Origin of the sequence: Maribacter sp. 6B07, assembly GCF_002700155.1 — a bacterium.
Classification (GTDB): domain Bacteria; phylum Bacteroidota; class Bacteroidia; order Flavobacteriales; family Flavobacteriaceae; genus Maribacter; species Maribacter dokdonensis.
Window position 1 is genome coordinate 346,028 of sequence record NZ_PDUT01000002.1, and the last position, 57,671, is coordinate 403,698.

The window sequence follows — 57,671 nt, forward strand, 5'->3', positions numbered from 1 at the left end:
AAATTCTCCGCCACCTTGTTGCCAACGGTCTCGGCTTAGCGTAGTGCGGAGGTAAGGAAACTTTTTGTTTCCGTCTTCGTTCGAAGCTAAAGCTTATTGTTTTGTTTTTTCTTTTTTCGTCTAAAGCAAAATCCAAAGGATTTTTCGGTCATTATAAAAATACAAAAACCTATAAACAATACGCCCGAAGCTCGTAATGTTTATAGGTTTTATTGGTAATAGTATTTTTGCGTGCAGTTTAGAGTATATTTTTCAAATCCTGTTTTCCGACAATTGCCATTATATCCACCGTATCATTATTGATTTTGAAGTAAATACTATCCGAACCGCAAACACATCCCCGATACCCTTTTTTTATGTATTCCACAGATTCAAATGAATAAGGTCTTTTTACTATAATGTCAAAATATTCGAAAAACGTTTCGAAATATATGTCCGCTTGTTGCTCCCCAAATTTTTTGATTCCGTAGCGACGAATGCGTATCAGGTCATCTTTTGCGTCATTACTTAATCTATACTTATTCATTAAGTTTAGACTTGGATTGTGCTAAGATTTGTTCTTTGCTATCATTGGTAAATCCACTTTTTTCAGACTTTTCCAATTTAACTCTAATCCAGTCAATTTCAATTTGTTGGTTTCTAGCCTGACGAATTAGGTCATTAACAAGTTCGCTTTTACTTGAGTATTCTTGATTATCAACTTGTGTCTTTAACCATTCATCATTTGGTTGCGTGAACGATATGCTCTGTCTTGCCATAAAAATAATATTTCGATGCTAAATTACACCAAAATTGAACCAATTCAAAACTTTTGTAATATTGTTGCCAACGGTTTTGTATATGTTAAGTTGCGTGTTTGCGCGCGAGGAATTTCCGAAGGAAATTCAGACGTAGTAAACTTGCAACGACCTTTGGCTAGGCCAAAATTGAGCAATTATTTTTATACATTGTTGGCATTTCGTTTTTGTAATCCATAATCAAAGTTAATTGTATTTTATTCTTGCCAATAAAACTACATTCCATCATACTTTTTATTTGCTTGAAAAGCTTCTATTTCCAGAGGTGATTTAGAATATCCATATTTTGCTAAATCATTTAGATATTGAATGACATATGTAAAAAATGAGTCAGACCTTTCGATTTGCATTACATGAACCAACTCGTGAGCTAATTTACTAATAGTAAAATTTAAGTCTTTCCTGACATAAATTGAATAGCCAAAAGCCTGAGCTTCATTCTTTATATCTTTTCCAATAAAGCCTAATGATAGCCCCATTTGTTTTAAGTGTTCATTTTCATATGGAAAGGGTACTTCATCTACATATACAATCCTTACTTTTTCAGGAAATTTAACTCCAACTTCTTTTGCCAATAGCAATTCTTTCTCATTTAAATACTCACCTATTTTAATACCGGCTTGATCCACGGAAACTGCCCAGGAAACATATTGAGGTATTAGTTTTTCATACAATAAGCTATTTTCTTCCTTGGTTTGTCCCTGTAAAGACATTATATTTCCTAGTACCAAAGCCTTAATTATTAAAATTTGAGTTATTTTATTCATAGATTATTTATCTTGTAGAGATTTTAAATACTCAATATGAGAATGTTGTTGTTTAATTTTATTCAAATGAATGCTAACGGTCTCGGCTATGAGTAGTTGCGTGGAGTAGCACGTAAATGTGCAAGTACACACCAAACTTAAAATCCGATAGGATTTTCAGAAGTAGACGAGAACGAGCAATTACTTATAGTCATTGTTTTAGCCAGTTTTTAATTCCATATTCCATTTGATTCAGTCAGAATCATTGGGTCTTTATCTGTAATTAATATTGTTTGTTCGTGTTGTGTCACAAATCCACCTTTGTTGCCAACTAAAGTCCAACCATCATTTAATTCTACTGCAACAGTCGATTTAGTCGAAATGAAAGTTTCTATTGCAACTGTAGTGTTCTTTCTAAATCTTTCACGATTTGTTTTAACTCTGTAATTTAAAATATTTTCAGGTTCTTCGTGTAAACTTCTCCCAACTCCGTGTCCTGCTAAATTCTTAATTACTTTAAATCCAGACTTTTTTGCTTCTGTCTCAATTATTTGTCCAATATCAGCTATTTTCACACCACCTTTTATGTTCGTAACAGCTTTTTTTAATATATTTTTGGAAGCATCTACAAGAGGTTGATGATTGTGAATATCTTTTCCAAGAACAAAAGAACCTCCATTATCAGACCAAAATCCATTTAATTCAGCCGAAACATCAATATTTATTAGGTCACCTTCTTTAAGTATTTTATTTTCAGATGGAATCCCGTGAGCAACTTCTTCATTCACGCTTATACAAGTATAACCTGGGAAATCATAAGTTTCATAAGGTGCTGATTTTGCTCCATAACTTCTTAAAATTTCACTGCCATATTCGTCCAACTCTTTTGTTGACATTCCAACTTTAGCATATTCTCTCATCAATTTTAGTGTAGTTCCAACAACTTCACTAACTCTTTTCATTCCTATTAATTCAGATTCTTTTGTTATCGACATTTCGTTTTGTTTTAATTGGCTACAACGCTTGAGCTAAGCGTAGTGCGGAGGCAAGGAAACTTTTCGTTTCCGTCTGCGCACGAAGCTAAAGCTTATTGTTTAGTTTATTTTTCTTGTCCAAAGCTAAATCCATAAGATTTAGCGACTTCATAAACATACACGGACCTTTCGGTTTTAGCCTAAACTCCGCATTACGTTTAGGTTTTGTTACCCAACGTTTTTTAAGATAGTTTCAATTCTCTTAATATCCTCTATATTTACTAATCTCATTGTTTTAACAAAAAAATCATTATCATTAATTTCAATTTCTAATCCTTTTTCATTTTTGAAATTTTCAAGAATTTTATTGATTTTTATTACATTATAACTTCTTTTAAATGTAAATGACTCATAATCCTTAAGTTTTAAATCATCATCATTCCTGAATTTATCAAAGATTTTTTCAATCGAGGATTTTTCTCTTAAAAAATAGTGACCATTTATATTGTCAATTTTTTTCCAAAACATTAAATGAGACTCCTTATAATCTTCTTCATAATATGTCATTCCATTTAATTCAGGAGCAGGTAAAATTAGAATTCCATTTTCGAATGAAAAAGGGTTAGAATATGTCCATGCATCATATTTACCCAAGATTTTTGTGCTATTTAGAATTTGAAGGTGATTGTCAGACAGTTCCGTTCTTATGTATTTTTTGCTTTCTCTTAAATAATTGAGTGCACTTTCAGCTTGTTGCTCTCCTTCGGTTGATAATTTGTTTATTTCAGATTCAGGTACAGTAATGTATTCATTGTTGTCCCCAATCCAATTTCCACTTTCTGCTTCTTCTAGTGTTAGTCTAATTCCAGTTTCTGGGTCTATTATGTATTCATCCTCTAAACTTTCTTTTAACTTTCTTTCGTATTCTTTTTGTTCATCCGTTTTGGTAAACATTATTGAAAAGAAATAAACCAAAAAAGCTAAACCTCCAAGAATAAGTAATTCCATTTTTTTTTAATGTTGGGTAACAGTTTAGCTAAGCGTAGTGCGGAAGTAAGACAACTTTTCGTTTCCGTCTGCGCACGAAGCTAAAGCTTATTGTTTAGTTTTTTCTTTTTTTGTCCAAAGCTAAATCCATAAGATTTAGCGACATCATAAATATACACAGACCTTTTTATTTTGCCCTAAAGTCCTCATTACGTTTAGATTTTGTTAGCATTTGTTTTTTTACGTAATGCTTGTTTTAGAAGTTGAATACTCGTAATTCCTGCAAATATGCCAATAAGCATCCGACCGTTGAATAACAATGCAGCCGTAATTAATAAACTTATAACTCCTAATATAAATGTGGTTATAGAACTTACTTTTTTGCTCATTGCTTATTTTTTTATTGAAGGGTTGCCCAATTTACTTTTCCCAACGTTATTATTATTCCTTTTTTTTAGTATTTCGTTTATCGCGAATCCAATTACCCAAAATATAAATCCAATGAATTTTAGAAATTGATAATCCGACAGAACTTCAGATATTTCTCCATCAGTAAGTCGGGAGCCTATTCTTGCTAGCACTCCAATTCCTAAAAATACATATCCAATATTTTTAAAGATTTTTCCAATTTTCATAGAAGATTATAATTTTACTTCTTATGGGTATACAAAAGAATCTATTCGTTACAGTTTTCGAGATAAAATATGGTGCTTAAATAAATGCTAACGTTTTAGCTATGAATAGTACGGGAGCAAACTAGCGTTTGCTTTCCGCCACGCACATAGCGAAATTTTTTTGTTTTGTTTTTTCTTTTCCTTGTTTAAAGCAAAATCCCAAAGATTTTGCGGACTTCATAAAAATACACAAACCATTCGATTAAGCCCGAAGCCCGTATTGTTTATAGGTTTTGTTATCTGCTGGCTTTTCAACTCAGTTTATTCGGTAAATCATCTCGTAATCGTGGGCTGACACAAACATTGGATAATTACTCCATTTAAGTCCATTAGCCTGGGCGTTTTTGTATGTTTCTCTAAATAACTCCTGTAAACGCAAAATGACCAATAATTCGGCAACCTCGTAAGATTGCTCAATTTCTGGTATTTCTAACTTTTTATTTTTATAAACGTCCTCATATACCTTTTGTAAGTTTTCAAATCCCTTTAGAGTCAAGTCTTGTCCCGTGTGATATTCGAAATCCGCTAACCATTCATAATCTTCTTGTCCAATTTCACTAAATGAAAATAGGTCAATAAACCAACGGTCGTAGTTTATTGTAAATCCATTCATCTCGCAATAAAACGCATTTAGTTTTTTTGTAAAATTCAACGCATACTTAAGTTTTACGGTTGAGTAAAATTTCGAAATAAATCGACTCAATTCCGATTCCATATTCAGAAGATTTACTCCAATAAGCTGATGAAAGTCTGTTTGAGGAATCTTGCTCAATTCCAATTCCGCAATTTTTATAGCTGAATCTAAATCGTTCTGCTTTACATATTCATTTAACTTATTTTCTAAATCGAAATTCATAGGTTTTTTTAGCTTGCAGATAACGGTTCGGCTATGGCAAGTAGGGCAGGCAAGGAAACTTTTCGTTTCCGTCTGGTCTGCTAGCCAGAGCTTTTTGTTTTGTAATTATTTTTCTTTTTTAATTGCCAAATTTGAATATTTCGCTGGCACGTAATTTTCAATTTGGCGGACTCGGCAAATACGCCCAAGCATTTAAATATAGCACTTTATGCCCTATTTGCTATAGGCATTGTTAGCCACAGGCTTTCCCCCGTAGTATATAATTACAAACCCCAAAAGAATTAGCGGAATACTCAATATTTGCCCCATGTTTATTGTCATCGAATCTTCAAATCCAACTTGATTTTCTTTGACAAATTCAATCATAAATCTTGCTGCAAACATTAAAATCATGAAAATTCCAACCATAAGTCCATTTTGCCTTTTTATTTTTTTTGATTTATAAACAAGCAAAAGAACAACGAAAATCAACAAATATGCCGCAGCTTCGTAAAGTTGCGTTGGATGTCTAGGTATTAGGTCGTCCCTTTCAAAGACCACACCCCAGTTTCCATTTGTCGGTTTACCGTATACCTCAGAGTTCATAAAATTTCCAATTCTAATGCTCGCAGCCATTAATCCAGAGCCAAGAGCAACTCTGTCCATTATCCACAAAATATTTGTTTTGGTCTTTCTAACATAAAGGATGATTGCGATTACTATTCCAGTTAATCCGCCATGGCTTGCAAGTCCTTGAAAGCCGGTAAACTTGAACGTTTCGCCTACTTTTCGAATAGGTAAGAGTATTTCAAGTGGATTTTGTAGGTAATATTGTGGTTCATAAAAAAAGCAATGCCCTAGGCGTGCACCCAGAAGCCCTCCTATTAAAATGTACATAGTTAGCTGTTCCAAGTTTTCGAGAGGGATTTTCTCTTTTTGATAAACTCTCTTAACTACTAAGTATAAAAGACCGCAACCAATTGCCCACGAAAGACTGTAATATCTAATTGGAAAAGTGTCGAATAAAGTGAAAATTTCGGGGTCAACATTCCAATTTATTATTCCGTCTTTCATTTCGGTTGATTACAGTTACTATATTTTTTTCAGCTTGTGGCTAACGGTCTTGTGTATGAAACGTAGCGTGTAAAAAGACGCTAACTTTTCGGATTAACACAGAGCCGAATTTTTATATTTTGTTTTTAACTTATCAATCTTAAAAGCCAAATTTAAAAATTTGGCGGTCTTTGCAAATAAGCACATACCTTTCGGTTGAGCACTTATTAGCTATGTTTTATACATGTTGTTGCCATTAGTTATTTTATCCAAGTGCTTTCCATTCATCGTTTATGGAATAGCTCTCATCTCTTGCAAAAACGTTTTGCCTATCAATTACAATTTGCTCTATTTTTTCTAATTGTTCAAAGGTGTTTTTCACATTTGGAAATAATTTTATGTAGTCAAATAGGAAAATGCTTAATAGGAAAAAGAAGTTGTTCAGATTAAAAGTAGTGAGATATATAAATGGGTTCTCTTCTTTTTTGAACATATCTGCAAATTGAAAAACGGAAACATTCGATGGATGTGCATACAATGAGAAGTATGTGTAAATTGTGTCCATTACTCCATCTCTAATTCCCATTACAGGAACAGTTTCTTGCCAGCTTAAAAATTCTACTTTTCCATCTTTAAATTGAATTTTATAATCTTTTTCCTTGAGTTTAGATTGTATTTTATTTCTGTCTTTTTCGTCAAGAGCTTTATACAAGTCCGTGTTTTCTATTTCAGCCTTTAAATCATCTATTTGTTGCTTTTCTTTATCTAATTTCTCTTGACTTTCTGCTTTTTTGACAACAACATCAAACCTTTGCCTATATTTCAATCCAGCAGATACCCACAAATTATACAAAATCGTTTTTTCGTCATCAGTAGAAGGTTGTGTATATACCAAACTAAACATTGAAACAGTTTCAAATAGATTTCTAATATGTGAGGCTATTACAGTTGGGTCAACTATTCTGTTCAGTTTTGTTCCGTCTGCGGATTCATATTCAAATCCGTTTAATAGTTCTTTCATATGTCCGATTTTAGTAAATATCATTTGATTTACTAATTCGGCTTCTGATTCAGCGTGAGTTTTAGCTTCGTTTGAGTTTTGCTTAATAACCTCAAAGAAATATTTTAAGTAAATATCTAATAAGTCAGAACAATCTTTTATCGTTTCAAGTCTTGTTAGACGTAAATATTCCTTTCTTAATTGTTCTTGGTTCATTGGTTGGTCATAATTAATGGCAACGGTTGAGCTATGAACAGTACGGGAGCAAACTAGCGTTTGCTTTCCGCCACGCACATAGCGAAATCTTTTGGTTTTGTTTTTTCTTTTTTCTGTCAAAGCGAAATCCCAAAGATTTCGCGACATTATAAATATACACAGACCCTGCGATTAAGCCCGAAGCCCGTATTGTTTATAGGTTGTGTTGCCATTAGTTTTTTATATTTCGTAATAATCTCCGTCTTCCCACGGTTTAGTTCCAAGAAAATTTCCGCAAAAATCATAACGTTTTATTGGTTTAACTTTTTCTACATTTTTTCCGTGTCTAAATATCCAAATTTCCTTTCCGACAATTTTTATTCTATTGAATTTTCGGTCATCACATGCGTCCATTGAACAGATAAAAACTGATTTTTTCTCAAAAATTACATTTCCATTTGAGTCAACAATTCGGTCAGTAACTTTTACTTTTTTTCGATACAATGACCAAAACAGAAATTTATGTTCCTTTTCAGTCCGTTCCGTTTTTAAAGTCACATTTTCAAATCCGCAATCATTTTTTTCAGTCAGATTTACGTTTTGTATTTCAGTCGTTTTTATTCCGCCATTCAGATTAATGATTAGGAAAATCAAGCTTATTGAAATCGAAAATATTGAATTTATGACGATCATTTTAAATTAATTGCAACGGTTGAGCTATGAACAGTACGGGAGCAAACTAGCGTTTGCTTTCCGCCATGCACATAGCGAAATCTTTTTGCCCGCCCGAACGTACCTTTTCGGTACGGGCGGGTTTTGTTTTTTCTTTTTCTGTTCAAAGCAAAATCCCAAAGATTTTGCGGACTTCATAAAAATACGCAAACCATTGGATTAAGCCCGAAGCCCGTATTGTTTATAGGTTGTGTTGTGGTGTCGTACTTTTTGCGCAATCTAATATTACTGTCCCAAAATCAGTCCCTAAATTGTCCAAAAGTCCCGAATAGTGGCAGTAAAAAATAGTTCCGCTTTTATCTTCTTCTTTTACAGCAATAACTCCATCATCGAATTCCGCTAAATGATAATAATTCCCATCATCAAGTCCAGTAGTATATATTTCGGAAATACCAAGTATTTTAAAGTACCCAAAATCAACACCTTCTGATTCTTCTATAATTTGGAGATATTCATCGGGTAATTTGGAGTCTATTCTTTTTATGTAATTTTTCAAGAATTTCTTTCCAATCGGATGATAAATTTGATTTATAGAATTAATAGCATTTAGTTCTCCGAGTAACCCTTCGAATTTTGGAATAGATTTAATTTTCTTTTTCTTGAATGTAGTTTGAGCAAAGCTATTGGGGTCATTATTTATTTTTTTACTTGTAACTTCAATGGAAGTTGTTTTCATAATCTTTTTTGGATTCGGTCTAATTTTCCAACCCCAAATACGTCCATCATAGTTGTCGAATTCTATATAGAATTTCTCTTCGTTTGCCTTAAACCTAATTGTCGCTAACTTACTTTCATCTTTTCTTTTATATTTTAAACTATCAGAAAGCGGATTTTCGTTATCTCCGTAAAGTTCAATAGACATGCTTTTTTCCCAATACTGTCTCCACTTTCTATTTGGTCGAAAATATTCGATTTGAGCTTTTAATTTAGTTTGGGTTTCTGTATCAAACAATCCATAAAGTTCAATTAGTAGTCTCTTTTCTAATTCGGTAAACCCTTTATTATTGAATTTTGGACGTCTTCTATAGGCAGCAATATAAAGAGCAAGGAAAATCAGTCCGATTAGTCCAATTAAAACTCCTAAGATTATTAATATACTATTCATTTTAGGTATGCACCACAACGGTTCGGCTAAGCGTAGTGCGGTAGTAAGGAAACTTTTCGTTTCCGTCTGCGCACGAAGCTAAAGCTTTTGGTTTAGTTTTTATTTTTCTTGTCCAAAGCTAAATCCCAAAGATTTAGCGATATCATAAATATACGCAGACCATTCTATTTAGCCCAAAACCCCGCATTACGTTTAGCCATTGTTGTGCGTTCGTTTTTATTTTAATTCGTTCAATGGAATTTTTATTCGGTTATGCCCAAACCATTCTCCTTCGCCACCAACATAAAGTATAAAATCCTTGTCAGAAATAGCCCAAGTAATCACATAATCACTTCCTGTTTCGTAGGCTAATAGATTTATGTAATTATCGTTTTTCGTACTATATTTTTTGACATACGGATAAATTTTTCCGCGTTCAAAGTTTGGGATTATTTCATTTGGCTCAATTCCAATAATCCCAAATTCAGTCGTATCTTTTGCTTTTGGATTTAGAACAACTGAATGATAAATTGTATCAATTTTTTTATTTCGTCGTTCTATTAGAGTGCGAAATTCAATGCTTAAAATACTGTCCGTTTGTAATAATATTTGATAGTCGCCTTTTACCTTACTTTCTCCATCATTTTCGCAGTTTTTAGCATAATATTCGTGTTCAGGAAATTCTTTTAAAATTTTATTCAGTTTGTTGGTTTTTTCTTCATCCGATAAACCACTTATTTTAGGATAGGAAATTGGAATTTTACACTTGTCTTTTGCAATTATTTCAGTCCGTTCGGTTATCTCATATCTATCTCGGTTTGATTGACAACTGTAAATCAAAATTCCAAAAATTAATATGTATTTCAAGGTTTTCATTAAATGACGCACAACGGTTGAGCTATGAACAGTACGGGAGCAAACTAGCGTTTGCTTTCCGCCACGCACATAGCGAAATCTTTTGGTTTTCTTTTTTTCTTTGTCCCGTTAAAAAGCAAAATCCCAAAGATTTTGCGGACTTCATAAAAATACACAAACCCAGCGATTAAGCCCGAAGCCCGTATTGTTTATAGGTTTTGTTGCCACACGTTTTTTACCCTTCCCAACCATTTTCAATTACTCCCTCAATGTATTTTCGGAATTCTGTTTCGTTCATTTTATTATGTCTAGCGTCATAAGTGCTACTTTGTTTATTGTACCAAGACTGCTTGCTGAAAATCACGAAAGAACCGCCTTTAAGTTTTCTTATGACTAAACGTGCTGTAGAAGGTAATGGTTCGTCGTTATATCTCTGTTCATCCCAATATTCTCTGCTTACGTAGTTCAAGGGCGTTAACTCCGCAAGTTCTTCTGAGTGTCCTGGGTCATCAAATACTCCAGACTTTTCAATGTCAGCCGTTTCGAGCCTGAAATAATTCCAAATTGGGTCTTGAAAAGACTCAAATGTCAATTTTTTAGGTTTGATTATATACGTTAAAGAACAGATAAATTCAATACAGTCTTCTTCTAAAGACTCTTTTGCGTCTTGTAAATCCAGTCCTCCCATTGTTGGAAAAAATGTATGATTGCTGTTTTTCTGCCAACCTACCTTTCTTAAAACTTTAATAATCTCGTCCATATTTCTCCATTCGCAATGATTAGGGATTCCAAAAGGAAATATTTCATCGCATAATTTTGTCCAATTCATAGGGTAATGTTATTTGTATTTTTAAATGTGTGGCAACGTTCAGTGTATGATTTGTGCCGCGTAGAAATTCGTAGAATTTCGAGCCTGGCACAAGCGCTTAGTTTTTGTTTGTTGCTAAAATAGTTAAAAGCAACAAATTAAAAACTAAGTGCGACATGCAAATACGCCCAAACTTTGGAAACTTCACCGAATTTTGTCGGCATGAATTATACATTTTGTTAGCTACAGTGTATTTTTGCAACAAACCAATTATTGGCGGATAATTACTGGATGGACTCTGAGAAATTACTGGCAAAAATAAGCGGTAGGTTCCTGTCTTTCGTCAGCCCACACAATCCGAAATAGGGCAGAGTTGCACTAGACTGTTTAGCAGCGAAAATTTAAAAAAAGTAAAAGTGTTTGCGTGAGTTTTGTCAGCCAATTTTAAAAAGCACACTGCAAAAAGCGCTACCGCCACAAAAACAAAGTTGATTTATTTTTAGCTTTTTGCCTTTGGAAAACACAGAATTTAGCGGGAGAGAAAATCCCCAAAATTTTTATTGTAGCTAACGGTTGAGCTATGAACAGTACGGGAGCAAACTAGCGTTTGCTTTCCGCCACGTACATAGCGAAATCTTTTTGTTTTGATTTATTTTTTCCTATCCAGAGCAAAATCCAAAAGATTTTGCGGACATCATAAAAATACACAAACCCTGCGATTAAGCCCGAAGCCCGTATTGTTTATAGGTTTTGTTAGCAAATGTTATTTTTCAACATATTTATTGAAGGTTTTTAGGAGGAGAAGGTGGGGGTGGAGGAGTGAAATCGTACAATTTGTAGACTTTTCTAACTTCGTCCATATAGCCTTCCCATTGACCAAGCCACCAATTATGTATCTCTATTTCGTCAGTCAGTATATCAGCATTTTTAAAGTAAACTTCCTTTTTTATCCTGTCATAAATAACGTTTGTTTTAAGAACAAAATAATATTGAGACCTCTCGTAATCCTCGCCATCTCTTTTTTCTAAAACTTTAACTCCTGGGATAATTAATTCAAATTCATTTTCTAAAGATGTCAGATAAAAGTGAGGATGTGCATAGACATTTTCCGATGTGCTATTAAACGGAACTTTTTTCTCGGTAAATACTTTTTTAAATTCTTCGAAGTTGTCTTGATCTTTCAAGTCAAGTCTTTCGCCTATTTTGTCAACCTCAGCATTAGTAATGAATTGCAAGATTTTTCCAGACTGAATATAGACGTCGTACCACTCTTCTTTGCTTAAATTTTGACAATTAGCTTGAAACCCTAGTAAAACTATAAGTAATAAAGAAAGGTATCTCATAATATTTGCTAACGCTTGAGCTAAGCGTAGTGCAGAGGCAAGGAAACTTTTCGTTTCCGTCTGCGCACGAAGCTAAAGCTTATTGTTTAGATTTATTTTTTCTTTTCAAAAGCTAAATCCATAAGATTTAGCTACTTCATAAATATACACAGACCTTTCGATTTAGCCCGAAAGTCCGCATTACGTTTAGGTTTTGTTGGCATTAGTTATTCTTTCCGTTCAGCTATTAAATCTCTTAACTCAATTAAATCTTTTCTTACCTCTGGTTCCATCACTATATTCAGAGCTTTGGTGTTATATAAATATGCCTTTTCATAATTTTTTATATCATAATATGCATCGGCAATTGTGTAATAAAAATACCCTTTTCGGGTTTCATTTTTTTCGATTTCGACTCCCTTTGTTAGAATATCAATAGCTTTGTGTTCCTCCGAGTTTTTATTAAACGCAGTTCCATAATTTAGATATGTTATTCCAAAATTATTATCGACTTCAAGAGCTTGCTCGAAGTATTCGTATGCCTTATCAAAATTTTTCAAATCGGATTCTACATTACCAAGTCCATTTAATATAATTTTATTATCGGGCTCAATTTCATTTGCTTTTGATAGCAATTTTTTTGCCTTTTTAAATTCCTTATTCCGAATTTGGTCAAGAGCTTTATCAAATGTGATTGACGCAATTGAATCCGTGAAGCCTTTATTTTTGTAAAAAAGTATTTCCGCATCTCCAGAGTTTCGAATCACAACTCTGTCCGATTTATCTTTGCAAGAAATAAATGCTACGATTATTAAAATTAATATTAGGTTTTTCATAATTAATGCCAACGTGTTTGTATATGGTTTGTTGCGTGGTTTAGCGCGTAATTTAGCAAATAAAAACCGAATAGAAAATCCGCGAGGATTTTCGTAAGTAGGCTAGAACTAGCAATAAATTATATACGGTGTTGTGCATAGTTATTTTTTCCAAACCCCAAATTCATTTCGAATCGTATTTAATATCTCGCAAACAAAAATTAGTTCATCAACCTCTGGGTAATATTCTAAGTATCTGTCAGGATTTGAAAACTCAAATTCGTTAAATTTCCAGCCTTTGGCTTGAACTATATAACCTTCTCCGTCTACAATAGTTTTTCTTTTACTTAGTATTTCGTACTCTTCTTTTATTTTTCCTTTATGCATTATTTCCACTTTTTCTACTTCACCTCTGGTTTCCAATTTCCAATAAATTTCTTTTAGATTCGGTAAATCTAAAATATGACTCCTCAGCAAGTTTAAGTAGACGAATTCCATATCATTGTCCGATTTTAGAGTCCGCTTTTTAGTCCTCAATTTTGTTTGTCCGATAACTTTTGAGTAATGCTCGTAAAATTCTGCTGTCCATTTTTCTGACTTACCCTTAAACATTCTAAAAAGGGACGAATAATTTGTTATTCCTCCACCTTGATAAATTCGGATTTCTGTGTCGTAAGTCAGCGAATCAGATAGTTTTAAATCCGCATTTATTTTGCTTATGTTTTGCGCATAAACACCAAATGAAAATAGGAATAATATTAAAATCTGGATGTTTTTCATAATTATGCACAACGTCTCGGCTATGGTTAGTGCGGGAATTAAAAAGCAATTAATTTCCGATTAAGAACTTAGCCAAAACTTTTTATTTTGTTTTATCTTTTTTGTTCTAAAGCCAAATCAAAAGATTTGGCGGACTCTATAAAAATACACTTAACTTTGGATTAAACACCAAACCCCGTATTAACTATAGCCATTGTTAGCTACTGGCGCTTTCTAATATGGGTAATAGACATTCTTTCAGTCTCCAAACTATTCCTAGTTCGGCTTCATATTCGTCTTTTTCTTGTCGGTCTCTACCAGAATATACTCCAGCTAATCCTATTCTACCTTGATTAAGAGTTATTCCAGTAGGCGTTGCAATTGTTTTTATAGTATTATCTTTTTTTATAACTGGTGAACCTGACATCCCTGATTTGGTTTTACCATCAATGTAAAACATCGGTAGTGAATTGAATATATCTGGCTCAGAGGCGATAGTTGCTCCTTTATATATTGGAAATTTATTCGGTGTAGTATTTGTTTTCAAAGGAAAGCCGGTAACAAAAATATCATCCATTATTCCAATTTTTAAGTCTTTTGATATTTCTTCATCTATATCAAGCAAACTAAGTTAAAATCAGGATGAGTTATTTCTGAAGTCACATCTAGAACAACAACATCCACTTGACTACCCAATACTGGATGTTCATACCATTTGGGATTATCATTATATATTTTTTCGTCACCGACATTTTCAGAGTGATAAAGTTCTAATGTTGTTCTCACAGTTTCGTTCCACGAGGTCGTAGTTTCTGTTTTATTAGTCACACTATGAAAGTGTAAATTAAAAAAACCAGGGATTGCACCAGATGGATGTAAATTCTGTTTTGTTTGGAAGTTTTTAAGAGTTACCATATGCCAGTTAGTAACTAAAAATATTTTCGTTCCTTTTTTACATAAAAAACCAGAGCCCTAAGTCAAGTGAGCTTGAGTATTTTCAGCTAGAACTTCAATTCTAACACATTTCAGAGAGTTTTCATGTATAGTCATTTTTTCAGCTTGTAGCTAACAATTGTATATGTGCACAATTGCACATATATCTACTTTGTGCATACTAATCTAATGGATTTTTTATTGTCTTAAAAGTATTAGTGGCTACATGGGTGTATATTTCTGTTGTCTTGCTAGAACCATGACCTAATAATACCTGTATTTGTCTCAAGTCAACGTTAGATTCTAACAAATGTGTTGCAAAACTATGCCTAAGGGTATGTGGAGTAACATTTTGTAAAATTCCAGCTTTATGGGCAGCTTGTTTTACAATTTGTATTACACTTGCTGCACTGTACTTACCGCCTTTACGGCCTTCAAACAAATAATCTTTAGGATGCCATTCTTTAAAATAGAGCCGTAAATCTTGTAGAACTGTTTCGGATAATAGACTTACTCGGTCTTTATTGCCTTTGGCGCCTTTTATAGAAACCAACATTCGTTTACTATCTATATCCTTGACCCTAAGGTTTAAAAGTTCACTTCTACGTAAACCGGCACTATAGAGCAAGGCTAAAATGCATTTATGCTTTAGGTTTGTTGTACAATTCAGCATGGCAATGACCTCCTCTTTTGATATTACGGTAGGTAGCTTATGTTCCTTCCTTGGTCTTTCAATGTCGTAAAAACGGTTGGGCATGCCAAGAACGGTCTCATAATAGAATTTAATGGCATTTATGGTCTGATTTAAATAGGAGTTAGATACGTTTCTATGTATTAACCTTTGTAGATATGACCTTACATCACTTTCGTTCAAGGTTGTAATATCTCTATCTTTAAAATGATTAATGAACATTTCAAAAAAGTTGACATACGTTTTTACGGTGCTGTTGGCATATCTTTTAAGCTCTAGTTTTAACAGGTATTCCTCTGGACAAACCCTATAGCCTTCAGGTAGTTTCCTTTCCCTGAACCATTGTACATCTACTACTTCATTATGGGTGTTGACAGGTCTGTTGCTTAAAAATTTGTTATAGTTGATCCATACAACCCCTTTAAAAGTATTGAAAATAATACCAAGGTTTTTCTTTGTATTTAGAATATAGACCATGTGGTACTTAGTGCTCCACCTAGATTCGGGAAGCCCCTTGATCAGATTCTGTATAAGTTTGTCTTGAGTAAATTGTATGCCGATCATCTTTTGATTTTTGATCATTAGATGATGTAACGTAATGGATTTTGGTGTGTTCATCATGTCAAGTGTAATACTAAATAAATCAATTAATCAACTATTATGCGTATATTATTCGTATAATATTCGATTAAGTTATAAGCATGAAAAGAGTTTGTCCAGAATGTAATAATGAAGTGATAGGTAGAACGGATAAAATTTTCTGCTCAGTAAAATGTAAGTCCATACATCAATATGAAAAAAGTCAGAAAGAAAACACCTTCTATTTTTCGGTGGATAAACAACTGAAGAGAAACAGAAAAATACTAAAACGCTATAATAAGTCTGGATTTACAACTATTAGAAAGAGTGTTCTTTTAGAGGAAGGTTTTAATCCCAAATTTTTTACCCACTACTGGAAGAATCAAAAAAATGATGTTTACCTTTTTTGTTATGATTTTGGGTTTTTAAAAGCGACTAAAAATGGTGTAACAAAGTATGTTATTGTACAATGGCAAGATTATATGAACCAGTAATTATTGGTTTAATGAAAATAAGGGCAACCCCAAAGTTGCCCATATGTAACTGACTATTATGCTCTAAAAATAAGACTATTCTAAAGAAGTATCGCCTTCGTTAGGGTTGTAAACATAATTAAAGGTATAGTACGGTGTAGCATCTTCAAAAGCATTTGGTTCAGATGGCGCATCTTCATAATAGCTTATAAACTCTACTTTGGCAAAATTACCTTCGGTAGTTCTAAATACAAATACTTTACCTGGTATAGGTGTAATTAAATGTGTTGGGTCTCCTGCGTAGTTGTACCAACCATTATCACTACCTGTTGCTATGGCAAAAGAAGCATCTGCATCTTGCTCAAAAGTAAGTCCTTCTGCTGTGGTTACACTTGCCAAGGTGCCGGTTACTTCGGCTACGCCAACATTACCATTTCTTTCCGGTTCATCTTCAGTGCCGGTCAAGGTACCGCCATTAACGGCGATCGTGGTGCCCCTAAAGGCAATGTCCCATGCGGTATCACTGGTAGTAATGGCTCCGGTCTCAAAATCAAATTTGATGAACTCACCACCAACAGGTTCTCCTTGACCTCCGGTTTGTGGTGCATATAAATTGATAACGGTTTCCGCCTGTACCGGATCCGTTGGTGTGCTGTCATCATCGCTGCTACAAGAGGTGAATGCCATTGCTAAAAATGCTACTGCTAAAATGTTCTTTGTCATGGTAATTGTAATTAAAACCTGTTGCCAGGTGGGTTAGAATTGATAATTTAATTTAATGAATGCTTGTATGCCCGGCATTGTCGGGATATTGTTATCCGTATAATCCAATAGGTTGTTTGCGCCAACCTGAAGTGTAAAATCTGTATAGAATATTTTGCTTACCGCGGCATTTAGGGTAACAAAACCATCTATAAAACTGGTATCGAAATTATCTATGAGTCCGTTGCCATTGGTGTCATATTGTGCATACTTACTACGGTAGAGTACACGCAAGTTTACATGGGTATTGGCAGAGGGTATATCATAGTAGAATTTAAAATTGGCATTGTGCCTAGAACGGTTGACCAAGCCAAAATAGTCAGAAGTGGCCAGGGCAACAGATTGTCCGGTATTGGCATCGCGTACAAACACTTGATCGTTTTTTACGTCTTCTCTTCTTTGTTTATCAAAGGCATAAAGTAATTGGTATCCGGCACTTATATTTAAATTATCCGTGAGTTTGTAGGCGGAGTTGATTTCAAAGCCCGTAGTGTATATTTCATCAAAATTCATATAACTGAACACGTTTTGTCCATTGGTCTTGCGGGCAATGATTCTGGTATCTATTAGGTTTTTAAAATCGTTTCTAAAGAAATTGATTTCTGTATTGCCAATACCATGTTTTAGAGTTAGGCCTAGGTTATAGCCAATAGAACTTTCTGCTTCCAACGGTTGGCTCAATTCGTCCTCAGTGACCACCACATCTAAGATTTGGTCTTGTTCTTCTAATTCTTGTAATTTATCCAAGGCTACATTATAACCTAGTACGGTATAGCCCACCGCGGAATTGGTGAAGTCAAAATATAACTGTCTAAAATCGGGCGCTTTAAAACCATAACCTACAGATCCCTTAATAGCCAGATTTGGATTTAATTGGTAGCGTAATGCCAACTTGGGACTAAATTGGTTGTTGTATTCAGAGTGATTGTCAAAGCGCGCTCCGGCAATAACATTCAGTTTTTCCAAAGGGTCAAAATCATACTGGGCATAAAGGTATTGAGAAGTGAAATTCACTTTTTCTTCAAAATAAGTCCTGTCCAGCTCATCTAACTGTAATCCCGCTCCTGCGGTTAAAGTCCCGTTTTGGAACCCGGTTCTGTTTTCGTTTTCAATATTAAAGGTATAGCTACCACGTACCTCTGGCCTCAGTAATTTTTGATCAAAATCACTATCGCTCAAAACATCGGTAGAAATAGGGTCTGCCAATAATTCGGTAGCAACGTAATTGGTATAGTACAGTTCATAAGCCATGTTGAGCGCCGGGGTCAATTTGTGGTCCAGTCTGGCATGTGCGTTCCATTCACGTTCTTTGGTATCACCTTCGTATTGAATGCTATCCACGGTAAATCCGGCATCTTGTACCTGATCGTAGAATCGCCCAGAGGTAAAGAGAGAAAGTTGATCGTTGATATCATAATACAACCTACCGTTTAGGGTGTAGTTGGTATACGGGTTAACGGTTTGGCCCTCCGCATCTTCATTTAGGTCATATCCGTTGGATGAGAAACGATTGGCGAAAAATCCATACCGAAATTTTTTAAAACCCTGCTTAAGGTCTAGATTCATATCTTGTTGAGAAAAGCTACCGATACGGTATGATGCATTTCCGCTAAAATCTTGCTTTTCCGGTTTTTCGGTGATGATATTGATTACTCCGCCCAATGCCTCAGATCCATATAAACTGCTTGACGGACCTTTAACTACTTCAATCTGTTTAATATTACCTACGGTAAGTCGGCTTAAATCGAAATTTCCGGCACTGCGCCCCACCAATGGAACTCCATCTATAAGAATCAGAATATAGTCCGATGCAATACCTTGTATTTGTACCCCTTGAAATCCACTTTCATCGGTAACCGTTATAATACCTGTTTGCTCGTTCAGTATTTCATTAAGGCGTACGGTACCGGATTTTATAATCTGTTTTTTGCCTACCAAGGTAACGGGTAGGGGAAGCGATGATAATTGACGGGCAGTTCTTGTGGCGGTCACTATGACTTCTTCTAATTCTTGTGATAAAATAGAATCTGTAACGCTGGGCACTTGGCTTTGCGCTACTATAATATGTGTACCTATAAGTAGTAGAAAGGTCGCTAGTCGAAATCGCATTATATTTATTTAGACTTATTCTTGATAAGGATGCAAATATATAAACAATTCTTATTTAGAATAAATTAAAATAGTTATTTTTGTCAACGAACATCAAAAAATAATACACCTGTAAAATGAAAACAGTATTACCTACCATAATGGCATTAGTAGTATCTGCTAGTACAATTGCCCAAAAGGCGAAAAAGAACGATGACCGTGAAGCTATAAAAAGTATGTGCGGTTGTTTTGAAGTAACCTTCAACTTTGCCGAAACATTCCACCATAGTACGGATTCTTTGTATAAGCCTTCTAAAACAAAAGTGGATAAGGGCTTAGAGTGGGCAGAACTGGTGACGGATGAAGATGATAAAATATCCATTCAGCACCTGTTGCAGGTAGGTAACCCTGCAGACCCGCATATTGTAAAGCATTGGAGGCAAGATTGGCTGTATCAAAATACAGACCTATATTCTTATAATGCCGATAATACATGGACATTCAAAAAATTGCCATCAGATAAGGTAAAAGGGCAATGGACCCAAAAAGTATATCAAGTAGATGATAGCCCTAGGTATGAAGGCTCATCTACATGGGTACATGTAGATGGTAAAAGCTTTTGGGAAAATACTTCAGATGCCCCGTTACCAAGACGTGAATACACTACAAGAAGCGACTATAATTTAACCGTTCGTGGAAATCGCCATGAGGTTACGGATTACGGTTGGTTGCACGATCAAGATAATACAAAGGTTATTCGTGAGGCAGGCAAAGAAGATGTCATATTAGCTCAGGAAAAAGGGTATAACACTTATGTAAAGGTTGATGATAGTAGATGTGCCGCTGCCGCATCATGGTGGAAATCCAATGCGGATAAATGGGCTTTGGTACGTACAAAATGGGATGATGTTTATGGCAGAAATAAGGACCTTTCTTTAGAGGAAAAAGTAGATAATAAAGTTTTGTACAAATACCTTTTTGATGATGAATATGATCAAAAAGATGAAATAGAAGAAGTAATAGAATCATTCGTTAAACAATAAGGACATGAAAACCATAAAACAATTAGCACTGACCGCATTTTTGTTCATAAGCTTTACGGGTATTGCCCAGCAAAAGAATGAACTTTTAGATCGTACATTTTGGAAGAGTAGCCCAAGTGTTGCCACTGTAAAGCAAAAAATAGCAGAGGGTAACGATCCAATTGCAAAAGACAGCAATTCTTTTGATGCTACTACACTGGCCATAACCAGCAAGGCAGATACTGAGGTTGTTAAATATTTATTGTCCTTAGAGGGTAATGAAGTGGATAAGAAAACCCATGATAGCCGTATTTATTTACACTGGGCAACGTATGCCGGTGATGCCGAATTGGTTCAATATCTATTGGATAACGGTGCTTCTGTAACAGCATTGGATAGTCACAGGTATACACCTCTTGCCTTTGGAGCCAATGCGGGACTAACAAATCCTAAAATATATGAGGCTTTTGAGGCAAAAGGGGTGAACCTTAAAGAGGAGAAAAATGAGCATGGTACCAATGTGCTATTATTGGCGGCACCATCATTGAAATCTGAAGAGGAGTTGAATTTCTTTTTAAACAAGGGTTTGGCTCTTGATAGTAAGGATGATGACGGCAACGGCATTTTTAACTACGCTACCAAAAAGGGGAATATAGATTTCTTGAAATTATTGATAAGCAAAGGGGTAGATTACAAAACATTGAACAATAATGGTGGTAATGCCTTTATGTTCGCATCTCAAGGTGGTCGCGGATTCAGTAATGGTCTACCGGTCTATACGTATTTAAAAGGTCTAGGATTGGAACCTAATATTGTTGAAAAGAATGGTAGTACCCCATTGCACCGTTTAGCTTTTGGTAATAAAGATGCTGCTATTTTTGATCTGTTCTTAAAAGCTGGTGCAGATGTAAATCAAGCAGATGAAGAAGGAAACACTCCTTTCTTGAATGCTGCCGCTAGAAATGATTTGACCGTTGTTCAATTATTGGCCAAGGGTGTTAAGGATATCAATACGGCCAATAACGATGGTGAAACAGCTTTAATGCTAGCCGCTCATGATAACAAAGCTGATGTAGTTGCATTTTTAATTGAAAAAGGTGCGGATATCAATGCTAAAGATGCTACCGGTAATACTGCGGCTTATTTTCTTACGGATTCTTACAGTAAAAGAAATGCGAAGGCTTTTGATGCTAAACTGGCTTTGTTGAAAGCAAAAGGTTTAAAATTCAATACCGTACAAGGTGAGGGTAATACCTTATACCACGTTGCAGCCAAAAAGAACGATTTGCAGCTCATGAAAAAGATAGCAGATTTCAATATCGATGTAAATGCCAAAAACGATGAGGGTATGACTGCTTTGCACGTTGCGGCCATGAAAGCGGAAAACGATAAATTGTTAAAGTTTTTGATCGCCAAAGGTGCGGATGCCAATAGCAAAACAGATTTTGAAGAAACGGTTTATGACCTGGCTAGTGAAAATGAAATGTTGCAAAAGGGAAATACATCGTTAAACTTTTTAAAGCAATAAGTTAGGTGTCGCTTAGCTTATCAATGAAATAAAGAACCAATAGTATTAAAATGAAAAGATTTTTAAAATTTATACCGGCCGTAGTTTTGGTAGGATCATTATTATCCGCTTTTACCGTAGTTGACAAAACTGCCGTAAAGTGCCTTATTCAATTGACCAATTATACAGGTGAGGGTGCGTACTTAATAGTGTCTATCGTGGATGCCGATAATGAGTATGTAGAAACATTATATGTGCAGGGCAAAGATAGTGAGTGGTATAGTGAAATAACCGAATGGTGGAAATTTTACGGAAAACACCGTCCAAACATAGATGCCATATCTGGAGAAACTATTAGTGGTGGAGAGCGTGCATTGAACGTGCTGCAAATACCTAATGATAAAATTGACCAGGGTTACAACCTTCGTTTTGAAACTTCTGTAGAAGACCAAGGGTATTACGCAGATGATATTCAATTTCCTTTAACGACCGAAAATTTAAAGACAAAAGTTGAAGGCAAAGGTTTTATTAGGTATGTACGTATGATGCCGCAATAAATGACCTTATAAAAGATGAATCATATTTTGGGCGCAGTCAAGTACAATAATGTTATTTGCTCATAAAAACATGTTGACTGCGTTCATTTATTTTTTACTTGTTTGCTTTTTTTACAATCACATTTCCAGATTGGCGTTAAACCGCCATTCTGGAATTTTTTAAATTATATACTGTTATAAAACTAGATTCCTACTTATGACCATTTCTATTTGGCGTTATAGTCATCTTACACTTGCCTTAATTTCATCTCTATTTTTGGTGGTAGCTTCTATAACCGGTATTATACTTGCCGTAGAGCCTATTTCGCACCAAACCAAAGGTTATGTCGTGGCAGATTTAGATCAAGTTCCGCTGGCAACGACCATTACTGCTCTTAAAGATTCATATGATGAGGTGTTGGGTTTAGAAGTAGAATCATCTGGCTTTGTAAAAGCTTCCGTATTGACCATGGAGATGGAAACTTTGGATGTGTATATAGATCCATTTACTGGAGAACAGCTTGGTGAAGTAGAGGAGCGGCCTTATGTATATACATTTGCAACCAATGTACACCGTTCCCTTTTTTTAAAGAGTATAGGTAGGTTCTTTGTTGGTCTAATTTCATTACTATTATTGATTATTGCTGTTACCGGATTGGTTTTATTAGCTAAGCGCCAAGGCGGATTTTTAAAATTATTTACAAAAGTCCAGAAAGATTACTTTGAGCTAAAGTACCACGTAGTATTGAGCAGATGGTTTTTTATACCCATCATAATTCTTGCTTTTACCGGGGTGTATTTATCTGCGGAAAAATTTAATTTATTGCCGAAAACAACGGTTGATCAGGTTGAGGTATCGGTAAGCAATTCAGCTCAGAAATACGAAAACATTGCGGATATTCCGTTTTTTAAGGAAACTACCTTGGCAGAAATACGCCAGGTAGAATTTCCTTTTTCAGATGATCCGGAAGAATACTATCTCATTGCTTTACAGGATAAGGAAGTTGAGGTACATCAGCAAACAGGGGAGATTGTTAGTAAGGGAGATTATCCGTTTGTGACCTTAGCATCAAGATTAAGTTTGGTATTGCATACCGGTGAGGGTAATGTATTATGGTCCGTTATCCTGTTATTGGCCAGTGCGTCTATTTTGTTTTTTATGTACTCAGGTTTCGTGATGACTTTAAAACGGAGAAAGAAAGCTAAAGGAGTTTCGCAAATGCCCGATAAGGATGAATGTGAGTATGTTATTTTAGTAGGTTCTGAAAGTGGTACGGCGTTCGATTTTGCACAGCGATTTTATAACGGATTAACACAAGTAGGGAAGAAGGTCTATTTAACGGAGCTTAACAAGTATAGCGCCTATGCGAAAGCTAAAAATATCATTGTGTTTACATCTACCTATGGTGAAGGTGAGCCGCCTACCAATGCCCGCAAATTCCCTACAATCTTTTCAACGGTAACGCAGCCAAATGCTATAGCATATTCTGTAGTGGGATTTGGGTCTTTAGATTATCCTGATTACTGTAAATATGCCATAGATGTGGATCAGCAGATCTATGCAGATGATAATTTTGAAAGACAATTGCCGCTGTTTAAAATTAATCAGGCAGATTTTGAATCTTTTGAACTTTGGTTGATTCAATTCTCCAATAAAGTTGGTTTTACCATTCCGGTAGAGAGACCGTTGATCCATAAGAAGAAATATAAAAAAGTGGACTTTGAGGTGGTGGAGCGAACGGATTTAAATGTAGACGATACTTTTTTATTGCGATTAAGACCAGCATCTAAAATTGATTTTACATCTGGGGATTTACTGGCAATTTTCCCTAATAATGATGAGATGGTTCGTCAGTATTCCATCGCTAGGGTGGATGATTATATTTTATTAAGTGTTAAAAAACATGAGTTGGGCAGAGGCTCTAATTTTCTATATGGGTTAGAAACGGGTCAATTTTTTAAAGCTGCTATAGACGTGAATCCCCATTTTCATTTACCTAAAAATGCTAAAAATTCAATTTTCATCTCAAATGGTACCGGAATAGCTCCGTTCTTAGGAATGATCTCTGAAAATACAGCTCAGAATACCACATTGTTCTGGGGAGGGCGTACAAGGGCTTCGCAATCGCTTTATGATGATATTTTGCAAAAAAGTCGGTCAGGCTTAAAGAATTTCAACCTGTTCGCTACATATTCTAGAGAAGGACAAAGACAATACATTCAAGATGCCGTTCTAGAGCAAAAGGAATTGGTCTTGCAGACCATAAATGAAAAAGGCACCATAATGCTCTGCGGATCTTTAGCAATGCAGCATGATGTACTTGATGTAATTGAAAAAATTCTTGAAGGAAACCAACAAATTACATTTGAAGCCTTTGAGCAAAGCGATCAGTTAAAAACGGATTGTTACTGATGTTAAAATAGTAGCTACTGTTCTCAGGATTGCTCAATTTTCATTAAGTTCGAATTAGCCATTAATTCCATTGCATCTTTTGCAAACGCACTGCGTTTAAAATAGCTAGTAGGGCAACGCCAACATCTGCAAAAACGGCTTCCCACATGGTAGCCATGCCACCTGCACCCATAGCAAGAACAATAATTTTTATCCCAAAGGCCAAGGCAATATTCTGCCATACGATTTTGCGGGTAGATTTTCCTATTTTAATTGCTGTGGCAATTTTTGTAGGCTGATCGTTCTGTATAATAACATCAGCAGTTTCAATGGCAACATCACTTCCTAATCCGCCCATGGCAATACCTACGTCACTAATGGCCAGTACAGGAGCATCATTGATTCCGTCACCCACAAATGCCACCTTGGTCCCTGCTTCATTTTTTAATTTCTCCACTTCCGCCAATTTATCTTCGGGTAGCAGTCCGCCCTTTGCCCAATCCAACCCTAGTTCTTGTGCTACTTTTTGGGTTATGGAATCTTTATCACCGGATAACATGACAATTTTTTGAATACCCGCCTTACGCATATTCGCTATAGCCAATAAGGCATCCTCTTTTATTTCATCGGCTATAGTTACGTAGCCGGCAAATTTTCCGTCTATTGCCATCATAACTATAGATTCAACAACAGTTTCCGTTTCTTTTGGTATGCTAATGTGGTGGTCGTTCATAAGAGCCTTGTTGCCCACAAGCACAGTAATGGTATTGACCATGCCTATTAAACCCTTGCCTGCAATTTCGGTTACTTCTGTTGCTTTATAGGGTTGTGTATTTAATTCATATTCTAAAATAGCCTTCGCAATAGGATGTGTGGATTGAGATTCTATGGCGATCAAGTAGTTCATGAATTCGCTTTCGGTAAAGATCTGATCTTTAGCAAGATCCTTTATTTTGAAAACCCCTTTGGTCAATGTGCCTGTTTTGTCCAAAGCTACCGTGTTCACTTTGGTCATGGTGTCTAGAAATGAAGCTCCCTTAAGTAAAATTCCGTTTCTGGAAGCTGCGCCCAAGCCGCCAAAATACCCTAGGGGAACAGAAATTACCAAAGCACATGGGCAAGAGATTACAAGAAATATCAAAGCTCTGTACAGCCAATCTTGAAACACATAGTTTTCTACAAAAAAGTAAGGTAGAAATGTCAGTGCAATGGCAAGGTATGTGACTATGGGGGTGTAAACTTTTGCAAATTTTCTAATGAACAGTTCTGTCTTTGATTTTCTCTCCGTTGCATTTTGTACCATGTCTAAAATGCGGGCAATAGAGCTGTCTTTGTATGTTTTGGTAGTGGTAATTTCGACAACGCCAGATGTGTTGATGCTTCCTGCATAAATAGGAGCTCCCTTTTTTAGGGACCTTGGTTTGCTTTCACCGGTAAGTGCCGCAGTATTGAATGTTCCTTTTTCAGAAATTAACTGTCCGTCCAATGGTACTTTTTCTCCGGCTCTAACTTGTATTTTTTCTCCAATTTCCACGAGTTCCGGTGCTACTGAAATATAGCTATGATCACGGAAAACCAAGGCATGATCCGGTCGTAGATCAAGTAAAGCTTTAATATTGCCTTTTGCACGTTTTACAGCGGCACCTTGAAAGAGTTCACCAACGGCGTAAAAGACCATTACCGCAACACCTTCAGGATATTCGCCTATGGCAAACGCACCAATAGTTGCAATTCCCATTAAAAAGAACTCGGTAAAAAAGTTTCCGTTTTTAATGCTTTTCCAGCCTTCTTTAATGACGGGGAAACCAACGGGTATATATGCTATAATGTACCACGCTAGGCGTATATAGTTGTTGAAAAATGGTAATATGTTGAAATAGTCAATGGCAATACCAATAAGTAACATCAAAAAACTGATGATGGCAGGCAGGTATAGGTTGAAATTTGAAACTTTGCCAGTGCTTTCTGTTGTATGTTCGTTACCGCAACAATGTCCGCATGAACTTTGAGGGGCTTTAGTTGCAGTCTCTTTTAATGGGTTCTTTTTCATAACACCGCAAAGGTGGGCAAAACATCAGTGCAACAGAAGTGCATTTAGTGCTGGCTGCAAGAATCGCATACGCCCTTAATGACCAAATTGGCATCTTCGGCTACGTATCCTTGGGGCAGATTTATATGGGGAATTTTATGTTCGGTCAAACAAACGGTTTTGTCACAATTACCACAGTGAAAATGTAGGTGAAGATCTTGATCAATTTCACAATTGCACCCGGGTTCGCATAGCGCAAATTTTGAGATATTAGTGCCATCATCAATTTGATGTACCAGTCCTTTTTCTTCAAAAGTTTTTAAGGTGCGGTAGAGTGTAGTGCGCTCCGCTTTGTCAAAAGCATTCTCAATATCTGTCAAAGCAACAGCGGTATTTTTGCTGGCCATATACTTATAGATAAGTATGCGCATGGCGGTAGGTCTGACACTTTTATTTTGTAACGTTTTTTCTATCTCGGTCATGCAAATTATGATTTTGAAATACCCGTAACACTAATGTAAATAATGTATTGGTGTATTTCAACTTCATGAGATCTTTAACTTTAAATTATGTTATTTACTTCCAAATATTGGGGGCGTTTTTTGGCGTAAAGTGTTGAGGATAGGAGAAGTAATGATTAAATGAGCAGTGATTACATTTTTTGGAGCTTAGTGATCATGCGAAATGCGCTTTAGCAATATATTGAACAAAAGAAAAAGTTGTGTTGAATTAAGTTTTAGATGCGCCTAAAAATAAAATAATACACTTTTTTGCTGGTTGCATAAAGATCCTAGTATCAGTTTAATAACTGTTTTTAGTTGCAGGTGATCTTTAACTTTTTGGGTGATGTGTTTAGGGTTTCTTAATTTATTCTACATCATGCGCAATGTGAAAAATGGCATCACCTTGGTTCACTATTGGAGACTCGTTTATACAAATAATATAGCCTGTTTCTTTCGCTTTTATTTTTTTCTCAAAGTAACCGAACGGTCCGGATATGCTTCCTATCTCATCTCCTTTTTGCACGGATTCCCCCACTTTTATACTTGGGTGAAACATGCCAGAATGTTTTGCCCTGATCCATTTAGAGGCATGCACTAATTTTGGAATAGATTCTTTAAGTGCATATGCTGCCAATTCTTTTTCAAAATTTCGAAGTCCCAAGTGATGCATCATCCGTAAGGCGCCTACAACGCCCGTATCCGTTATTTCACTGTCTATTTGAAGCGATTTGCCACCTTCATACAACAACACTTTTTTGTCTAATTGATGCAGCGTCTCACGAAAGGATTTTTCCCTTCCGGCGGACTTCACTATAAATTCAGCTCCAAATACTTTTGCCAATGCAAGGCCATCTACATCATCTCTATCTATTCTAATCTGAGGTGCATTAAAACGGCTATCTCCACCCGTATGGTAATCTATACAATAGTCTATAACAGGTGCTATATCTTTTACCAAATGGTATGCAAACCTACTGGCTAAAGACCCTCTTAGGCTGCCGGGGAATACCCTGTTCAGATCCCTACCATCTGGAAATTGCCTTGTTTGGTTTAAAAACCCGAAGATGTTGACTACCGGTATGCATATGACCATGCCACAATCTGGTCGGTTAAATTTTTTGGAGACTATTTGCCTTACGATTTCAACGCCATTGATCTCATTGCCGTGAATACCACCTGTGATCAATAGGGTAGGACCATCTTTTTTTCCGCGCTGTACTATTACAGGAACCTCGATCTTTGTTCTTGTGTGTAGTTTGGCGATATCTAGATTTAACTGGGCGCCTTTACCTTTTGCTATTGTCTCACCTAAAACCGTGTACTTTTTATTGAACATATTTTATATGTATGTTTAACACTTTGCTGTATAACTTAATTTGTACGTTTTTGTTATAACAAAGTGTAAAATTAGATGATAAATAGCTGTCAATGCCAATTATAACAAAAAAGAAGTACCCATTGCTGATATGTAAACTTTCAACAATGGGTACTTAATGATCACGTATAGTTCCGGTTAGTTAGTATAGGGTGATATTGTTTTTATATGTCCATCTGGTTGGTGTTCTATTTCAATCATTTTAACCGAACGTAGGTGGGTAACACCACGTGAGAGACTACTGTCGTGATAGAATAAATAATACTTGTCTTTTATAGCGCAAATAGAGTGGTGGGAAGTCCAACCAACCACAGGCTCCAGAATTCTACCTCCATACGTAAAAGGACCATACGGAGTATCACCAATAGCATAACAAATGAAATGAGTATCACCTGTAGAATATGAAAAATAGTATTTGCCATTATACTTATGCATCCATGAAGCTTCAAAAAACCGACGGTCATTATCGGCTTCTAGCAATAGGTTTCCTTCGGCATCCAATATTTGAATTTCCTTAGGCTCTTCGGCAAACTCCAAGAGGTCATCTGTAAGTTTTGCCACTATGGGCAATAAAGCCGGTTCGTTTGGTGTAGGCAATTCATTGTCCTTATTGTAGGTATTGTTTCTGTATTTCTGTAACTGTCCGCCCCAAATACCTCCAAAATATAGGTAATAAGAGCCGTCTTCATCTTCAAAAACGGCTGGGTCTATAGAATAACTTCCTTTAATTGCTTCGGGTTGCGCCTTAAACGGACCAGTAGGACTATCAGAAACCGCAACACCTATTTGAAATATTCCATCAGCCTTTTTTGCAGGAAAGTACAAGTAATATTTACCATCTTTATGTGCGGCATCTGGAGCCCACATTTGCTTTTCTGCCCAGGCTACATCATCAACATGCAACGCAATTCCGTGATCCGTAGCTTCACTGTCAATGCTATCCATAGAAAGCACATGGTAATCTTCCATGGCAAAATGGCTGCCTAAATCATCAAATGGAATATCTGATTCTATATCATGCGATGGATAAATATATATTTTACCATTAAAATAATGGGCAGATGGATCTGCAGTGTAAATGTGTTTCACCAAAGGTTGAGAAACCGCATTTTTGTTCAATTCGTCAAAGTCAATATGATCTATACTTTCTTCTGGCATAATTAAGCTTTTCTTCTTGTTATTAAATCTTGTTCTATTTGGTTTTCCATTTTCTTGTTGATTTCATACAGAAATAATAGGGCAATGGCGATAAAAAATGATATGGCAGGATAAATACTTACCAGCATTTTTGTTCCCTCAATAGCGCTGTCTGGCTGTACAACTATTTCTGTAGCGGCAAATTTCTTTGGGATGTAATTGTAGAGTCCCAATATCCAAGTTACCAGAGAGCTACCTATGGTTAATCCCAGTTTAAGCCCGATCATCATGGCAGAGAAAATGATGGCTGTTGCACGTCTGTTATTTTTCCATTCGGAATAGTCGGCTACATCTGCTATCATTGCCCATAAAAGCGGTATGGTTATTCCATAAAAGAAACCATGAAGTATTTGGGATAGAAACATAAGTTCTACAGAAGTAGCGGGGAAAAAATAGAATACCGCTATGAATAAGGTTGACACGAATAAGGCAGAACCAAAAACATCGCGTTTACCATATTTATCCGCTAAAGCTTTAGAAAGTGAAATGCCAACGATCATGAAAATAATTCCTCCGGCATTGAACAGTCCAAAACCAGCGGATATTGGATCATCTCCAAAGAAATTAATCCCAACGGATTTTAAACTATTCAGTAATGGACCTATGAAAGTTGCCAAACTATTGGCATCTACATAATTCTCGAAATAATATACATAGGATCCGCCCTTCATGGCCAATGTGATAAATACAAGTGTGGTCAATACTAACATGATGATCCAAGGTCTGTTCTTCAATAAGTCACCTAAATCCTCTTTAAAGCTGGATTTTTGTTCCACTGTTGGTATGACCCTCTCTTTAGTGGTAAAAAAAGTAATTAGTAACATTACCGTGCCAATGATCGCCAAATAGGTCATGACAATTTCTATACCTACGGCCTTATTGCCATTACCTGCATATTGAATAATAGGCAGCATAAATACCTGAACAAAGAACTGGGCGAACATTACAGCAACAAATCGAAAAGAAGAAATGCTGTTACGCTCTTTCATACTGCCCGTAATAACACCGCTCAAAGCGGCATAGGGCAAATTATTGGCTGCATAAAGTAACAGGAGTAGGGTGTAGGTTACCGCTGCATAGACCACTTTACCCGTATAACTAAAATCTGGTGTGCTAAAAGCTAATAGTGCTACTACACCCAACGGAACCGAGGTAAATAAGATCCATGGTCTAAATTTGCCCCATTTGCTTCTGGTTCTATCTGCTAAGGCTCCTACAATCGGATTAAACGCAAATGCCGCAAGCATACCTACGATGAATATAATCAATGATGCATCATTGGTTTCTAGACCGTAGATATCCGTGTAAAAATATGCCAAATAGGTTACCAAGGTTTGAAAAACCAAGTTTGCCGATAGATCCCCCAAAGAGTAACCTATTTTCTCTTTTAAAGATACTTTGTGTTCGTTGTTCATTTAAAGTTGTTTGGTTATAATGTTTAATGAGTGCTGTCTTGCTTAATTTCCAAAACGCTATGGTATGCCGCTTTTGGTTGGTATGAACGGTCAAATAACAATGGGTAATTGGTTCTTTTTTCAATGGGCCAGTTATTTAGCCAAGAGTGACCGTCATTAATACCCCAAAAGGTAACCCTGCTGATCTTATCGCTATGTTTCACAAAAAGCTCAAAAATATCTTTGTAGCGTTTTGCCAATTGAGTGGCTACACTATCGGGTAATTGATCGCTATACGGATTCATTTGTTCACTGCCTTCAAAATTTTGACTTACCTCTGCGCCTTCCAGATCCCAAGGGTTGGGTAATACGGTGATGTCCAACTCGGTCATCATCACTTTAATCCCTAAATCTGCATAAGCTAAAATGCTCGTTTCTATTTGTTCTAGTGTTGGGTCTTCTAAGCCCCAATGCGCTTGCATGCCAATACCATCAATTTTAACACCTTCCTTTTGCAGCATTTTTACCAATTCAATAGCTCCTTTTCTTTTTTCTACATGGGTCATGTTGTAGTCATTGTAATATAGCTCCGCTTTTGGGTCGGCTTCTTCTGCCCATTTAAAAGAGTTCACTAAATAATCTGGACCTAGCTTTTCTAGAAATAATGAATTACGCAATGTGCCGTCTTCGTTTAGAGCTTCGTTGACTACATCCCAACCGTGAATTTTACCTGTATACCTAGCAGCTATGGTCTGCACGTGATTTTTTAAACTGGCATTTAATTCTTCTGCAGATGTTATCTTCTCAACCCATTCTGCCAATTGACTATGCCAAACCAAATTATGGCCAATGAAGGCTATATTGTTTTTAGTACTGAAATCTATATAACGGTCAGCAGTTTCAAATTCAAATACGCCTTGTTGGGGTTCCATATACATCCATTTCATTGAATTTTCTGGCGTAATGGTATTGTATTCCTTTTTTATTAAGTTGGCGCCAAGACTATCTTTTAATGAAATTAGTGCATCATTTACAGCTGCACCAATTAGAAAGTTATCTGTAAAGGATTCTTTTAAGGATACTTCTTTTGTTTCTGGTAAAGGAGGTTTTTGATCTGCACAATTTACCATTAGAAAAAGAAGGGCAATAAAAGACAGATTTTTGATTTTTTTAAATAGAGCTGATGGGTTGTTTTTCATATGGAACATAATTGATTTTTAGTTTTTGAACAGACTCTAAAAATACAATTGGCAATTAAGTTCCATTAGAATTTATGGCGCATTAGATGCTAAAATTGTTGCATTATTATCAGTTGACACTAGTAATTGTGGGTATTTCGATGATTGTAGACCTTTAAATTGCAGAAATGATAATTTGCTTAAAACACAACTAGAAGGATAAAAGTTAAGTAGTACTTTTTAATTCTGTAGGTAGAATTCCAAATTCATTTTTAAAACACTTGCTAAAGTAGGATGCAGATGAAAAACCAACTTTAAAACCAACTTCGCTAATGGAGTCGCTACCGCTTTCAATCATCTGTTTTGCTTTCTTTAAACGAATTTTTCTAATTAGTTCATTAGCCGTCATACCGGTTATGGCCTTTATTTTTCTATAAAGTTGACTTCTGCTCAATGACATGTCATCTGCCAAATGTTCTACATTAAGATCGGGCTCTCCCAAGTTTTCATTTACGTAGTCTAACACCTTTTGCATAAAGGTTTTATCTAAATTAGAGGTGTTATCTAAAAGGGTGATTTTATTCTTGTCGTTAATATTGTTCTCTAAGAATTGCTGTCTGCTTTCTATAAGCCTGTTAATGTAAGACTTCAACAGTTTCATTTCAAACGGTTTGTTGAGGTAGGCATCTGCACCAGAATCTATACCCTTAATTTTGTCACTGCTCATTGCTTTAGCTGTAAGCATAATTACAGGTATGTGACTGGTCTTTAAATCTTCCTTTATTTGTTTACAGAACTCAAAACCATCCATTTCTGGCATAATTACATCTGTAATGATAATATCGGGAATTCCTTTTAGTGCAATTTGTAATCCTATTTTACCATTTTCTGCCTCTACAACGGTATAATCAGCTCTTAGTTTGTTCTTTAAATAGATTCTTAACTCGGTGTTGTCTTCTACTATTAAAATTGTCTTTTTGTTCTCAGTTTCAAGATCAAATAGCGCATTAGATGAAACATCTTCCATAGCATATTCTTCCTCAATATCCTTATTTGCTTTACCGGTAGGGATACTTAGTTCTGATGAGTCTAAGTGGTCCTTGCCTAGAGGAAACAATAAGGTGAATTTGGTGCCTTGACCGACTTCACTTTCTACTTCAACCATCCCTTTATGGAGTTGTACAAAGCTTTGCACAAGCTCTAGACCAATTCCTGTACCTGAGCTGCCAAAATACTGTTGCGTTTTATCAGATGCTTGATAGAACCGTTTGAATATATGTTCTATATCCTCTTTGTTAATTCCCGATCCGGTATCTTCAATACTGATTTCCAATGCATTTCGGGGAGTAGAATCATTTAAAAGCGGGAAAACTACCTTATGCATGTGGGCATAAATACCTAAAGTTATAACGCCGTTTTCCGGTGTAGCCTTAAATGAATTTGATAACAAATTGAAAATGACCTTTTCAAGTAAACCGGGGTCTCCCCAAAAATCCATTTCAATATTGTCATCCGTTTCTGTACTGAGCAATATATTTTTTTCAAAGGCCTCTTCTTCAAAGTGCTTTGTGATTTCCTTTACAAACTTATAGGCATTTATCTTAGAAGAATTCAATGTCATTTTATGTAAATGCAGTTTTCTAAAATCCATCAGCTCGTCAATTAAATTTTTTAGACGTTGTGCATTCCGGTATATTATTCTATGTTTTTCTTTCAACCCTTTGTTGAGCTTGTAATTATTGGTTTCCATGATATCCATGATAGGATTCATAATCAAGGTAAGGGGAGTTCTAAACTCGTGCGAAATGTTGGTGAAAAATTGAATTTTCTTTTCATTTAGAAGTTCTTCTTGTTGACGTTGCGATCTTTCTAATTGAATAATTCTGCGTTCTTCCCTTCGTTTGTTCAAATACCAATTAATAATATATACCAAACCTATAATGAAAAGTACGTAGGCACCAACGGCCCATTTGGTAGCCCACCACGGAGCGAGTATGGTAATTGGTAATTGCAAGGGGCTTTCTGTCCAAACCCCATCATTGTTGGAGGCTTTTACATGAAAAACATAATCACCGGGATAGAGGTTGGTGTAGGTGGCGGTTCTATTGTTACCTACATAGTTCCAATTATCCTCTAAACCTTCTAGATAGTACGCGTAATTATTGTTGTTGGCCCTGGTAAAATTAATAGCTGCAAATTCTAGGGTAAAGACATACTGTTTGGCATTTAAGGTTAAATGTTCTACTTGGTCTATGTTTTTTTGTATCGGTGAATCTGTATCATTTGGTTTTACAGATGTGTTGAATAATTTTAAGTCTGTAAAGTAGACTCTAGGTTCATGACCGTTTTTTAAAATGTTCGTAGGGTTGAAATAGTCTATGCCTTCGTAATTGCCAAAATATAGGAGTCCGTCATTGTCTTTGGTTACGGCGTTATAATTAAAGTTATTGGCGAGTAAACCATCTTCTTTGTTGTAGTTGAAGATTTCATTCGTATTGGTATCTATCATGGATAGGCCACTATCTCCACCAATCCAAATATTTCCATTATTATCTTCTATGATCGATGAAACATTTTCAAGTTCAAGACCGTTTTTAGTATTGAACCATTCAATGGTATTCTGTTTGCTATTGATTTTGCAAACACCTTTTTCATAGGTGCCTAACCAGATATTCTTTTGGCTATCCTGAAAGAGTGCTCTTGAATTAATATTGTTTTCTACCGAGCTGTCACCCGTAATAATTTCATTAAAAACCTGAGTTACAAATTTTTCTTCATTGTTTTTATAGGCTTTTAGAAGGCCATAAGGACCACCGATCCAAATATGATCATTATCGTCTATAAGAATTGATCGTATATGTCCTTCTTTGCCAAGTGACGTGTTAAATGAGGCGTCAGCATGATTATTAAAAAGTCTGGTTCCTGGGTCAAAGGAGTGTAAGCCTCCAAAAAACGTAGCGATCCATATTTTGCCATTGGTATCTTGAGCAAAGTTTGTAATACTATTGGATGTTAAACCGCCATTTGTATTATTGATAGTATAATTGATGACCTTGTTACCATTTTTAGGTAGGAAGTAGATACCAGAGCTCCATGTACCTGCCCATAAGTTTTCATCGTTATCTAAGAACAAGGTTTGAATATCTAATTTTTCTAAGGACTTGTAATTTTGGTCATCGCTTAGGTGATGAAATTCTTGTGTTTTTAAATTGTATTTATCAATACCGCCGCCATCCATACCGATCCACAAATTGTTATCGGTATCTTGAAGTATACCTGTAACAGAAGGAGATTGTAATGAGTTTGTACTATAGGGCAAACTTTGTATGTCTTGAAACTTATCGTAGAATTTGTCATATACCCCAATGCCTTTATTATAATATCCCAACCAAATTCGATCTTGGTTGTCTACGAAAACCGACCAAATTGAATTTGATCGAATACTGTTTGGGTCAAACTTATCATAAGTATAATTGTAAATAGGATTTCCAAATGTATCCAATACAAAGACGCCATCATTTTCAGTAGCGCAAATTATGGTTTGGTTATCAAGCTTTTTAATACCGAATATTCTTTTATCAGTAAATGAAAATTGTTGGGAACTAAAAACGCCTTGATCATTTCTAGTTAGTTTTAAAAGCCCTTTAGAAAAAGTACCTACCCAAATATTATGGTTTTCATCAACCGATAACGACTGTATGGCGTAGCTATTTTTATCGTTGCCTATTTTTTGTTCGTTTAGAATATCTTTTTCTGCATTGTAGTGATATAGACCTAAATTAGAACCGATCATCATATTGCCGTGGGGTAGAGAAACAATAGCATTAATGACAGACTTGCTGCCGTTTGAAGCTAAAGCATCTCTAATTTCTGAAATTTTGTTTGTGTTAGGGTCTAAAGTGTAAAGGCCATGTGCTTGGGTGCCTATAAACAATACCCCTTTTGAGCTCTCTTTTATAGAGAAAACAGGTACATCTTTTATGCCTTTTGAATTATAACTTGTGAAATTGTTCAAAGTTCTATTGTAAAGATTAAGACCTTTACTAGTGCCCACCCAAAGTTGATCTTTTGAGTCTAAGTAAATAGTGTGCACAATAGAACTGTTAATTGAAGTACTATCAGTAGAATTTTGTTTAAATGCCTTTAAATCGGTGCCATTATAGTTATAAAGCCCTTCACCATATGTTGCAATCCAAATAAGTCCGTCGTTATCTTGTAAAATTCCCGTAATGGCACTTTTTGGTATGCCTTCATCTATAGTTACAAAATTATATCTATCGGCAATAGTTTGCGGCTGCCCAAAGGTGGCTAAGCTTATTAAGCATACTATAATTGCGATATTAAGTCTCATAAACTATAACTTTAATTAAAAGAGGTGCTTTTAAAAATATAATTATTTAAAGGTTTAAACATGATTGGGCATTCAATTATAGAAATAAGAAAACCTTAGGTAACCTTCATAATTATAGGTTCGTTTTATCTTCCCCCTATGTAGTACAAGGTGTGAATGCCATAGTTTTTTTAAGTCTCTACTATGTTTTAAATAACGATAACCTTTTCGTTATTTCCATCTTACAAATTGTAAATAATCATTGTTTTTGGCTGCAAGAATGTATTTGTCTTGACTTCCTTTTTGTATGATACCCATAGCCTTTACGTCACCAGGTATAAACAAACCACTATCATTAGCTGAAACGGGAGAAAAATCACCTTTGCCATTGCCTTTAAGGAACAAGCCGTAGCCAGCATCATTACGCGGGGTTTCTACTTCAGATACCAAAAGGTTTCCGGCCAATAGAATATCCAGATACCCATCTTTGTCATAATCGTTGACCAAAATTTCGTTTACACTTGATATTTGGGCTTCTACGGGCAATTGATGTACTATAAACTTACCATCCTTATTTTCTAAGTACACGCTTGCAAATGACTTTACTTGGTAGTGAAGTGATGATTGCAATGAACGTTCAGTATAAACATCTTCTAACGTAGCTTCTGCAAAGCTCTCATAGTTTTGGAATTTCTGTTTTATCGCCGGGATCTGTTGAGATGAACATTCACGCCCTCTTAAAGGATATTGCTTTCCGTCATTATAGTAGCTCAATACTATATCGTCTTTATTATCCTTGTCAAAATCGTTAACAAAGATGTCAAAGGTTTCGTTTTCAGTTGCTTTGTATTTATAGTTTAGGCCATTATTGCCAACTACATAATCCATATCACCGTCTTGGTCAAAATCACCTTGTTCAATACTCCACCACCAACCGGTAGTGTCAGAGCTTAGCCCCATATCTTCAGAAACTTCTATAAATCCGTCAGGAGTGTTTTTAAATGCTTTAATTGGCATCCATTCCCCAACAACAATAATGTCTTTTCGGCCGTCTTGATCAAAATCAGTAATTACGGCATTAGTTGCCATTCCTAAGTTCTTAAATGCATTTGGCTGCAATTTTTTGTGCACTTGAAATTTTACGCCATTGTCATTACTTATATTTTCCAAAATATAACTACTTGCAGGGCTAGGATAATTACCTGGTACTTGTCTGCCCAAAACTAAAAGGTCTTCATCACCATCATTATCAAAATCGGCATTGTATGCCTTAGAACCACTGGAAATGACATTTGGCATAAGGGTTTCTGGTACCTTGGTAAATTCACCGTTTCCATCATTGAGGTACAATCTGTCTCTAAGTAAATTGTCGGTTTTTGTAAACTCATATCCACCACTTACCACATAAAGATCTTTATCACCATCGTCATCGGCATCGAAAAATAGAGCTCCAGTGTCTTCACTTAAAATATCTTCGTCAAGAAAAGAACTGCTCTGTTGTACAAAACCGGAATCATTTTGTATAAATAATGCACCTTTTTGTTCTGCAGATCCGCCGATATAGTAATCGTCCAATCCATCTCCGTTAACATCGGCAATGGCTAAAGCAGGACCAAAAGCTGACATTTGGTGAGGTAAAAGAACTTGCGTAGCAAAATCATCATGGTAATTTTCAACATGCTTGTATTCCGGAAAAAATTGGGTGGTATCCGTAGTAAATATTCTTGGGGATTCTGTAGTAGTGGTAGCTATTTTAGTCGCTTCTTTATTTGCGAAAGTTAGTTTTTGGTTGCTATTTATATTTTTTTTGATTTCTTCCTTACCATTGTTCCAAACTACTTTGATTTCGTCTATTGTGGTATGTTTACCAACACCAAAATGTAATTCTGGAGCTACAGATGACTGAAATCCTCTAGATAAGGTGAGTTCTTGTACTTGGGTTACACCATCTGTACTAACATAGACCCTGTTGCCCAGACCCATAGTGTTCTCGTCATCACTTTTAAAATTTACAGTAACGAAGTTGTTGGTTTCAGAACTATTGTTTTTAAATACCGAAGCTTTATCATCTATGTTGTTGGTAATGATTTCAAGATCTCCATCATTGTCTAAATCTGCGTAAACAACCCCATTAGAAAAACCTTTGTAATCTATTCCCCAAATGTCATTTGCCATTTCAAAATCTAGATTGCCATTATTTCTAAAAATAAAATTCTCTATTTTTTCTGAAGGTATACTGTTGCTCAGTTGGAGTAGGGTATCTTCTTTGATTTTTATTTTATCTAATTTATTAAAGTAGTCGTTGTTATTGATTTCTTTTCTTGTTCCGTTTGATACGAATAAGTCTTTATTGCCATCATTGTCAAAATCAGCGAACAATGGTCCCCAACTCCAGTCAGTAGATGAGGTGCCGGTAATTCTAGATACGTTTGAAAAATGTGGGATGCCATCTGTGTAAATACCTGAATTAAGTTGCATACAATTATGCATGTATTGGTAATGAAAACCAGCATTGACAACTGCCCAAAATAAACTTGGATTCATGCTGGCCATATTTGCTTTTTTTCTTCGGTTGCTTCTGGCATCCATATCTACCTGAAAAATATCTAGATTGCCGTCATTGTTAATATCTGCTATATCTGTTCCCATACCATAGAAAGCAGTATGCGCTGTAGCTTCTTTAACCACTTCTTTGAATGTACCATCTTGGTTGTTGATATACATAAAATCTGGTGAGTTGAAATCATTGGAAACATAAAGGTCCGGCCAGGTGTCGTTATTTATATCACCTACGGTAGCACTTAATGTTAAACCAAAATTTTTGAGACCGGCTTCTTCAGTTACATCAATGAATTTATTGCCGTCATTTCTGTATAAGTGATCGGACTCTGAAGACTTTGGGTTCTTCATTTTAAAGGAATAATAGAAAGTAGGAGACGTAAAGTTGGTAGGAGGGTAGTTGGCAACATAGACATCTAAATCGCCGTCCTTGTCATAGTCAAAAAAAGACGCTTGCACACTGTTGCCATTATCGGCAAGCCCATATTCGGCAGCTTGCTCGGTAAAAGTGCCATCGGTATTATTAATGAACAATTGGTTTTCTTTTGGAGAGAATTTTCCACTTACGGAGCAGTAAATGTCCAGAAATCCATCTCCATTTATATCTGCCATGGTAACCCCAGTGTACCAGCGGTCATCACCAGCAACACCTGCAGTGGCGGTTATATCTTCAAATTGCAAATTACCTTTATTGAGGTATAATTTATTGGAAACTTGATTTCCGGTAAAAAAAAGGTCTGGCAGCCCGTCATTATTGATGTCACCTGTAGCAACGCCACCACCCATATATAGATAAGCATAAGTGAAATAGTTTAGGGAATCGTTTTCGGTAAGTACATTACTGAAATCAATTCCGCTTTGGCTAGCATCTAAGCTTGAGAAAATTTTGCCATTAACAGCCTTGGTTTTTTCACTACAGCTTATACATACAAATAAGCCCAATGAGCAAATAAATAGCCTTAGAGCAATTGATGATTTCATAGTATCAAATTTAATTTTCAAAATAAGGTATTCTTAGCAAGTATATAGAAAAAGCAGCATGTTTTAACATGCTGCTCCAATCAAACTAAACTAACTCAACATAACTCTCTTAATAACCAGGGTTCTGGTCTGCCGCCGTTATGTTTTCATTTGAGGATATTTCTCTATCCGGTATGGGCCAAAGCTCATTTTTTCCGGTTTGAAAATTAGTCCCTGCCAATTCTGTGTCGGTCAAATTCCATCTTAAAATGTCATTAAAACGTACTTGCTCCCCTGCCAATTCAACTTTTCTTTCATGAACAATAGCCTCAAACACTTCAGCTTTAGAAAGTCCGTATGGCAAATCATCCAATGTTGCTCTTTCACGAACTTCATTGATCAAGTCAATAGCATTATCTTGAGAACCTACTTCGTTTTCACATTCAGCTTTCATCAATAACACATCTGCATAGCGTAAATATTTAAAGTTTATGCCAGACTCTTGATCTTCGTTGGCATCTTTGTAATAGTTCTGGTATTTTTTCCAACCAGCTCTTCTTTGTTCACCAGCAGTCAACATTTCGGCTGTAACCACTCCGCCAGCAAACGTATCGCCTACAGAATAAAAACTACCGGCATATCTTGCATCGCCATCTTCAAACTCATCTAACAAATCATTTGATGGAAAAACATTGAACCAATCATTAAAACCATATTCTTGACCTCTAAAAGTAGCTTCGTTTGGACCTGCACCCGTAACCGATGAATCCCATTTTGCACTTGCCCCCAAAGCATCATCATATTCAATTTCAAAGATAGATTCTACACCATGTTCAGTTTCCTCCGTGAAATTGTCAAAATAATTTGGTTCTAGTGAGTAGCCCGAAATTTTATTGAATTCTGCTAATGCCAAAGCATGTTCTCCTCTGTATAGGTATACTTTGCCTAATAGTGCGATGGCCGCACCTTTGGTGGCTCTACCATTATCCTCTTCACTTTTGTCCAGTAAACTAGAGGAGGCTGCTTGTAAATCTGATATGATCAACGCATAAACTTCATCGGCAGTTGACTTGGCAACCCCAACCGTAGTTGTAGGTATTTCAGTAATTAAAGGCATGTCTCCAAATCTGGTTACTAAAAGAAAGTTATATAGCGCACGTAAAAATTTAGCTTCGCCAATAAACTTTTGCTTGGTAGCGGTACTAACCAAACCTTCATCTATGGCGTTGATAGCTTCTTCATTACCAATTACAAAATTTGCTTTGTTGATGCCTCTATAGCAACTTTCCCAGTAGTCTGCAATAGGACCGTGGCTAGAATCAAAGGAGAAATCTAAATATTGCCTTTTGTCCGATTCTAATTGCGGATTACCATCATTTTCATGAGACATGTTGTCTTGTGAGAAAAACATATGTCTGCTGTACAGTCCTCGTGTTTGCAAATTTGCATATGCCGCATTGACGGCAGATTGAACTTGGGCTTCTGTCTTAAAAAATGTATCTGGGGATAGACCGTTAGGGTTTACCAGTTCCAGATCATTTTCGCTACACGCATTTATGATCACCAAAGCGGTGAATAGCGCGAATGTTGAAAAAATTATTTTTGTCGATTTCATATTTCTTTTCTTTAACAATTAAAATGATACTTGTAAACCTATTAAGTAAGTCTTAGGCTGTGGATAGGCACCTCTATCAATACCATACTCGAATAAATCACCATTACCAACTTCTGGATCTAAGCCCGAGTAGTCTGTTATAGTTATTAAGTTTTGACCACTTACATAGATTCTAAACTTTGAGAATAGTTCACTACCAAATGCATTGCTAGGTATGGTATAACCAATGGTCAAGTTCTTTAATCTGGAAAAAGAACCATCTTCTACAAAACGATCGGATAATTGTAGGTTTTGTGGAGCTCCGCCTGCTCTAGGAATAGTTGTTGACGGGTTAGTCGGTGTCCACCTATCCAATACACCTACGCCTGAGTTAAATAACCTTGGCATACCCTCTAGGTCATAGATGTTGGTGTTGTAAAGATCTCTTCCATAAATTCCTGTCCAGAACATATTGAAATCCCAGTTTTTATAATCAGCACTTAAGTTTAGACCATAAGTAAGATCTGGTAATGGATCACCAATAATTGCCCTGTCTTCTGATGTAATGTCGCCATCGTTATTTAAATCTTTAAACCTAATATCGCCCGGCTGTACCGTAGTTTGATCTGGGTTTGCAGTAAATACAGCGTCCACTTCAGCTTGGTTTTGATAAATACCATCTGTAACTAGACCATAGAAGTGAAATAAAGATTCGCCCTTTACAACTCTTGTAATATTCTGGTTTTCAAAATTACCGCCAACTAGTTCATCTACACCACCTAACGATAATGCTTCGTTTGAGCTTGTAGAAAGGTTTAAGTTTGCAGACCATTTAAAGTCGCCTTCAAAGTCATTGAACCCTAAGCTCAGTTCAAAACCTGTAGTTTCAACAGATCCAACATTTCTTACTTGACTACCTTCATTAATACCCAAAGATGTAGAGGTAGGCACTCTAATTAGAAGATCGTCACTTCTATTTTCATAATATTCAAGAGCTGCAGTAAACTTGTCGTTTGCAAAACCTAAATCTACACCAACGTTAAGTTGTCTTGTTTCTTCCCACTTTAAATCAGGATTTTCAAGTCCGAAGGCTGTAGTACCAACAGCATTGGAACCAGCAATAGGATATAGGAAGTTGTTGACCAACGTGGCACTGTATAGGTAGTTATCAATACGGTCATTACCAGAGTATCCTAAACTACCTCTTAATTTTAAGGTGCTAACATTGGTGTTTTCCATGAAATTCTCTTTTGCAATGTTCCATCCTAAGGCATATGAGGAAAACCATCCCCAACGATTATTCGCCCCAAATTTGGCTGATGCATCACGTCTTAAAGAAACTGCGGCAATGTATTTGTCATCGTAGTTGTAGTTTAATCTCCCTAGAAAACCCAATCTGTTATACTCAAATGAAGTACTCTGTAAACTAGAATCTTCATTAGAAAGTTCATCTATTTCATCTGAAACAGAATTTCTACTATTGGCATTTAAACTGGTGCCTTGACTTTCAAATTTTTCTGAAAGTAATAATGCCTCAAAATTGTGGGCATCGCCAAATGTAGTGTTGTATGTTAAGCTATTGGTGAAAATTATAGTTTGTCCTGCCGAGTTGTTTTTGGTAATAGATGCGAAAGCTTGCTGATGGGTACCACCTAAACTGTCATCATTGTAAGAAGGTATAAATCTATCACTTGTTCCTTTGTAATAATCTAAACCAACCTGCGATTTAAACTTTAATCCTTCTATAATATCATACGCTGCAAAAATGTTGCCTACCAATGCAAAAGTGTTATTAACGGCATTACCATGCTTTAATATTCTCACTGGGTTTTCTGCATCTTGTCCGTCACCAGCACTATTTGGTCCTTGGAAACCTCCTAAGTTGTTAGAGTTGTAAACAGATAAATAGGGGGCAGCTTTAATTGCATGCTCTAAAAGTGAACGATCACCAATACCGGTTGGATCAGGATTTTGCTTATTGAAATTGATCGACATGTTTTGACCTAATTTTAGTTTGCCAAAGGTGAAGTCGCTATTTGCTCTAAAAGAATATCTCTGAAAACCGGTTTCGATAATGATACCTTCTCTTTCAAAATAACCACCTGAAATTCTAAAATTACTTGTTTCACTACCGCCAGAGGCAGCCATATCATAGCTTCTAATTAGACCTGTGGTGTAAATCTCATCTTGCCAATTGGTGTTTAAGCCTGATGTAGAAGAAGGTGTATTAGGTACTATGCCCCAAGCGTCACTTGCATATTGTAAATATTGTTCTGTATTCAGAACATTATAACGTTGGTTGTTCTGCTGAAAACCGGTATGTGCATTAAAAGATAATTGTGTTTTACCACTTTTTCCTTTTTTAGTAGTTACGATAATAACACCGTTAGAACCTTGTGCACCGTATACAGCAGTGGTTGACGCATCTTTTAATACGTTAATGGTTTCAATGTCGTTTTGGTTTATGCCTGATAGGTTTCCTACAATTACACCATCAACAACAAATAATGGAGAGTTATTGCCAAAGGTTCCCAGACCTCTAATAGTGATTGATGGCTCTGAACCTGGTGCACCTGTATTTACAACAGAAATACCTGCAGCACGACCTTGTAAGGCTTCCGTGGCATTAGCAACGGGAACTGCATTTAAATCTTCGGATTTTACGCTAGATATGGCTCCTGTTACTGCAGCCCTACTTTGTGCGCCATAACCAACGACTACAACTTCATCTAAAGCTTGAGCATCTATTTCCATTGATACAGTAATGGAAGATTGCCCGTTGATAGAAATTTGTTGAGAAACGTAGCCAATGTAACTAATTGATAATGTACCGTTAGATGGTACGTTGGATAATGTGAAATTACCATCAAAATCAGTTTGTGTGCCATTTGTTGTACCCGTCACCACAACCGATGCTCCAGGGAGCGGAGTCCCTGTTTCATCAGAAACTAAACCAGATACGGTAGAAGTTTGTGAGTGGGCCAATTGCCCCAACATTGCAATAAATGCAATGAATGTCATTTTGAGTTTAGTCATAATTAATTAAGTTTTAAGTTGTTATTTAGGCGTATTCAATTCTAGGAATACACCACTCAACAAATATAAATTGAGGCTGTTACGGGCAGTAAAACAAATGAAGCGAACTCTAGTAATTATGAAGCAAACGGCAAGTGGTCAATAGGGATACGGTAATATTGTGCAGTATTTTTTACGATAATGTTATTTTATAATTAAGTGGTTTGTATAATTCTTATTTAAAGTATTTATTATTGTTTATTTGATAATGAGGGTTTGGTAGATTCTTCAAAATATGCAGGTGTAAAGTGGTATATAAATTAAATATATCTTTGGGAACCTTATTGATTATCTATGATGTTTAAAAATTGGATTTTAGTGTTCGTTTTTACAGGTGCTTTATTAGCATGTAAAAATCAAAATAAAAACACGGATTTAACTACGGAGAGTGAAAATCACCAATTCACCAATGAACTAATAAAGGAGACCAGTCCTTATTTATTACAACATGCTCATAATCCTGTAAATTGGAAACCATGGTCATCTGAAGCTTTTAAAAAAGCGGCAGATGAAAATAAACTCGTAGTCTTAAGCGTGGGGTACTCTACTTGTCATTGGTGTCATGTTATGGAGGAGGAGTCTTTTGAAGACTTGGAGGTCGCCAAATTAATGAATGAGAAGTTTGTGAGTATTAAGGTGGATCGTGAAGAACGGCCAGATTTAGACATGGTGTACCAAACGGCCCTTCAATTGGTCAATGGTACTGGTGGGTGGCCAATGAATGCCATTATTATGCCCAATGGGAGCCCTGTTTTTTTGGGTACTTATCATGAAAAAGAGAATTGGAAAAATATTCTTCTAAAATTCAGTACCGAATATGAAAAGAACCCGGGGAAAATGCAAGAATATGCCACTATGCTTTCAGAAGGTGTTCAGGAGGTGTATGATCAACCTGCAAATCAAATAGCAAATGCTATATCACCAAACATAATTGAAAACGGTATATCTAGCTGGTCTAGTTTATGGGATAATGAGTGGGGAGGAAACCAAGGGGAGCAAAAATTTATATTGCCTACTAACTTGATAATGTTGTTAGATTATGCCGTGCTAGAACAAGATGAAAATGCTAAAAATCATGTGCTTAAGACATTGAACAGTGTAGTGCATGGTGGAATTTATGACCATGTGGACGGTGGATTTTTTAGGTACAGTACCGATCATATGTGGAAAGTTCCTCATTTTGAGAAAATGTTATATGATAATGCACAATTGATCAACCTGTTATCTAAGGCGTATAAACTTACAGGTAATGAAGAATTTAAAGTGGCAGTAGAGGAGACCTTTAAATTTTTACATACCGAAATGAGAAACGAGCAAGGGGGCTACTTTAGCGCTATGGATGCAGATACCGATGGGGAAGAGGGCTTGTATTATATCTGGAAGAAAGATGAATTGCAAGATTTGCTTCAAAATGATTTTGAGCTCTTTGCCCAATACTATGGAATTGTAGATGGTGAAGTTTGGGAAGATGGGAATTTTGTATTGAACAATAAAATTTCAAAAAGTGAATTTTTACAGACTAATACATTAAATGAAGAACAGCTGAATGAAAAACTTGGAAAATGGAAGAAACTTCTAAATCAAGCAAGACAGAAAAGAACAAAGCCAAAAAAGGATTATAAAATATTGACCTCATGGAATGCTCTTTTAATTGATGGTTATTTAGAAGCTTATAAGGCATTTGGCGATGATAATTATTTAAACGAGGCTATTTCCGTTTTTAATTATCTCACAGCTAATAATTATACCAATGGGCAATTGGTACATTCTTATACGAAAGATAGTAAGCAGCGAGAAGTGTTTTTAGAGGATTTCGCGTTTCTAGCAAAGAGTGCATTTTCTTTATTTGAAGTGACAATGGAAACCAAGTATTTGGATTTTTCAAAGGAGCTGATGCAAAATGCGGAACAGAAATACAAAAGCAATTCGGTATTATATTACTATAATATAGCTAATGACTTGGTTCCTAGTATCATTAATACTTCAGATGGTGTTGTGCCTTCTGCCAATGCCATAATGGCTCAGAACTTTCTAAAAATTGGTCATTTGGAGTATAACACCGACTATTTGCAAAAAGCAGAAACCATGGGTGCATTGGTAACTTCAGATTTTGAGAACCATGCCATTAGTTATGGTGCCTGGGGCTCTTTGCTTTTGCAGCAAGCATATCCTTTTTATGAAATTGTAATAGTTGGTGAGAATGCTGAACAATTGTTATCGCAAATGAGCAAGACCTATATTGCCAATACTATATTGGTGGGCAGTAAGGTAGAAAGTGAAATTTCTTTGTTTAAGGATCGCTATATTGATGAGGATACGTTTATATATGTATGTCAAAATAACACCTGTAAATTACCGGTAAAGACAATCGATGAAGGGTTTCAGCAAATGGTTTCCTTTGGATATAAGGGATTTAAGGGGAGCAATTAAATAGTATTTCCTTTTTATAGTTTTCAATGGTCATTTTTTTAAAGATGATGTAAGCTAAACTTTGCTTTTGATGATAATTTAAATAAGATTTGTAGTACAATAAAAAATAGATAGCATGCCAGGTTTTGAGTTGTTTGGGGAAAAGGAAAAAAGTCAAGTTCAAGATGTTTTGGATTCAGGGGTATTAATGCGTTATGGTTTTGACGGTATGCGTAACAACCACTGGAAGGCTTTGGAACTGGAAGCTGCACTGACAAAGCGAATGAATGCAAGTTATGCACAGTTGGTAAGTAGTGGTACCGCCGCATTAACGGTTGCCTTGGCTAGTGCAGGTGTTGGAGCGGGAGATGAGGTAATTATGCCAACTTTTACATTTGTGGCTAGTTTTGAGTCTATTTTGGCTATAGGGGCCGTACCTATTTTAGTTGATGTGGATGATACCTTGACCTTAGATCCGGTTGCCGTTGAGAATGCAATAACCGAGAAAACAAAGGTGGTGATGCCGGTACATATGTGTGGTTCTATGGCAGATCTAAAGGCATTAAAAGCTATTTGTGATAAACATGATTTACTGTTGTTAGAAGATGCTTGCCAGGCAATAGGAGGAAGTTTTGACGGAAAACCATTGGGTAGTTATGGTGATTTGGGTTGTTTTTCTTTTGACTATGTAAAAACGATTACCTGTGGTGAAGGAGGGGCCGTTATCACCAATAATGTAACATATAAAACCAATGCGGATCATTACTCAGATCATGGTCACGATCATGTAGGAAATAATAGAGGTGCTGAAGAACATCCTTTTTTAGGTTATAATTATAGAATTTCTGAATTGAATGCGGCCGTAGGGTGTGCTCAAATAGAACGCTTAGATGATTTCTTGGCCATACAGGAAAAACATTATGCAGTAATAAGGGAAGAACTTAGTGTTCTGCCAAATATTGAGTTTAGAAGAGTACCGGTTGGGGGCGTAGAAAATTATTCGTTTATATCGTTCTTTCTACCAACTGCGGAATTAGCAAAAAAAGCACACACGGCATTAGGTGAAGCTGGTGTAGATGCCTGTTTTTATTGGTTTGATAATAATTGGCATTACTATAAAAAATGGGAGCATTTAACTTATAAACGATCTTTAGGTAAATTACCTCAAGAGGTTGTTAATCAGTTGCCTGACTACTCAAATTCTGATTTTTCAATATCGGATGCTTGGGTAGGTAGAACGATATCATGTCTCATTAAACTAAGCTGGACCGGCGAACAGGTGGCTGAACGTGCGGCAACAATGAAACAAGTATTGGCAAAGTTTGATTAACCTAATTATATCTTAATAAGATACATACTCTACAATTTCCAATCCGTAACCTACAATGCCTACACGTTTAGCTTGGGTGCTATTGGTCATTAATCTCATTTTATGAATACCTAAATCATGAAGTATTTGGGCTCCAATACCAAAGTCTCTATTGTCCATTTCAATTTTTGGAGCTTTTTGAACACCTTGTTTTTGTAATTCTTTTAGCTCTTTTAACCTTGAAAGTAGGTTCATTGATTCTGAATCTTGATTAATGAATACTATGGCGCCTTTGCCTTCATCATTAATTTTTTGAAACATCTGTTCTAGCTGCTCATCTGGATTATGGGTTAAGGTTCCCAGAATATCATTATTGATCAACGTAGAGTTTATTCTCGTCAAAATCTTATCATCGGATGACCATGTACCCTTTGTTAGTGCAATATGAACATGATTGTTGGTGGTTTGTTTATATGCCCTTAATCTAAACTCACCAAAACGGGTTGTAATATTGAAATCGGTTTCTTTATTGATCAGACTGTCATGTTCCATTCGGTAAGCAACAAGGTCTTCTATGGAAACTATTTTTAAGTCGAATTTTTTGGCAACATTTACCAGTTCTGGCAATCGTGCCATAGTACCATCTTCATTCATTATCTCAACGATAATTCCGGCAGGTTTTAATCCGGCCAATCTTGCAAAGTCTATAGCGGCTTCTGTATGTCCTGTTCTTCTTAATACACCACCTTCTTTGGCAACCAATGGAAATATATGCCCTGGTCTTGCTAAATCATGCGGTTTGGTATCGCTCTCAGTCAAAGCTATAACCGTTTTTGAACGGTCACCGGCAGATATGCCCGTAGTAACTCCTTTACCTCTTAAATCTACGGAGACGGTAAACGCCGTTTCTAAAGGGTCGGTATTGGTACTTACCATCATGTGTAGACCTAAGTCTTTGCAGCGACCTTCGGTAAGTGGTGCACAGATTAGACCTCTACCATGTGTAGCCATAAAATTAACCGTTTCTGGTGTGGCTAATTCGGCTGCAGCTAAAAAATCTCCTTCATTTTCACGATTTTCATCATCTACAACGATAATTACTTTACCGGCGCGAATGTCTGCAATCGCTTCTTCAATACTATTCAATTTAATATCACTCAAATCTTTCATTTTTAAGCTTCAGCTTTATCTTTTTTCTTAAATAATTTTTTGAAGAAATCGGCTATGAAACCAAAATCCATCATTCCCTTATCTTCGGTAGCTCTTTTGGTTAAATACACTCCCAACGGAAGCATTATAAGTGTTGATAACCACGCCCCCAACATTGGATGAATGTTTCCTTCTTTTGCGTAATTTCCGGCGAATACACCAATGAAATAATATATAAGGAAAAGTACAATGGCGATGACCATTGGTAACCCTAAGCCACCCTTTCTTATAATAGCGCCTAATGGGGCACCTACAAAGAACAATATGATACATGAAAAAGCCAATGCATATTTATTATGTAAGGAAAGTATATGCATGTTGTAAATTTTATACCGCTTCTGTAATTCTTCTTTCTTTCCACTTACGGTACCTAAAATACTGCTAGTAGCGTTTTTAGCGCTGCTTAAAATCTGTATTTGTTGCCAATCTGGAAATAGGACTAAAAAGTTATCCGTTATAGAATCTTGAAAGGCTGTATTTTGTTTTGCCTGTAATGCTTTGTTTTCTATAATGGAGTCTTTTTTTCTAACCATGTCAGATTTGGTAGAATCTTTGTTTTTGGGCATTAAAGGTGTAAACATTCCTGTTCTTCCTTCAATATTTTTAGAAAACGCGCGTACAATTCTAAAATTATCTCCTCGTAAAGAATCGATATCCTTTTTTAGTCGGGATATATTCTTCATTTTATCGGTACTGATATCTCTTTCTTCCTCAAGGTCATCGTTATTGATCTCAGGAATTTCAATATTCATAGTGTACGTATCAAAATCTGCTTGAGCAAAAGGGAATTTCATTTTATTTTCACTGCTCTTGGTCTGTACGTCTTCATATAGATGCCCGTCTTTTAATACTAGCTGAATAATATCAGAGTCTTCGCTACTGATCAATTCGCCGGTTTTAGACTTAATAACTCTGGTGTTGACGTTATTTGCAGATTTTGTATGAATAATGACGTTCTTTAAAAACCGGTCATTTTCACCGTATTTTTCATCAACCTTAATATTCATACCTTCAAAATCACTAAAAACACCTTCTGCTACAACTGCGGCTGGTTTTACCTTAGCAATATTTCTACGTAGATTGTATATTTTTCGTTGCGAAAGAGGAATCACATTATTGGCAAAGAAAAAGGTTACTCCCCCTAAAACTGTGACAAAAATGATTAAGCTTAACATGGATCGTTGCAGTGAAATACCTGAGGCTTTCATGGCAGCGAACTCATAATTTTCGGCAATTGAACCAAATGTTAAAATAGATGATAACAGTACTGTTAATGGTAGAACCTTTTCTGTAAGATCAGGCATTAGGTAAAATAGAAACTTACCTATAATAACAATGTCTAGACCTTTACCGGCTAAATCATCAATAAAAAGCCAAATCGTTTGAAATATGAAGATGAACATCAATATTACAAACGAACTGACAAAATTAAAGACGAACCTTGATAGGATATATCGGTCTAGTATTCTCAATAGTTCTAATTTCTTATAATGAAATAGCCTTCATCTTTATACTTGGCTTCGTCAAAAGTAAATAAGGTTTTGGACAAATCTTGATCTGTTTTAAAAGAATTAACAGTGATCGTAGTCTTGGTACCGTTTTTACCTGTCTCAATTAATTTGTAGATATGCTTAGTGCCCATATCAATACCCAATAATCTAGATTTGATCTCGGTGTCAGAGTCAATAGGTGTTAACTTAACATATTGAATTTTTCTACCTTGTATATTCTGTAAAATGTCCCATGCATAGTTATGTCCTTCCTTGTAGAATGTCAACATTTTAGAAGGTGTCATGGCATTTTCATCGTCAGATTTATCTTCTATGGTTACTTCTTCGTTTTCAGGAACAATAGTATACACTTTATTACCATCAAAAATCTGTTGTGATCCAAGGTAATTGAACATGTATTTATTGCCGGCAAGTGTAACGTCGCCTCTTGTTTCTTGATTAATGCCTGCTTCTGCATTCTTTAAATCGAATTTAAAGTCAACAAAAATGTTGTCGTAACCTTGTACTTTGTTATACACTTCATCTAGTAAAGCTTTTGCCTTATCAGAATTTTGCGCATTTGCAAATGCCGTAGATAATATAACCGTTAATACAATAATAATTTTTTTCATCTCTTTCTTTAATATTATTCGTTATCCAATATTTGTTGAAGGGCCACCATATCAGACACATAAACTTGTCTTGCTTTGCTGCCTTCAAACGGACCTACAATTCCTGCTGCCTCCAATTGATCAATGATTCTACCGGCTCTATTATAGCCAAGTTTTAACTTTCTTTGAATTAAAGACGCAGATCCCTGCTGGGCAATTACAATGACTTCAGCAGCTTCACGGAACTTAGAATCCCTTTCCGACACGTTATTATCAAGACTCGTGCCAGAATCTTCACCCACATATTCGGGAAGCTCATGCGCATCGGGGTAGGCGCGTTGACTACCAATAAACTCTACTATTTTAGCAACTTCCGGCGTGTCTACAAAAGCACATTGAATACGTGTGACATCATTACCTTGCGTAAACAACATGTCACCTCTACCAATTAATTGATCGGCACCTGCTGTATCTAAAATGGTTCTTGAATCTATTTTTGAAGTTACCCTAAAGGCTAACCTAGCCGGGAAATTGGCTTTGATAATACCAGTAATAACGTTAACCGATGGTCTTTGTGTTGCAATGATCAAATGTATACCAATAGCCCTTGCCAATTGAGCTAATCTGGCTACCGGTGTTTCAACCTCTTTACCTGCGGTCATAATTAAATCTGCGAACTCATCAATAACCAATACGATATAAGGCAAGAACTTATGTCCATCATTCGGGTTAAGTTTTCTGGCCTTAAACTTGGTGTTGTACTCTTTTAAGTTACGAACCATGGCCAATTTCAGTAACTCATACCTATTATCCATTTCAATACAAAGCGAGTTCAGGGTATGAATTACTTTGGTGTTGTCAGTAATAATAGCTTCTTCCGAATCTGGAAGTTTGGCCAAGAAATGACGTTCAATTTTGTTGTAAAGGGTAAGCTCTACTTTTTTAGGGTCTACTAAAATAAATTTAACCTCTGCAGGATGCCTTTTATACAATAACGAGGTTAAAACCGCATTTAATCCAACAGATTTACCTTGACCTGTAGCACCTGCCATTAGTAAGTGTGGCATTTTTGCTAAATCTACTACAAAGGTTTCATTACTAATGGTTTTACCAAAAGCAATAGGCAGTTCCATTTCGGCTTTTTGAAATTTGCTTGATGCAATTACCGATCGCATGGAGACTATGGTAGAATTTTTATTAGGAACCTCAATACCAATGGTGCCTTTACCCGGAATAGGGGCAATTATACGTATACCGAGTGCAGCCAATGATAATGCAATATCATCTTCTAGATTCTTGATCTTACTGATTCTTACACCAGCTTCCGGTACAATTTCATATAAGGTTACCGTAGGGCCAATGGTTGCCTTAATTTGGGCAATACCAATTTTATAATTTTTGAGAGTTTCAACAATTCTATTCTTGTTCTCCTCTAATTCTTCCTGATTTATGGTAATACCCCCAGTTGTACCATGTTGGTCTAAAAGGTCAATGTGTGGAAATTTATAATTTCCTAATTCAAGAGTAGGATCAAACTCACCAAAATCGTCAACTAACTTATTGGCCAGTACATCTATTTCTTCTGGCTCTTCAATAACTTGCTCAACTTCCATAGCCAAAGTTTCCTCAGGTTCTGGTGCGGTTATTTCAAAATCACTTAAATTATCTTCCTCTTTTTCTAAATGGGGAATTTCTGTTTTATGAGTATAGGTGTCAACAACCACTGGAGCTTCTTCTTCAAGAGAGGTAGTTAGCAATTCTTCTTCCTCTTCTAAAGATTTCTTTTTGTTTGCCTTACGTTCTTGGTTTGCTTTAAACTCTGTAGTTATGGCTTCTTTTCTTGATTTAAAGAAAGCTGAAATTCCTTCGGGAGTAACTTCAAACAAACGAACGAGAATAAAAATAAGACCAAAGACCAATAATAATAAAACACCAATTTTACCTGCGTAATCTTGAAGGAAATCGTTCATTTCAAAACCGACTAAGCCGCCTAATAATGGACTTGTAGTTGCAAAGAACCCAAGGGCAATTGAAATCCAGATGACAAAAAGTAAACCCCAAATCCATTTCTTAATGAGCGCCTTAGATGGTAGACCTAAGAATAGGTAGATTCCACTAATACATATTAAAAAAGGGAATATAAGTGAAGCAACTCCAAATCCTTTATACATGAAAAAATGACTGATACTAGCGCCAAATTTATTCAGTAAATTTTTTGCAAGTTCATTCCTGTCCTTAAACTCGGACAATAGGCTTTGGTCATCTTGCCAGTTAAAGTAAAACGATATAAAAGAGAAAAACAGCGCAATGCTAAATAGCATGAGCAAACTACCCAAAATGATTTTATTCTGTTTGGATAACTTAAACGGTGATCGTTTTTTAGTAGGTTTTGGCTTTGATTTAGATGCCTTTTTTGCCATTAAAACTTAATTCTGGTGCTAAATTACAAATTTACGTTGAGCTATGGTGAACTATAGACTTGCCTAAAGAATCTTTGGTACGTATATAATAAGACCAATAATGGCTGATGCTATAGAAACTAACATTACGGCACCCGCAGATATATCTTTTATGAATCCGATTTTTACATCAAATTCTGGTTGAATGTAGTCAGCAATTTTTTCTACGGCCGTATTCATGCCTTCAATACCTAAAACAATGGCTATTGCAAATATTTGAAGTATCCATTCCGTACTTGAAATGTCGAAATAAAAACCAGCGGCTGTCATAACTATAGCAATGAATACCTGAATTTTAATACTTGCTTCGGTTCGTATTAAAAGTATGGCACCTTTAAAGGCGAAACCAACACTTTTAATACGATTGACCAAAAAGGATTCTTTTGGCATGAGATTTTTGTTATTAGTTCATCAACGCCTCTAATGCCGCTTTGTAATTTGGCTCTTCAGTAGTTTCAGCTACCTGCTCAGTATAAATAACATTACCTTTTTCGTCAACAACCACTACGGCTCTTGATAATAAAGGAGCTAAAGGCCCGTCTGAAAATGCTACGTTGTAACCTTTTCCAAAATTACCATCTTTAAAATCTGAAAGCATTTCAACATTTTCAATACCTTCTGCACCGCAAAATCTTGCCTGAGCAAATGGTAAGTCCTTAGAAATACATAGTACTATGGTGTTATCCAACTCTGCAGCTTCTTGGTTGAACTGGCGAACGGATTGTGCACAAGTACCTGTGTCAACACTCGGAAAAATATTTAGAACTACCCTTGAACCTTCATAGTCAGAAAGTTTTACGCTAGATAAGTCGTTTTTAGTTAATTCAAATTCCGGAGCTTTGCTGCCATTATTTGGTAAAGTTCCTATAGTGTGTATTTCATTTCCTTTTAATGTAACCGAAGCCATAACTTTTATCTTTTTATGATTGAGAATGTGAAATTATAAAATATAAAGATGAAACGAGCGGGAATAGGACAAAAAAAAGTCCCTTCAATTTTGAAGGGACTTTATAAATTTAAAAGCTATTATTGGTCTATGGAGCCTAAGACCCGTTTCATAAACTGATTCATAGCATCTTTTTTTGGAGTGCCAGCTTCTATACTATTGGAAACTTCAATGGCACCGTACATATTTGAAATAAGTTCTCCAATGACATCAAGTTCTTCATCTTTTAGCGAAGGCAACTCTGTAAGTGCTTCTAGAGTTTCAATGGTCTCTAGAACATAGTCACTATCCTTCTCTTCAATGAACTCCGTCAATAATTTAATTATGGGTAATCTCACCGATCAGTTCTTTTAATAGGTCATACTTATTGGTCTGAACCTGGTTTTTTAATTTACCTGACTCAAATGAAGCAAAAGTTGGTAAGTTGCTTACGTCAGCTAATTTTCTTGATTCTGGAAACTTTTCGGCATCTGCCAATACAAAAGTGATATTTTCGTTCTGCGAAGCTTCTTTTTTAAATTTAGGCTTCATAATTCTACAGTTACCGCACCACGTGGCAGAGTATTGAACAACAACGTTAGGGTTGTTTTCAATGATTTCCTGTAAATTATCTTGTTCTAATTCTAATAACATAACTAAAGCTTTTTAATGGTTAATAAAATGTACATGAAGTATTTCACTTCATGTACATTAAACATTCTATTTAGTTTGCATGAGCAGAAAGGTAGCTAGCAACTCCGTCTCTATTTGCAGACATTGCCTCTTTACCTTCTTCCCAGTTTGCAGGGCAAACTTCACCTTTTTCCTGTACATGGGTTAAAGCATCTACCAAACGTAAATACTCACCAACATTTCTACCTAAAGGCATATTGTTGATACTTTCGTGTTGTACAACACCTTCTTCATCAATGATATATGTTGCTCTGTAAGTAACATTGTCACCTTCAACCTGAACGGTTTCAGTTTCTTCGTCGTAAACTTCGTTTTGGATATCCAATATTCCTAAAACGCTAGATAGGTTACGGTTACTATCCGCTAAAATTGGATATGTTACACCTTCAATACCACCGTTATCCTTGTCTGTGCTCAACCAAGCAAAGTGTACTTCTGGAGTATCACAAGATGCACCTATTACAAGTGTGTTTCTTTTTTCGAACTCACCAATGGCAGCTTGGAATGCGTGTAATTCCGTTGGGCAAACAAAAGTGAAATCTTTTGGATACCAGAATAGAACTACTTTTTTATTATTTTTTTGAGCTTCTTCTAAAACATTAAGTTTAAAAGTATCGCCCATGTCGTTCATTGCGTTAACACTAATATTTGGGAATTTCTTTCCTACAAATGCCATAATATGTTTTCGTTTTATAATTAATTATAAAGCAAAATTAAGACTTGTAAGAGGGTAAAGTGTCTTTCTAAATTAGATTTTTCAATAGTAGAATAACTATTTTGAATAGCGAAGCAATACAGGTGTTTTTAGTGTCGAAGACGTAAAATTAAGGCCCTTAATTTATCACATTGACAATTGTTGGCTTATTATGCTAAAAAGTGATGAATTTTAATTTTAGGCTTTGCCCGTGGCCAACTTTTTTATTTTAATGTTAAAGCCTGCAAAGATGAAGGTCATTATAGGACTTAACCAGTTAAAAATGGCATAAACAAAGTACTCTGCCACGCCAACACCCAAAACACCACTATGGTAAGCGCCACAGGTGTTATACGGAATTAAAACAGATGTTACCGTACCAGTATCCTCAAGAGTTCTACTCAAATTTTCAGGAGCCAAGCCTTTGTCCTTAAATGCTTTTGAGAACATCTTGCCCGGTACTACAATTGCCAAGTATTGGTCAGATGCGGTACCGTTTAAAACAATACAGCTAATTCCAGTGCTAAAGAATAGTCCAAAAGTAGATTTAGCCATGCTCAACAATGATTTTGTAATTCTTGCCAAAGCTCCAATACCATCCATAATGCCACCAAAAAACATAGCACAGATGATAAGCCAAATGGTGCCTAGCATACCGGTCATACCTTTAGAGGAAAATAAATCGCTTAAGGCTTTATTATCGGTGGGTATATCGGTACTTACCGTAATGGCTTTTAAGATTCCCTGATAACCTGATTCAAAATTTAGTTCTGATGCTCCTGTGATGCCGGCAACAATATTCGGTTGAAAGATCAATGCAAAAATAGCCGCTAATAAAGTACCTATAAGTAATGCCGCCAATGGAGGTGTTTTTTTTACTATTAGCGCAATAACGGCAATGGGTACTAAAAATAACCATCCGTTGATATTAAAGGAGGAATCTATAGATGCTAAAATGGCGTCTACATCAGCTTCTCCACTTGTATTAAGGCTAAACCCAATAATTAAAAATACAATTAGCGTAACGGAAATAGTTGGTACCGTAGTCCATAGCATATA

General features: G+C 35.9%; 49 protein-coding genes and 1 pseudogene (2 of these 50 running past the window's edge). 7 read left to right on the plus strand and 43 right to left on the minus strand.

The features are described from left to right. The 21 genes and pseudogenes from CSC80_RS11220 to xerA form a co-directional block, all read right to left on the minus strand. A pseudogene (locus CSC80_RS11220) lies at window positions 1–21 on the minus strand (dihydrofolate reductase family protein) (its annotated part extends 180 nt beyond the left edge of the window); the annotation flags it as partial. 217 nt (window positions 22–238) lie between these two features. After that, window positions 239–526: a type II toxin-antitoxin system RelE/ParE family toxin gene (locus CSC80_RS11225; protein WP_099191881.1), complete on the minus strand. Its 288-nt coding sequence runs from the start codon at window positions 524–526 to the stop codon at window positions 239–241. Continuing rightward, on the minus strand, window positions 519–758 hold the full coding sequence (locus tag CSC80_RS11230) for a CopG family transcriptional regulator (RefSeq protein WP_099191883.1): 240 nt from the start codon (window positions 756–758) through the stop codon (window positions 519–521). The genes CSC80_RS11225 and CSC80_RS11230 overlap by 8 nt, the downstream gene beginning before the upstream one ends. A gap of 254 nt (window positions 759–1,012) precedes the next feature. Next, the gene (locus CSC80_RS11240) at window positions 1,013–1,564 is read right to left on the minus strand and encodes a hypothetical protein (protein ID WP_099191887.1); all 552 of its coding nucleotides are present in this window, start codon (window positions 1,562–1,564) and stop codon (window positions 1,013–1,015) included. 209 nt (window positions 1,565–1,773) lie between these two features. After that, window positions 1,774–2,538, minus strand: a complete 765-nt coding sequence (gene map / locus CSC80_RS11245; protein WP_099191889.1) for a type I methionyl aminopeptidase — start codon at window positions 2,536–2,538, stop codon at window positions 1,774–1,776. A gap of 207 nt (window positions 2,539–2,745) precedes the next feature. Further along, window positions 2,746–3,525: a hypothetical protein gene (locus tag CSC80_RS11250; RefSeq protein WP_099191891.1), complete on the minus strand. Its 780-nt coding sequence runs from the start codon at window positions 3,523–3,525 to the stop codon at window positions 2,746–2,748. A 194-nt stretch (window positions 3,526–3,719) separates the two neighbouring features. Further along, a complete protein-coding gene (locus CSC80_RS19500; RefSeq protein WP_180268609.1) occupies window positions 3,720–3,893 on the minus strand; it encodes a hypothetical protein in 174 nt (57 codons plus the stop codon). Between the two features lie 3 nt (window positions 3,894–3,896). Further along, window positions 3,897–4,139 (minus strand): hypothetical protein, encoded by a 243-nt coding sequence (locus CSC80_RS11255; RefSeq protein ID WP_099191893.1) that lies wholly within the window; start codon window positions 4,137–4,139, stop codon window positions 3,897–3,899. Between the two features lie 295 nt (window positions 4,140–4,434). Continuing rightward, window positions 4,435–5,034, minus strand: a complete 600-nt coding sequence (locus CSC80_RS11260) for a hypothetical protein (protein ID WP_099191895.1) — start codon at window positions 5,032–5,034, stop codon at window positions 4,435–4,437. 213 nt (window positions 5,035–5,247) lie between these two features. Then, window positions 5,248–6,087, minus strand: a complete 840-nt coding sequence (gene lgt / locus CSC80_RS11265) for a prolipoprotein diacylglyceryl transferase (protein WP_099191897.1) — start codon at window positions 6,085–6,087, stop codon at window positions 5,248–5,250. Between the two features lie 244 nt (window positions 6,088–6,331). Beyond that, window positions 6,332–7,402 carry a hypothetical protein gene (locus tag CSC80_RS11270; RefSeq protein ID WP_143751741.1) on the minus strand — a complete coding sequence of 357 codons (1,071 nt, stop codon included), beginning with the start codon at window positions 7,400–7,402 and terminating at the stop codon, window positions 6,332–6,334. Between the two features lie 99 nt (window positions 7,403–7,501). Next, window positions 7,502–7,954, minus strand: a complete 453-nt coding sequence (locus CSC80_RS11275; RefSeq protein WP_099191901.1) for a hypothetical protein — start codon at window positions 7,952–7,954, stop codon at window positions 7,502–7,504. A gap of 220 nt (window positions 7,955–8,174) precedes the next feature. Then, a complete protein-coding gene (locus CSC80_RS11280; RefSeq protein WP_099191903.1) occupies window positions 8,175–9,098 on the minus strand; it encodes a hypothetical protein in 924 nt (307 codons plus the stop codon). Between the two features lie 216 nt (window positions 9,099–9,314). Then, the gene (locus CSC80_RS11285; RefSeq protein WP_143751742.1) at window positions 9,315–10,022 is read right to left on the minus strand and encodes a DUF4163 domain-containing protein; all 708 of its coding nucleotides are present in this window, start codon (window positions 10,020–10,022) and stop codon (window positions 9,315–9,317) included. A 145-nt stretch (window positions 10,023–10,167) separates the two neighbouring features. Next, window positions 10,168–10,761: a hypothetical protein gene (locus CSC80_RS11290; RefSeq protein WP_143751743.1), complete on the minus strand. Its 594-nt coding sequence runs from the start codon at window positions 10,759–10,761 to the stop codon at window positions 10,168–10,170. 758 nt (window positions 10,762–11,519) lie between these two features. After that, window positions 11,520–12,083: a hypothetical protein gene (locus CSC80_RS11295; RefSeq protein ID WP_099191909.1), complete on the minus strand. Its 564-nt coding sequence runs from the start codon at window positions 12,081–12,083 to the stop codon at window positions 11,520–11,522. Between the two features lie 206 nt (window positions 12,084–12,289). Beyond that, window positions 12,290–12,898 carry a tetratricopeptide repeat protein gene (locus CSC80_RS11300; RefSeq protein ID WP_099191911.1) on the minus strand — a complete coding sequence of 203 codons (609 nt, stop codon included), beginning with the start codon at window positions 12,896–12,898 and terminating at the stop codon, window positions 12,290–12,292. A gap of 141 nt (window positions 12,899–13,039) precedes the next feature. Next, entirely contained in the window at window positions 13,040–13,657 is a 618-nt protein-coding gene (locus CSC80_RS11305; RefSeq protein ID WP_099191913.1) for a hypothetical protein, read from the minus strand. A 196-nt stretch (window positions 13,658–13,853) separates the two neighbouring features. After that, the gene (locus CSC80_RS11310) at window positions 13,854–14,261 is read right to left on the minus strand and encodes a hypothetical protein (protein ID WP_099191915.1); all 408 of its coding nucleotides are present in this window, start codon (window positions 14,259–14,261) and stop codon (window positions 13,854–13,856) included. After that, a complete protein-coding gene (locus CSC80_RS11315; protein ID WP_099191917.1) occupies window positions 14,249–14,551 on the minus strand; it encodes a hypothetical protein in 303 nt (100 codons plus the stop codon). Before CSC80_RS11315 ends, CSC80_RS11310 begins: the two co-directional genes overlap by 13 nt. 199 nt (window positions 14,552–14,750) lie before the next feature. Then, on the minus strand, window positions 14,751–15,878 hold the full coding sequence (xerA, locus tag CSC80_RS11320; RefSeq protein WP_236973388.1) for a site-specific tyrosine recombinase/integron integrase: 1,128 nt from the start codon (window positions 15,876–15,878) through the stop codon (window positions 14,751–14,753). A gap of 83 nt (window positions 15,879–15,961) precedes the next feature. On the opposite strand from xerA, the gene CSC80_RS11325 reads away from it, so the two are divergent. Then, on the plus strand, window positions 15,962–16,333 hold the full coding sequence (locus tag CSC80_RS11325) for a hypothetical protein (RefSeq protein WP_071341930.1): 372 nt from the start codon (window positions 15,962–15,964) through the stop codon (window positions 16,331–16,333). Window positions 16,334–16,408: 75 nt separating this feature from the next. On the opposite strand, the gene CSC80_RS11330 is transcribed toward CSC80_RS11325, so the two are convergent. Together CSC80_RS11330 and CSC80_RS11335 are read right to left on the minus strand one after the other, a co-directional pair. Further along, window positions 16,409–17,035 (minus strand): HmuY family protein, encoded by a 627-nt coding sequence (locus CSC80_RS11330; RefSeq protein ID WP_099191921.1) that lies wholly within the window; start codon window positions 17,033–17,035, stop codon window positions 16,409–16,411. Between the two features lie 33 nt (window positions 17,036–17,068). Continuing rightward, the gene (locus tag CSC80_RS11335; RefSeq protein WP_099191923.1) at window positions 17,069–19,183 is read right to left on the minus strand and encodes a TonB-dependent receptor; all 2,115 of its coding nucleotides are present in this window, start codon (window positions 19,181–19,183) and stop codon (window positions 17,069–17,071) included. Window positions 19,184–19,299: 116 nt separating this feature from the next. Between CSC80_RS11335 and CSC80_RS11340 the strand changes: the two genes are divergently transcribed. The 4 genes from CSC80_RS11340 (at window position 19,300) to CSC80_RS11355 (ending at window position 24,640) form a co-directional block, all read left to right on the plus strand. Further along, on the plus strand, window positions 19,300–20,205 hold the full coding sequence (locus CSC80_RS11340) for a DUF6607 family protein (protein ID WP_099191925.1): 906 nt from the start codon (window positions 19,300–19,302) through the stop codon (window positions 20,203–20,205). A 4-nt stretch (window positions 20,206–20,209) separates the two neighbouring features. Beyond that, on the plus strand, window positions 20,210–21,712 hold the full coding sequence (locus tag CSC80_RS11345) for an ankyrin repeat domain-containing protein (protein WP_099191927.1): 1,503 nt from the start codon (window positions 20,210–20,212) through the stop codon (window positions 21,710–21,712). Window positions 21,713–21,762: 50 nt separating this feature from the next. Further along, entirely contained in the window at window positions 21,763–22,248 is a 486-nt protein-coding gene (locus CSC80_RS11350) for a DUF2271 domain-containing protein (protein WP_099191929.1), read from the plus strand. A 196-nt stretch (window positions 22,249–22,444) separates the two neighbouring features. After that, window positions 22,445–24,640, plus strand: a complete 2,196-nt coding sequence (locus CSC80_RS11355; RefSeq protein WP_099191931.1) for a PepSY domain-containing protein — start codon at window positions 22,445–22,447, stop codon at window positions 24,638–24,640. 61 nt (window positions 24,641–24,701) lie between these two features. Here CSC80_RS11355 and CSC80_RS11360 read toward each other — a convergent pair whose 3' ends face one another. The 10 genes from CSC80_RS11360 to CSC80_RS11405 form a co-directional block, all read right to left on the minus strand. Then, entirely contained in the window at window positions 24,702–26,669 is a 1,968-nt protein-coding gene (locus CSC80_RS11360) for a heavy metal translocating P-type ATPase (RefSeq protein WP_099191933.1), read from the minus strand. 44 nt (window positions 26,670–26,713) lie between these two features. Next, window positions 26,714–27,130 (minus strand): transcriptional repressor, encoded by a 417-nt coding sequence (locus CSC80_RS11365; protein WP_071341937.1) that lies wholly within the window; start codon window positions 27,128–27,130, stop codon window positions 26,714–26,716. Between the two features lie 385 nt (window positions 27,131–27,515). Beyond that, complete coding sequence (locus tag CSC80_RS11370; protein WP_091605064.1) at window positions 27,516–28,487, minus strand: succinylglutamate desuccinylase/aspartoacylase family protein; 972 nt, start codon at window positions 28,485–28,487, stop codon at window positions 27,516–27,518. A gap of 177 nt (window positions 28,488–28,664) precedes the next feature. After that, on the minus strand, window positions 28,665–29,684 hold the full coding sequence (locus CSC80_RS11375; RefSeq protein ID WP_099191935.1) for a glycoside hydrolase family 43 protein: 1,020 nt from the start codon (window positions 29,682–29,684) through the stop codon (window positions 28,665–28,667). Window positions 29,685–29,686: 2 nt separating this feature from the next. Then, window positions 29,687–31,138: an MFS transporter gene (locus tag CSC80_RS11380; RefSeq protein WP_099191937.1), complete on the minus strand. Its 1,452-nt coding sequence runs from the start codon at window positions 31,136–31,138 to the stop codon at window positions 29,687–29,689. A 23-nt stretch (window positions 31,139–31,161) separates the two neighbouring features. After that, entirely contained in the window at window positions 31,162–32,325 is a 1,164-nt protein-coding gene (locus tag CSC80_RS11385) for an endo-1,4-beta-xylanase (protein WP_236973379.1), read from the minus strand. 196 nt (window positions 32,326–32,521) lie between these two features. After that, window positions 32,522–36,646 carry a two-component regulator propeller domain-containing protein gene (locus CSC80_RS11390; protein WP_099191939.1) on the minus strand — a complete coding sequence of 1,375 codons (4,125 nt, stop codon included), beginning with the start codon at window positions 36,644–36,646 and terminating at the stop codon, window positions 32,522–32,524. A gap of 210 nt (window positions 36,647–36,856) precedes the next feature. Further along, entirely contained in the window at window positions 36,857–40,165 is a 3,309-nt protein-coding gene (locus tag CSC80_RS11395; RefSeq protein ID WP_099191941.1) for a VCBS repeat-containing protein, read from the minus strand. A gap of 109 nt (window positions 40,166–40,274) precedes the next feature. After that, a complete protein-coding gene (locus CSC80_RS11400) occupies window positions 40,275–41,759 on the minus strand; it encodes a RagB/SusD family nutrient uptake outer membrane protein (protein ID WP_099191943.1) in 1,485 nt (494 codons plus the stop codon). An 18-nt stretch (window positions 41,760–41,777) separates the two neighbouring features. Next, window positions 41,778–44,774 (minus strand): TonB-dependent receptor, encoded by a 2,997-nt coding sequence (locus CSC80_RS11405; protein WP_236973380.1) that lies wholly within the window; start codon window positions 44,772–44,774, stop codon window positions 41,778–41,780. Window positions 44,775–45,107: 333 nt separating this feature from the next. Here CSC80_RS11405 and CSC80_RS11410 point away from each other — a divergent pair, with 333 nt between their 5' ends. Continuing rightward, window positions 45,108–47,243: a thioredoxin domain-containing protein gene (locus CSC80_RS11410; RefSeq protein WP_099191945.1), complete on the plus strand. Its 2,136-nt coding sequence runs from the start codon at window positions 45,108–45,110 to the stop codon at window positions 47,241–47,243. A gap of 115 nt (window positions 47,244–47,358) precedes the next feature. Next, entirely contained in the window at window positions 47,359–48,552 is a 1,194-nt protein-coding gene (locus CSC80_RS11415; protein WP_099191947.1) for a DegT/DnrJ/EryC1/StrS family aminotransferase, read from the plus strand. Between the two features lie 12 nt (window positions 48,553–48,564). Here CSC80_RS11415 and ribB read toward each other — a convergent pair whose 3' ends face one another. The 10 genes from ribB to nhaC all read right to left on the minus strand — a co-directional run. Then, on the minus strand, window positions 48,565–49,701 hold the full coding sequence (ribB, locus tag CSC80_RS11420) for a 3,4-dihydroxy-2-butanone-4-phosphate synthase (protein WP_071341941.1): 1,137 nt from the start codon (window positions 49,699–49,701) through the stop codon (window positions 48,565–48,567). A gap of 2 nt (window positions 49,702–49,703) precedes the next feature. Continuing rightward, entirely contained in the window at window positions 49,704–51,191 is a 1,488-nt protein-coding gene (locus tag CSC80_RS11425) for an LptF/LptG family permease (RefSeq protein WP_262493617.1), read from the minus strand. 26 nt (window positions 51,192–51,217) lie between these two features. Further along, a complete protein-coding gene (locus CSC80_RS11430; RefSeq protein WP_071341943.1) occupies window positions 51,218–51,862 on the minus strand; it encodes an outer membrane lipoprotein carrier protein LolA in 645 nt (214 codons plus the stop codon). A 14-nt stretch (window positions 51,863–51,876) separates the two neighbouring features. Continuing rightward, window positions 51,877–54,261, minus strand: coding sequence for a DNA translocase FtsK (locus tag CSC80_RS11435; RefSeq protein WP_074673466.1), 2,385 nt, complete (start codon window positions 54,259–54,261; stop codon window positions 51,877–51,879). 63 nt (window positions 54,262–54,324) lie between these two features. Then, the gene (locus CSC80_RS11440) at window positions 54,325–54,690 is read right to left on the minus strand and encodes a diacylglycerol kinase family protein (protein ID WP_058105828.1); all 366 of its coding nucleotides are present in this window, start codon (window positions 54,688–54,690) and stop codon (window positions 54,325–54,327) included. Between the two features lie 13 nt (window positions 54,691–54,703). Then, window positions 54,704–55,207: a thiol peroxidase gene (gene tpx / locus CSC80_RS11445; protein ID WP_099191949.1), complete on the minus strand. Its 504-nt coding sequence runs from the start codon at window positions 55,205–55,207 to the stop codon at window positions 54,704–54,706. 119 nt (window positions 55,208–55,326) lie between these two features. After that, complete coding sequence (locus tag CSC80_RS11450; RefSeq protein ID WP_058105830.1) at window positions 55,327–55,584, minus strand: hypothetical protein; 258 nt, start codon at window positions 55,582–55,584, stop codon at window positions 55,327–55,329. Beyond that, window positions 55,565–55,879: a thioredoxin family protein gene (locus tag CSC80_RS11455; protein WP_058105831.1), complete on the minus strand. Its 315-nt coding sequence runs from the start codon at window positions 55,877–55,879 to the stop codon at window positions 55,565–55,567. Before CSC80_RS11455 ends, CSC80_RS11450 begins: the two co-directional genes overlap by 20 nt. Before the next feature lie 70 nt (window positions 55,880–55,949). Then, on the minus strand, window positions 55,950–56,594 hold the full coding sequence (locus tag CSC80_RS11460) for a peroxiredoxin (protein WP_058105832.1): 645 nt from the start codon (window positions 56,592–56,594) through the stop codon (window positions 55,950–55,952). A 216-nt stretch (window positions 56,595–56,810) separates the two neighbouring features. After that, window positions 56,811–57,671 carry the 3' portion of a Na+/H+ antiporter NhaC gene (nhaC, locus tag CSC80_RS11465; protein ID WP_071341946.1) on the minus strand. 624 nt of this gene lie beyond the right edge of the window, so only the last 861 of its 1,485 coding nucleotides appear in the window; its start codon lies beyond the right edge, outside the window — the gene reads right to left on this strand; it ends in the stop codon at window positions 56,811–56,813.

Excerpts from the sequence above, each read along its gene's own strand:
- CSC80_RS11225 (WP_099191881.1), bottom strand. The coding sequence starts at position 526 with ATGAATAAGTATAGATTAAGTAATGACGCAAAAGATGACCTGATACGC.
- CSC80_RS11230 (WP_099191883.1), bottom strand. The coding sequence starts at position 758 with ATGGCAAGACAGAGCATATCGTTCACGCAACCAAATGATGAATGGTTA.
- CSC80_RS11240 (WP_099191887.1), bottom strand. The coding sequence starts at position 1,564 with ATGAATAAAATAACTCAAATTTTAATAATTAAGGCTTTGGTACTAGGA.
- map (WP_099191889.1), bottom strand. The coding sequence starts at position 2,538 with ATGTCGATAACAAAAGAATCTGAATTAATAGGAATGAAAAGAGTTAGT.
- CSC80_RS11250 (WP_099191891.1), bottom strand. The coding sequence starts at position 3,525 with ATGGAATTACTTATTCTTGGAGGTTTAGCTTTTTTGGTTTATTTCTTT.
- CSC80_RS19500 (WP_180268609.1), bottom strand. The coding sequence starts at position 3,893 with ATGAGCAAAAAAGTAAGTTCTATAACCACATTTATATTAGGAGTTATA.
- CSC80_RS11255 (WP_099191893.1), bottom strand. The coding sequence starts at position 4,139 with ATGAAAATTGGAAAAATCTTTAAAAATATTGGATATGTATTTTTAGGA.
- CSC80_RS11260 (WP_099191895.1), bottom strand. The coding sequence starts at position 5,034 with ATGAATTTCGATTTAGAAAATAAGTTAAATGAATATGTAAAGCAGAAC.
- lgt (WP_099191897.1), bottom strand. The coding sequence starts at position 6,087 with ATGAAAGACGGAATAATAAATTGGAATGTTGACCCCGAAATTTTCACT.
- CSC80_RS11275 (WP_099191901.1), bottom strand. The coding sequence starts at position 7,954 with ATGATCGTCATAAATTCAATATTTTCGATTTCAATAAGCTTGATTTTC.
- CSC80_RS11280 (WP_099191903.1), bottom strand. The coding sequence starts at position 9,098 with ATGAATAGTATATTAATAATCTTAGGAGTTTTAATTGGACTAATCGGA.
- CSC80_RS11290 (WP_143751743.1), bottom strand. The coding sequence starts at position 10,761 with ATGAATTGGACAAAATTATGCGATGAAATATTTCCTTTTGGAATCCCT.
- CSC80_RS11295 (WP_099191909.1), bottom strand. The coding sequence starts at position 12,083 with ATGAGATACCTTTCTTTATTACTTATAGTTTTACTAGGGTTTCAAGCT.
- CSC80_RS11300 (WP_099191911.1), bottom strand. The coding sequence starts at position 12,898 with ATGAAAAACCTAATATTAATTTTAATAATCGTAGCATTTATTTCTTGC.
- CSC80_RS11305 (WP_099191913.1), bottom strand. The coding sequence starts at position 13,657 with ATGAAAAACATCCAGATTTTAATATTATTCCTATTTTCATTTGGTGTT.
- CSC80_RS11315 (WP_099191917.1), bottom strand. The coding sequence starts at position 14,551 with ATGGTAACTCTTAAAAACTTCCAAACAAAACAGAATTTACATCCATCT.
- xerA (WP_236973388.1), bottom strand. The coding sequence starts at position 15,878 with ATGAACACACCAAAATCCATTACGTTACATCATCTAATGATCAAAAAT.
- CSC80_RS11325 (WP_071341930.1), top strand. The coding sequence starts at position 15,962 with ATGAAAAGAGTTTGTCCAGAATGTAATAATGAAGTGATAGGTAGAACG.
- CSC80_RS11330 (WP_099191921.1), bottom strand. The coding sequence starts at position 17,035 with ATGACAAAGAACATTTTAGCAGTAGCATTTTTAGCAATGGCATTCACC.
- CSC80_RS11335 (WP_099191923.1), bottom strand. The coding sequence starts at position 19,183 with ATGCGATTTCGACTAGCGACCTTTCTACTACTTATAGGTACACATATT.
- CSC80_RS11340 (WP_099191925.1), top strand. The coding sequence starts at position 19,300 with ATGAAAACAGTATTACCTACCATAATGGCATTAGTAGTATCTGCTAGT.
- CSC80_RS11345 (WP_099191927.1), top strand. The coding sequence starts at position 20,210 with ATGAAAACCATAAAACAATTAGCACTGACCGCATTTTTGTTCATAAGC.
- CSC80_RS11350 (WP_099191929.1), top strand. The coding sequence starts at position 21,763 with ATGAAAAGATTTTTAAAATTTATACCGGCCGTAGTTTTGGTAGGATCA.
- CSC80_RS11355 (WP_099191931.1), top strand. The coding sequence starts at position 22,445 with ATGACCATTTCTATTTGGCGTTATAGTCATCTTACACTTGCCTTAATT.
- CSC80_RS11360 (WP_099191933.1), bottom strand. The coding sequence starts at position 26,669 with ATGAAAAAGAACCCATTAAAAGAGACTGCAACTAAAGCCCCTCAAAGT.
- CSC80_RS11365 (WP_071341937.1), bottom strand. The coding sequence starts at position 27,130 with ATGACCGAGATAGAAAAAACGTTACAAAATAAAAGTGTCAGACCTACC.
- CSC80_RS11370 (WP_091605064.1), bottom strand. The coding sequence starts at position 28,487 with ATGTTCAATAAAAAGTACACGGTTTTAGGTGAGACAATAGCAAAAGGT.
- CSC80_RS11375 (WP_099191935.1), bottom strand. The coding sequence starts at position 29,684 with ATGCCAGAAGAAAGTATAGATCATATTGACTTTGACGAATTGAACAAA.
- CSC80_RS11380 (WP_099191937.1), bottom strand. The coding sequence starts at position 31,138 with ATGAACAACGAACACAAAGTATCTTTAAAAGAGAAAATAGGTTACTCT.
- CSC80_RS11385 (WP_236973379.1), bottom strand. The coding sequence starts at position 32,325 with ATGTTCCATATGAAAAACAACCCATCAGCTCTATTTAAAAAAATCAAA.
- CSC80_RS11390 (WP_099191939.1), bottom strand. The coding sequence starts at position 36,646 with ATGAGACTTAATATCGCAATTATAGTATGCTTAATAAGCTTAGCCACC.
- CSC80_RS11395 (WP_099191941.1), bottom strand. The coding sequence starts at position 40,165 with ATGAAATCATCAATTGCTCTAAGGCTATTTATTTGCTCATTGGGCTTA.
- CSC80_RS11400 (WP_099191943.1), bottom strand. The coding sequence starts at position 41,759 with ATGAAATCGACAAAAATAATTTTTTCAACATTCGCGCTATTCACCGCT.
- CSC80_RS11405 (WP_236973380.1), bottom strand. The coding sequence starts at position 44,774 with ATGACTAAACTCAAAATGACATTCATTGCATTTATTGCAATGTTGGGG.
- CSC80_RS11410 (WP_099191945.1), top strand. The coding sequence starts at position 45,108 with ATGATGTTTAAAAATTGGATTTTAGTGTTCGTTTTTACAGGTGCTTTA.
- CSC80_RS11415 (WP_099191947.1), top strand. The coding sequence starts at position 47,359 with ATGCCAGGTTTTGAGTTGTTTGGGGAAAAGGAAAAAAGTCAAGTTCAA.
- ribB (WP_071341941.1), bottom strand. The coding sequence starts at position 49,701 with ATGAAAGATTTGAGTGATATTAAATTGAATAGTATTGAAGAAGCGATT.
- CSC80_RS11430 (WP_071341943.1), bottom strand. The coding sequence starts at position 51,862 with ATGAAAAAAATTATTATTGTATTAACGGTTATATTATCTACGGCATTT.
- CSC80_RS11435 (WP_074673466.1), bottom strand. The coding sequence starts at position 54,261 with ATGGCAAAAAAGGCATCTAAATCAAAGCCAAAACCTACTAAAAAACGA.
- CSC80_RS11440 (WP_058105828.1), bottom strand. The coding sequence starts at position 54,690 with ATGCCAAAAGAATCCTTTTTGGTCAATCGTATTAAAAGTGTTGGTTTC.
- tpx (WP_099191949.1), bottom strand. The coding sequence starts at position 55,207 with ATGGCTTCGGTTACATTAAAAGGAAATGAAATACACACTATAGGAACT.
- CSC80_RS11455 (WP_058105831.1), bottom strand. The coding sequence starts at position 55,879 with ATGTTATTAGAATTAGAACAAGATAATTTACAGGAAATCATTGAAAAC.
- CSC80_RS11460 (WP_058105832.1), bottom strand. The coding sequence starts at position 56,594 with ATGGCATTTGTAGGAAAGAAATTCCCAAATATTAGTGTTAACGCAATG.